This is a genomic window from Pseudomonas sp. B37(2017) (genome assembly GCF_002112885.1).
Lineage (GTDB): Bacteria > Pseudomonadota > Gammaproteobacteria > Pseudomonadales > Pseudomonadaceae > Aquipseudomonas > Aquipseudomonas paraglycinae.
In genome coordinates, this window is the sequence record NZ_NEIX01000012.1 from 1 (window position 1) to 56,298 (window position 56,298).

The window sequence follows — 56,298 nt, forward strand, 5'->3', positions numbered from 1 at the left end:
AAGTCAGCGTGTAATCGCGTTGACTGCGTTTTGCGCCCGAATCCATTGCACACTCCTGAAAAGAAGCCAGAAGGTGTAAACCTTATTCAGGACGAGACAACGGGCAAAAAAAAGCCCGCTGGGGAGACGGGCTGGAGACTTGCTTTCTAACGGATGGCTTCACCCTACTTAGCTGGGTGTGAAAAGTTTGTGAAAGAAACCGGACGAATCTGCAATTTCTGTAGGACGCTTCTCAAAAAATAGAAACAAAAAACCCCGCTCGATGGCGGGGCTGTGTGGCATCCGGATTACTTCCTGGAACGTGTCGTCACTTTGGGCAGAAATTTTTCTTTAGGCCCCTTGGGTGCTGCCGACTTGATCTTGCCGGTCTGCACCGGGTCCTCGCCGAAGCCGGCCTGATACTCCGTCTGGCCACAGCGCACGCAATTGTTGAATGGAAATTCAGCCCCGTCGTCTTCGATGTACGGATCAGTCATCTCTTCACCCCTTTTCAAATGCGGGCCGACACCGGCAAACCCTTTTGCCTGAAAAAATATCGACCTCCAAGGCTTTTTAGACTAGCCGGTCATTCCTGGACTTGTGGTTCAGATCACCCGGAGCCCGACGAATGGCCCACGGAAATTAAACACAATGACGAACCGTTGGTCTCACGCGGCTAAAGATTCCCGGCGACCGGCCGCTGCCCTTTTTCCTACGCAATGAATCTCAAGGAGAGAACATGGAAATCAAAGGATTCCCAACGATGCCTGTTGTAAAGCTCACGGACGAACAGATCGCTGCCGGCAAAGCCGGGGCGGAGAAACTCAAGGAAAAGATCGCTTCGGGTGAAATCGTCATCAAGCAGCCGACCGGACCGAGTCCGTTGCAACCTGGCGTCATCTACCATCCAGACCCGGTTCAGCCAGTTCAACCAGGCGATACCCCGCCTATCGTGGCGATCGACACCCCACTGACCTACGACTCGAAAGGCACCATCCTGCTCAAACCGCAGGGCTGATTGTCAGCAAGAAGCCCATTCCGTTGAATGGGCTTTCAACAAGCGTCAGCGCAACTTGACCGCCGTACCGGTCGCAAACACCACAACCATGCCACCCTTCCCTGCCGGCATGCTGATCTCGAAATCCACCCCGACCACCGCATCCGCCTGCAAGGCCCGCGCGCGCTCCTTGATCTCGTCAGTCGCCTGAACACGCGCCTCCTTCAACGCCCGCTCCAGCGTCTGCGAACGCCCGCCAAAAAAGTCCCGCATGCCCGCGAACATATCGCGAATCACATTCACGCCCTGCACCGACTCGGCACTGACGATGTCCAGATACGCCGTAATCTGCCGGCCTTCGATGGAATGGGTGGTGGAGATGATCATGGAGGTCGTCCTTTTACATGCCGGATAAAACCGCGATTGTAATGCCCTGACAAAAGGAAGCCGAACCGATCTCTGTGACCAAAAAAATCCGGACGCCAGAATGCACAAAACCCCTGGCTTCTTTCGAAACCAGGGGTTTTGTTTACATCGAATTTGGCGGTGAAGGAGAGATTCGAACTCTCGATACAGTTTCCTGTATACACACTTTCCAGGCGTGCTCCTTAAGCCACTCGGACACTTCACCGTATCTCTTCAAACATGTTCTGTCTGTCGAGGCGCGCTAATGTAGTCGAAAGCTTTTCTGATGGCAAACTTTTTTTCAGAATTTTCATGCGGTTAAGAGAAAAAGTCGCTTCCACCTTCTAGGGGCCATGGCAATCCGGCCAATCTTGGGTGGGCGCGGCCCTTCTATATAGGTGCGCAGGCGTCAGGCGCGGGGCGTGTTGCAGCGCATCGGCCGGTAAACGGTGACTGGCGGGTCAGTCACAGTGCTTTACCTGACCGGCGACGGTGGGTAACGTCTGCCCATCTTTCTTATAAGGAATTGCGCCATGAGCGACCTGATTGCCTACCACCTCGAAGACGGTATCGCGACCCTGACCCTGAGCAACGGCAAGGTCAACGCCATTTCCCCGGACGTGATCGCGGCCTTCAACGCGGCGCTGGATCAGGCGGTGGCGGATCGTGCCATTGTGATCATCACCGGTCAGCCGGGCATTCTCTCTGGCGGCTACGACCTGAAAGTGATGACTGCCGGCCCTAAAGAAGCCGTGTCGCTGGTGACCGCCGGCTCGACCCTGGCCCGCCGCCTGTTGTCGCACCCGTTCCCGGTGATTGTTGCTTGCCCGGGGCATGCCGTAGCCAAAGGCGCATTCATTCTGTTGTCCGCCGATTACCGGATCGGTGTCGACGGCCCGTTCAGCATTGGTCTGAACGAAGTGCAGATCGGCATGACCATGCACCACGCCGGCATCGAGCTGGCTCGTGATCGTCTGCGTCGTTCGGCCTTCCATCGCTCGGTGATCAACGGCGAGATGTTTGATCCGCAAAGCGCAGTGGATGCCGGCTTCCTCGATAAAGTGGTTGCGGCCGAAGAACTGCAAGGCGCCGCCCTTGCCGCCGCGCGTCAGTTGAAGAAGATCAACATGACCGCACACAAAAACACCAAGCTGAAAGTGCGCAAGGCGCTGCTGGAAACCCTGGACAACGCCATCATCCAGGATCAGGAGCATCTGGGCTGATAGCCGGCTCGCACCGCTTCAGAAAAGCCCGACCGTCGTGTCGGGCTTTTTCTCGCACGCCCCGTTGAAAACTCCGCAGCAGCTCTAGGACGCCTCTGACCAACAAATCGGAAACATGCGCTTAAACATCGCCCATCTCCGGACTCTATAGCGGCAATTGCCGAAAACAGTGCACATCCGTACACTGCGCCACCTTTTGTCCCGATGGGCCTGAAAATGCTGTTTGTGTTTCGTATGTTATTGATGGGCCTGCACTTTATTCTGGCGGGGATCCTCGGAGTGATCCTCGGCCTGTGCCGCCCGTTCAATCCGGACAACAGTCGCCTGTGCGCCCGCCTCTATGCACTGCCGGCCATGTGCATTTTGCGTCTGCGAGTGAAAGCCGATGTCGGCCCGTTGATGAACAAACCCGACAGCTGCGTGATCATCGCCAACCATCAGTCCAACTACGACCTGTTCGTGTTCGGCAACGTGGTGCCGCGCCGGACTGTGTGCATCGGCAAAAAGAGCCTGAAGTGGGTGCCGCTGTTCGGGCAGCTGTTCTGGCTGGCGGGCAATGTGTTAATCGATCGTGGGAACGCGCACAAGGCGCGCCAGTCGATGCTGACCACCACCGACACCTTGCAGCACAAAGACACCTCGATCTGGGTGTTCCCGGAAGGCACCCGCAACCTGGGTGAAGAATTGCTGCCGTTCAAGAAAGGCGCGTTCCAGATGGCCATTGCCGCCGGGGTGCCGATCGTTCCGGTGTGTGTCAGCAGCTACATCAAGCACATGCGCCTGAATCGCTGGCACAGCGGGAAAATTCTCATACGCTCGCTGCCGGCAATTCCTACCGCCGGCCTGACCATGGACGACATGCCCATGCTCATCAACCAATGCCGCGAGCAGATGCGCGAATGCATCGATGCGATGGATCGGCAACTGCAAGCCGCGTGAAAAAGAAGCCCGCCCTGTGCGGGTTTTCTTTTGCCCGGTGAACTGTGCAGATTTCACTGACTCTCAAGCAGCGACACGGCTAAGCTGAAGCCATGTCTCCCCTGCCATCTGCCAAGAAGAAGTGAATCACCACCATGGGTCGAGTTGTTGCTGCTGCGGTTTACAGCGCCGGTAAGAAAGTCACCAATATTTCCCTCGACGAAGGCGCGGCCTGGGCCGCCAAGACCGGCCACTTCGTCTGGATCGGCCTCGAAGAGCCGAGCGCCCAGGAACTGTCCAACCTGCAACGCCAGTTCAACCTGCACGAACTGGCCATCGAAGACGCCCTGGAAAAGCACAGCCGGCCGAAGCTGGAAACCTTTGGCGACGCGCTGTTCATCGTCACCTACTCGCCGGTGCGCGAACACGGGATTCTGCAGTTCATCGAAACCCACATCTTCGCCGGCAAGGGCTACATCATCACTGCCCGCAATGGCCACTCGGCGTCCTACGCCCACGTCCGCCAACGCTGTGAGGCGCGGCCACTGTTGTTGGAGCACGGGGAAGATTTCGTACTGTATGCGCTGCTGGATTTCGTGATCGAAAACTATCAGCCGGTGGGCGAAGCGATCCACGCCGAGATCGATGAACTGGAACGCAACGTGTTGTGCAGCGCATTGAATGAACACGACATCCAGAAGCTGCACGGCCTGCGTCGCGACGTCCTGCGCCTGCGCCGTTACGCCGCGCCGATGGTGGAAATCAGCGAGGAACTGCAGAAGCTGAGCTTCCCCTTCATCGACAAGAACATGCGCCCGTACTTTCGCGACGTGCAGATTCACGTGAACCGGCAGATGGAAGATCTGACCACCCTGGCCGACATCGCCAGCCAGACCATCGAAATCGGCGTGTTGCTGGAGGCGTCACGGCAAAGCGTGGTGCAGCGCAAATTCGCGGCATGGGCGGCGATTCTGGCGTTCCCGACGGCGGTAGCGGGGATTTACGGGATGAACTTCCAGAACATGCCGGAGCTGAGCTGGCACTACGGCTATTTCGGCGTGCTGGGCTTTATCACGGTCGGCTGCGTGAGCCTGTGGGCGAGCTTCAAGAAATCCGGCTGGCTATAAGAAAAAACGCCCCCGTGTAAAACACGGGGGCGTCTGGATTCAAGCAGCGGTCGGCTTGTGCGCCACGAAACGCATCATCCATTCCGCCACGGTGGTGCCGTGGTGCTGATGTTCCAGGCTGGCCACGCCCTTGCTGTACACCTGCTCGCCCAGCGCTTCCTGACGCAGATCCAGCAGCGCCCGCGAGTAGTCGTGAATGAATTCCGGATGCCCCTGGAAGCACAACACCTGATCGTTGATGTGGTACGCGGCGAACGGGCAGAAATCGCTCGATGCAATCACCGTCGCGTTTTCCGGCAACGCCGTCACCTGATCCTGGTGGCTGATCAACAACGTCAGCTCCTCGCGCACCGGGCTCATCCACGGTGCCTTGGCCGCCAGTTTGTAGTTGTGGATGCCGACACCCCAGCCTTGCGTGGCGCGCTCGCTCTTGCCGCCCAGCAGCAGCGCCAGCAACTGATGGCCGAAGCACACGCCGAGCAGTTTGTCGCCGCGCTCATAGCGGTTCAGCAGGTATTGCTTGAGGGTCTGGATCCACGGGTCGGTACCGAACGAATCGGCCTTGCTGCCGGTGACCAGGTACGCATCAAAGGTCAGGTCATCACTCGGATAGTCGCCCTGCATCACGTTGTACACCGTGAACTCGGCGGCGATCGGCTGTTGCGAGAACAGGCGCTGGAACATCTGCCCGTAACCCTGATATTCATCGACCAGTTCCGGACGCAGGATGTCGGTTTCCAGAATGCAGATGCGTAGCGACATAAAAAATACCTGACACGTGATGGGAATAATGCACACCCCAGAGCCTGCCTTGAAACCACCCGGCAAGGCAAGCCCCGAAATGCGTCCCCACCCCGTTAGAACGACTCGCCCTTGGCAGCTTTTTCCAGCAGCAGCGCAGGCGGTGCGAAACGCTCACCGTACTGCTCCGCCAAGTACTGCGCCCGGGCGACAAAATCCTTCACGCCATATTGGTTGATGAACTGCAGCGCACCGCCCGTCCATGCCGCAAAACCGATGCCGAAGATCGAGCCGACGTTGGCGTCCGCCGTCGACGTCAGCACGCCCTCCTCCACACAACGCACGGTTTCGATGGCCTGCACGAACAACAGTCGATCACGTACATCCTTCGGCGAAATCTGCCCGTCGGCTTTCTCGAAACAGGTTTTCAGTTCGGGCCACAGATGTTTCTGCCCACCCGCCGGGTACTCATAAAAACCGCCTCCCGCGGCCTTGCCCGGCCGCTTGTATTCGTTGAGCAGCAAGTCAATCACGGCGAACGCCGGGTGCTCAATCAGCGGTTTCCCTTCTGCTTGAAGGTCTTTGGCCGTTTGCTGACGGATATGGCTCATCAGGCTGAGGGAAACTTCGTCAGAGATCGCCAGCGGTCCGACAGGCATGCCGGCCTTGCGCGCTTCGGTCTCGATCATCGGCGCACTGACGCCCTCACCCAGCATCGCAATGCCTTCATTGGTAAAGGTGCCGAATACTCGCGACGTGAAGAAGCCGCGACTGTCGTTGACCACGATCGGAGTTTTCTTGATTTGCAGTACGAAATCGAACCCGCGTGCGAGGGTTTCGTCGCTGGTTTGCGCGCCCTTGATGATTTCCACCAGCGGCATTTTTTCCACCGGGCTGAAGAAGTGCAGGCCGATGAACTTGCTTTGATCCGGTACTGCGGTCGCCAAGCCAGTGATGGGCAAGGTCGAAGTGTTGGAAGCAATCACCGCGTCAGCCCCGACCACCTGTTGCGCGGCTGCCGAGACCTTGGCCTTGAGATCACGATCCTCGAACACCGCCTCGATGATCAGATCGCAACCCGCCAGATCGGAGTCGCTTTCGGTCGGATGAATCCGCGCCAGAACCGTTTCACGCTGCTGCACAGACATTTGCCCGCGAGCAACTTTCCTGTCCAACAGTGCTGCCGAATGCGCCTTGCCCTTTTCCGCAGCCGCAAGGTTGATGTCCTTGAGCACCACGTCGATCCCGGCCGATGCGCTGACATAGGCGATCCCGGCGCCCATCATGCCTGCGCCGAGTACGCCCACGCGTTTCGTCACATAAGGCGCAAAACCCTGCGGCCGCGAACCGCCGGCATTGATTTCATTGAGCTGGAACCAGAACGTACCGATCAGGTTTTTCGAGATCTGGCCGGTGGTCAGTTCGGTGAAGTAGCGGGTTTCGATCAGGTGCGCCGTGTCGAAATCCACCTGCGCGCCTTCCACCGCCGCACACAGAATCTTCTCCGGTGCCGGCAACGTGCCCTGGGTTTTGGTGCGCAGGATCGACGGCGCAATCGCCAGCATCTGCGCGACTTTCGGATTGGATGGCGTGCCGCCGGGAATCTGATATCCCTTCACATCCCAACGCTGCACGGCCGCAGGATTGGCCAGAATCCAGGCCCTGGCCTTGGCCAGCAGCTCATCGCGATCCGCCGCCAATTCATCGATCAATCCGGCCTGCAACGCCTGCTGCGGACGGACTTTCTTGCCTTCAAGCAGGTACGGCAAAGCCTTTTCGATGCCCAGCATGCGCACCATGCGCACCACGCCACCGCCGCCCGGCAACAGGCCGAGTGTCACTTCCGGCAGACCGAGTTGCACCGACGCATCGTCCAGCGCCACGCGATGGTGGCAGGCCAGGCAGATTTCCCAGCCGCCGCCGAGCGCCGCGCCGTTGATCGCCGCGACCACCGGTTTGCCGAGGGTTTCCAGGGTGCGCAACTGGCCCTTGAGGGTCAGCACCATGTCGTAGAACGCCTTGGCTTCGGGCTTGCCGACCTTGATCAATTCATTAAGGTCGCCGCCAGCGAAGAAGGTTTTCTTGGCCGAGGTAATGATCACCCCGGCGATGTCATCTTTTTCCGCCTGCAAACGGGCGACGCTTTCGGCCATGGCTTCGCGGTACACCGCGTTCATGGTGTTGGCGCTCTGGCCCGGCATGTCGATGGTCAGGAGGACGATGCCGTCCTGGCCTTTTTCGTAACGAATAGCTTGGGTCATGACAGAATTCCTTGGGGTCAGAGGCGTTCGATGATGGTGGCGATGCCCATGCCGCCGCCGACGCACAGCGTCGCGAGGCCGTAGCGCAGGCGCCGGGCTTCCAGTTCATCGAGCAAGGTGCCGAGGATCGCGCAACCGGTGGCGCCCAGCGGGTGGCCCATGGCGATCGAGCCGCCATTGACGTTGACCTTGTCCGGGTCGACGGCCATATCCTTGATGAATTTCAGCACCACCGAAGCGAATGCCTCGTTGACTTCAAACAGGTCAATGTCTTCCACCCGCAGCCCGGCCTTGGCCAGCGCCTTGCGAGTGGCCGGCGCCGGGCCGGTGAGCATGATGGTCGGATCGGTACTGGTGACCGCCGTGGCGACAATCCGCGCCCGGGGTTGCAGACCCAACGCGCGCCCCTTCGCTTCGGAGCCGATCAGCATCAGCGCCGCGCCGTCGACGATCCCCGAGCTGTTGCCCGGCGTGTGCACATGATTGATTCGCTCGACATGGCTGTAGACCCGCAATGCCGTGGCGTCGAAGCCCATCTGGCCGATCATCTCGAAGCTCGGCTTGAGCTTGCCCAGACCTTCAAGGGTCGACTCGGCGCGAATGAACTCATCGTGATCGAGCAGGATGATGCCGTTCTGGTCCTGCACCGGCACCAGCGACTTGTTGAACGAACCGTCGGCCCGGGCACGTGCGGCTTTCTGCTGCGAGTGCAGCGCGTAGGCATCGACGTCCTGCCGGCTGAAGCCTTCAAGGGTGGCGATCAGGTCGGCGCCGACGCCTTGTGGTGTGAAGTGGCTGTGCAGATTGGTTTGCGGATCCAGCGCCCAAGCGCCGCCGTCGCTGCCCATCGGCACACGAGACATGGATTCGACGCCACCCACCACCACCAGATCCTCGAACCCGGAGCGCACTTTCATCGCCCCCAGGTTCACCGCTTCCAGCCCCGAGGCGCAGAAGCGGTTGATCTGCACGCCCGCGACGCTGACATCCCAATCGGCCACTTGCACGGCGGTCTTGGCGATGTCCGAGCCCTGATCGCCAATCGGCGTGACGCAACCGAGCACCACGTCATCGACCTGACTGGTGTCCAGCGCCGTGCGCGCTTGCAAAGCGGTCAGCAGCCCGGCCACCAGGTTCACCGGTTTGACGCTGTGCAGCGAACCGTCGGCCTTGCCCTTGCCACGGGGCGTGCGTAACGCGTCGAAAATCAAAGCTTGGGTCATGACGTCCTCGAACCTGTGCGGTGAGTGAAATTCGTGCTGCCACTGTTGTCTTCGCAGGCCATGGATTCAATGACCACAGCGCTCAATGACGTTGACGCGCACGCTCAGACGGACGGTCATCCGTGGCTTGATTAACCGGTTCAGGTGCGCGAGCTGTCTAGCAAACGGGCGGCAAAGAAGCTGGCAATGGGCCTCATGCCTTTTTAATCGCGACGGGTAGCAAATACATACGAAATGGATCTAAGCCAAGCGTGACGCGGGCCCTAAGGTGAAGATGTACGTCGTTGTCGTCGGGTTTTGCCGAGACAGGCGTTCGCTACAGGAAGTGCAGCGCTTGCCGTCATGGATATGCAGGCAGGCATCAGGAAATAACAAAAAAGGCGGTCAAGCCATGTTCAAACAACCGAAAGTACGGCAAGCAGGGCTCATTCTTTTCGCCACGACGCTGTTGTTGATTCTGCCGAACCTGACCAAGGTCATCGGCTGATTCAAGCGGCAGGTATTGTTTATCGCCACTGAAAATGTGACTGGCCCGCTACCCGGGCCAGCGTGGCTGTGCCAACCTTTGCGCACTTCCACGACACGGACGGCGATCACTTGAAAACGCTCATTCTGTTCGGGGCCATGCTGCTGAGCATGCCCCTGTCTGCCGCGCAGCTGAACCTGGAGCTGGGCGCGAACAGCCGCACCTGGCAGACCGACGAGTTGCTCAAGCATCCTCAGGTACAAACCCTCACGATCAAGAATGACGTGTCCTACAAGAAGGACATGACTTATCGCGCCGTGCCGATGGCCGCGCTGCTGACCGGCATCAAACCGGACGATCACCTGCAAGCCGTGGCGCTGGACGGCTTTGCCGCCGAGCTGTCCGCCGCACCGCTACTGAACAACAAGGGTTCACGCGCCTGGCTCGCCATCGAAGATCCGGCGCAGCCCTGGCCGCCGCTGTCGGAAGGCAAGCACAGCGCCGGGCCGTTCTATCTGGTGTGGACCGATCCGCAGGCCGGCAATATCAGCCCGGAACAATGGCCGTTCGAAGTGGCGAGCATCAAGCGCATGGCGCCGGTGGCCGAGCGCTTCCCTGCCCTGCTGCCGGATCCTGCGTTGAAGGCCGATGACCCGGTGAATCAGGGTTTTGCGCTGTTCCAGAAGAACTGTCTGGCGTGCCATCGCCTGAATGGCGCGGGCGATGCGCAGTTCGGTCCGGACCTGAATATTCCCTACAACCCGACCGAGTACTTCGGCGCGGACTTCCTCAAGCGCTATATCCGCGATCCGCAGAGTCTGCGCCAGTGGCCTCAGGCGAAGATGCCGGGTTTTTCCGCCGAGGTATTGCCGGATGCGGATCTGCAGAAACTGGTGGGGTATTTGCAGCACATGGCCGGGCGCAAGGTTGCGCCGGCCAAGTAGGCCAACTACGTCGTTTACTGCTGCTGCACTGAAATGATTGGCGCTGGTGTGGGCGACACCAGCACTTTCGCATGCATCTGCTCTGAGCCGCCGCCCCGGCGCATGCCCCTCACTGGGCAGGCGTCGAGGTAATCCAGACCCACTGCCAGTTTCAGGTGCCGCTCCGGCCGCGCCAGTTCATTGGTCACGTCAAAGCTGTACCACGCGTCATCGATCCAGGCCTCGGCCCAGGCGTGACTGGCCAGATGCTCGCAATCCTCGCTGTACAGATAGCCCGACACATATCGCGACGGCACCCCGAGGCTGCGCGCGCAGGCCAGAAACGCGTGGGCATGATCCTGGCAAACACCCGCCCGCCCGGCAAACGCCTCGGCGGCACTGGTATCGACTTCGGTGGCGCCCGGTTTGTAGGTCATGTGCTGGTTCAAACCATGCATCAGGTCGATCAGTGCATTGCGGTCCCGGCGCTGTTTGCAGGACTTCTCGGCAAACGCCCGCAGCGCCTCGTCAGCCTCGGTCAGCCGGGTGAAACGCAGGAACGGCAGCGCCGACTGACTCTCGTGCTCGGCTTCGCGCAACTCGTCGATATCGACCTGCCCCCGGGCGCCGATGATGATCGCTTCGTGGGGCTCGTCCATGGTCAGCACATGCAGGATGTTGCCGAACGGATCGAGCTGGGCGCGCACCGGGCGCGGCAGGTCGAGCTGCCAGCTCAGCACATGCTGACGCTCGCTGTCGTGGGGTGTCAGGCGCAGGTACTGGATGCTCGCGCGCACCTGATCTTCGTAGTGATAGGTGGTCTCGTGGCTGATGGAAAGTCTCATGCGGCCTCCAGATAGGAACTGTGAATGGCGTTGCCCAGCTGGCGCACCAGCGGGATGAATTCGGTGAGCCAGGCGTGCAGCCCTTCCTCGAGAATCTCTTGAATGCCGGTGTAGCGCAGACGCGCGTCCATTTCCGCCGCCAGTCGTTGTGCAGGACGACCGTTGGCCCCCGGCAATTGCGCGAGGATCTGGTCAATCTCCTCGGTGCAGGCCCGCAGCGAACGCGGCACGTCGGCACGCAATAGCAGCAGCTCGGCCACATGCCGGGCGCCGGGCGCATCGCGATAGATCTCGGTGTAGGCCTCGAACGATGACAGCGCCCGCAACAGCGCACTCCACTGGTAATAGGCGTGAGCGGTGCCGTCGCTGACTGCTTCCGCCTGATCGCCGGCCATTTCGTAGCGGGCATCGAGCAGGCGCAAGGTGTTGTCCGCCCGCTCGATGAACGTACCCAGGCGAATGAAACGAAACGCGTCGTTGCGCATGATGGTGCCGTAGGACGCGCCCCGAAACAGGTGCGAACGCTCCTTGATCCACTCGCAGAAGCGACTCATGCCATAGCGGCTGAGGCCCTGATTGGCGATCCCGCGAATCTCCAGCCAGGTGGCGTTGATGTTCTCCCACATGTCAGCGGTGATTCGTCCTCGCACCGCATGGGCGCTGGCCCGAGCCGCGCCTAGGCAGCTGTAGATGCTTGCCGGGTTGGCCGCGTCGAGGGCGAAGAAGTGCAGCAGTCGCTCGGCATGCAACTCGCCGTGACGTTCCAGGTAATCGTCCAGCGTGCCGGTGATCAACAGCGGCATCGCCAGTTCGTGCAGACCGTCGCCACGGCCGTCCTGCGGCATCAGCGACAGCGAATAGCTGACATCGAGCATCCGTGCGAGGTTTTCCGCCCGCTCCAGGTAACGCGACATCCAGTACAGATCCGAGGCAGTTCTACTTAACATGGCAGGCTTCCTTCAATCCTCGACCACCCAGGTGTCCTTGGTTCCGCCGCCCTGGGATGAATTCACCACCAGAGAGCCTTCACGCAGGGCGACACGGGTCAAACCGCCGGGCACGACCCGGGTTTCGCGACCGGACAATACGAACGGGCGCAGGTCGATATGGCGCGGCGCAATGCCGTTTTCGACAAAGGTCGGACAGGTCGACAGCGACAGCGTCGGTTGCGCGATGTACGCGTGGGGCTTGGCCTTGATCCGCTCGCGGAACGCATCGATTTCCGCGGTCGTCGCCGCCGGCCCGACGAGCATTCCGTAACCGCCGGAGCCCTGGGTTTCCTTGACCACCAGATCCGGAAGATTGGCCAGGACATGGGAAAGTTCAGACGGATTGCGGCATTGCCAGGTCGGCACGTTCTTCAGGATCGGCTCTTCGTCGAGGTAGAAACGGATCATCTCGGTGACGAACGGATACACCGATTTGTCGTCCGCCACTCCGGTGCCGATGGCATTGGCCAGCACCACGTTGCCGGAGCGATACGACGACAACAGTCCCGGCACGCCCAGCATCGAATCCGGGCGGAAGGCCAGCGGATCGAGGAACGCGTCGTCGAGCCGGCGGTAGATCACGTCCACCGCTTTCGGGCCGTCGGTGGTGCGCATGAAGACCTTGTCGTCGCGCACAAACAGATCGGCGCCTTCAACCAGCTCCACGCCCATTTCCCGGGCGAGAAACGCATGCTCGAAAAACGCGCTGTTGAACCGTCCCGGTGTCAGCACCACCACACTCGGGTCGTCGATCGGGCTTGAGCTTTTCAGGGTGTCGAGCAGCAGGTTCGGGTAATGGTCGATCGGGGCGATGCGCTGGGCCGCGAACAGTTCGGGGAACAGGCGCATCATCATCTTGCGGTCTTCGAGCATGTAGCTCACGCCGCTCGGCGTGCGCAGGTTGTCCTCGAGCACGTAATACGTGCCGTCGCCGTCGCGCACCAGATCGACGCCGGAGATGTGCGAATAGATATCGCGGTGCAGATCCAGTCCCTGCATCGCCAACTGATATTGCTCGTTGGCCAGCACCTGTTCGGCGGGAATGATCCCGGCCTTGATGATGCGCTGCTCGTGGTAAAGGTCGGCGAGGAACATGTTCAACGCCTTGACCCGCTGAATACAGCCGCGCTCGACGATCCGCCACTCGCTGGCGGGAATGCTGCGCGGAATGGTGTCGAAGGGAATCAGGCGTTCTGTCCCTTGCTCGTCCCCGTAGAGCGTGAAAGTGATCCCGGCACGATGGAACAGCAGATCGGCCTCGCGCCGCCGCTGGGCCAGCAGTTCGTCAGGCGTTTCGGCCAGCCAGCGGGCAAACTCCCGGTAATGCGGGCGGATCTGGCCGCCGGCATCGTACATTTCATCAAAATAGGTGCGGATCATGCCGTACTCCTTGTCACCCCGGACATACAGGCCTTCGCAAGGCCCGTGCCATCGGCATAAACGCTTTGATTTCAATCGGTTGGATATTCATGCCACACGCACCGCACCATTCCTGTGCGGCAAATGCCCCAACCTGATCGCCCCCGCTTCATTGCGACGCAGTCCGTCGCCTATCACCAGCATAGTCAGAGTTGATTTCACTGCTCGGTGCCGGCTGCGGATAATCCGCGCATCCGCTGCAAAAACGTCGCTGACGAAGTACGCAGCCCCACTGATCCGGCTTGCCTCGGCAGCCATCCCGGCCGTAACCCTGAGCGGTTTCCTCTCCTTCCGGTCTTCCCTTTCAGCCACCTTTTCAGGTGGCTTTTTTTTGCGCCGGTTTCTTGTTTCAGGGTTTTGCCATGGGGTGTTCAGGGGGGCAGAAACGACAACGGCCGACCCGAAGGTCAGCCGTAGCTCGACGTGTTGCGAGAGTGATCAGTTCAAACGGTGCCGGTTGCGGATCTCCTGTTTCACGCCCCAGCCTTCGATGATGCCGCCCAAGGGCTCGACCACCGCCGAAAAGCCCTGCTCGAAATCGCCAATGTCGTCGTAGGTTGCGTACATCACCTTGCTCAATTCCAGAGACCAGGCGCCGTCGTCGCGCGCACTGACCTGGGCATTGATGGATTCACCGCGAAATTTGCCTGCCGCCCTGCGCGCCCGCTCCTCGTCCGGGAAAATGGCGTAGAACTCGATGGGATGGAATCGGGAAAAATCGAAACCGCCTTCTTTCATGCGGCGCAGCACGCTGCTGCTGATGTCTTCTTGATAGGCTGTGCTCATGAATCGTCCCCCTCGCATAGATGGATAGACTTTCCGTATTCCCTGCACTGGCCCAACGGGCCCGGGTGCTTACGGCAACCGCGTTGCCGGCGGGAAACAAGCATGTAGCTGACAAGACCAGACCTTAGCGATCCGTTCGCTGATCTCGCTTGCAGAGTAGCCCCAAGATAGAGCCGCTGCCAAGGCCTGGTACATGAAGAAAATGAAGATTCAGATTGGGGTGATGCTGCGGATTTCGATGCTGTTCTGGGTTTTCAGGCTTTTCACGCCGGCATCGGCGGTGCGCCCTTCCAGATCGTTCAGGTCAAGCTCGGCGGCGACTGGCAGCAACCGTTCCTTGATGAGGCGGGCTGCCCGTTCATGGCTGGGGCATTCCTCGCACTCGAAGACTTCGTCGATCGTTTCACCATGATCGTCCACGAAAGTGACTTTCCACTTTGACATCGGAGCCTCCTCGATCAAACCCGCAAATGGGCTTACACCTATCTCGACTTTTGTCAGGATTGATCGTTCAAAAGGTTTACACCGATGCAACATGAAAAAAGCCGAGGCCGGCGTGTTTTCGCACACCGGCCTCGGCTTTTTCTGACCCGCGAACGATCAGTCGTTGCTTGGCTTGTTCACCGCTTGCAGCACGTATTGCGGCAAGGCGAAGGCGCCGATATGGATTTCCGGGTTGTAGTAGCGGGTGACGATGCCGCTGCCGATGAAGCGCTGTTGCAGGACTTCGCGGCTCAGCTTGCGGTAGGCCGGGTTGGTCGAGCCCCAGGCGAAGGTCATCGAACCGCCGATGTAGGTCGGTACGGCCGCCTGATAGAAGTGCCAGTCCGGGAACAGGCTGCGCAGGCGACCCGCGGTGGTTTTCACTTCGTCGATCTGCATGAACGGCGTGCCGTTCTGGGTCACGAGGATGCCGCCCTCGTTCAGGCAGCGGTGGCAGGCCTGGTAGAAGTTTTCCGAGAACAGCACTTCGCCCGGGCCGATCGGGTCGGTGGAGTCGGAAATGATCACGTCGAACTTTTCAGTGGTGGTCGCGACGAAGCGCATGCCGTCGTCGATCACCAGGTTCAGGCGTGGATCGTCGTAGGCGCCCTTGGAGTGGTTCGGCAGGAATTCCTTGCACATGTCGACCACGGTGCCGTCGATCTCGACCATGGTGATGTGCTCGACGCTGGCGTGTTTGGTCACTTCGCGCAGCATGCCGCCGTCGCCGCCGCCTATGATCAGCACGCGCTTGGCGGTGCCGTGGGCGAGGATCGGCACGTGGGTGAGCATTTCGTGGTAGATGAATTCATCGGCTTCGGTGGTCTGGATCACGCCATCCAGCGCCATCACCCGGCCCATGCGCGGGTTCTGGAAAATCACCAGGTGCTGGTGTTCGGTGCGCACTTCGTGCAGCAGTTTTTCCATGCGAAAACGCTGGCCGTAGCCTTCGTAGAGGGTTTCCAGGTATTCGCTGGTCTTGGTGACGGTCATGGTGAAGTGCTCCGATGAATGCGCGGGCGCCAATCGTCAGGTTCGATTGCCCGGGAAAGGCGCGCATTCTACGTTGCCGAAGATGACAGGTCGAACCTTCCTCTGACAGACGACATTTTGAAGCCGCAGAAAGGCAAATGTGGGAGCGAGCTTGCTCGCGAAGAGGCCATCCGACTCAACACATTTGCTGAATGAAAAATCGCCTTCGCGAGCAAGCTCGCTCCCACAGGAAAGAGCCTGTTCAGTTGTGAAACTAGATCCGCACATTGCCCCGCGGCCCGGCAATCGCCCAGATGATCAGGCCCAGCACCGGCAGAAGGATGATCAGCAGCACCCAGAGGATTTTCATCCCGGTCTCGGCGCCGCTTTTCAGCACATTGATGATCGCCCAGATGTCGAGCGCAAGAATGATCAGGCCGACCAGGCCGTTGAACGTGGAACCCATGGTGTCGCTCCAGAATAGTGGCATGCACTTTTAGGATAGACGGTCGCGCACAGGGTTCCCTTTTATTGCGCTCAGACGTGAACGGCGATCTTCAGGGCTTCCAGCGACGGCGCGGCGGCAATGCCGACTTCGGCGCACAGTTCCAGTACGCGCGGCACGTCGTTGCCGTAGACCAGCACCACTTGCAGCTCGTCGTCGAGCAACTGGCTGAAGTTCATCAGGGTGTAACCGCCGTTTTCCTTGTTCAGGCTGCTCATCTGCACCTGGATGCGGTTGAGCGCGGTCAGCGCCTCGGTCTTGGCCAGTTGCTTGGGCTTGAGGTTGAACTCGACGCCCGGGCCGAACGAGGCAACGATCTGCGCGAACAGGTCGGCGTAGGTGTCGGCCTGGAACAGCACGGTCTCTGGCAGGCTGCCGACCACGACCCACTCGCCCAGCGGAATCGGGAAAGTGTCGTCGTAGTTGATGTCCGGGTTGGCGGTCAGAAAAGCGTCGGCATCGGCGTAGGCCTGTGCCGCTTCGTCAGCGACCTTCTGAATCTCGTCGTCGCCCATGCAGCCGGAGCTGATTTTGCTGATGAGTTCGGCGAGTGCGGCTTTCATGGGGGCAGATCCTGTGGCGAAGGGAATTTTGAGGGCGCGAAGGATAGCGCATTCTCGCCTTCGCCACAGAGCGGGTTCCGGCCAGCGGCTTCAGCCCAGCAGTTTTTCCAGCTGCGCAGTAGTGTCGACAGCGCCCATGGTGCGGGCCGCGTCCAGCGCGGTGATGCCGTTGGCATCCTTGGCTTTCGGGTCGGCGCCCTGGTCGATCAGGAAGTCGACGATTTCAACGCGGTTGAACATCGCCGCCATCATCAACGCCGTGCGGCCGTCGAACGAGGCGCCTTCGATCTGCGCGCCACCGGCAACCAATGCCTTGACCACGGCCAGATCACCCTTGAACGCCGCGCCGGCAATCGGGCTCTGGCCGTTGCCGTTGCGTTGTTCCGGATCGGCCTTGTGCTTGAGCAGCACTTGCACCGCGTCCACATGCCCGTAGTAACTGGCGAGCATCAGCAGGGTGTCGCCCTTGCTGTTGGTCAGGTTCACCGGCAGACCGGCAGTGATCAGGCGATCCAGCATCACCGCATCGCCCTCGCGCGCCTTGTTGAATACCTGCTCGGTGAATTCGGCAGCTTCTTCGGGGGTCATCTGACGGCTTTGGTCGGACATGGGGCAACTCCACTTTCGGTCAATCGGAAAACCGATAGTTTCCCGAGCGCGGCGATAGCTGTCATCCCCTTTTTTCCAAGACCACCGATAGCCAATATCAATAACGGAACTTGCCTGCCCGGATGTCCGCAAGGATTTCATCCGTAACCTGCACGTAGGTTTCGGTCCCCGGCAGCCAGGCATAAATCGGGTCATCCCCCGTCTGGCCGGGGTCGAAGCCTTCGTTTTTCAGGCGGGTTTTCTGGTATTTGAAGGTGCCGGTGGTCTCCATTTTCACCTTGACCCGCAAGAACAGCGGCACTGCGTAGGCCGGCATGCGCTGGCGGGCGAAAGCCAGCAGCTCGGCGAAATCCAGGGTCGCGAGGGACTCGGCCGGGGTGATCGCCGCCATCCCGGCGCGGCCATTGGTGTTGGGGATTTCCACGCCATAGGCCACCGCTTCGGAAATATGCGGATGCTGGAGCAGCAGATTTTCGACCTCGGTGGTCGAGACGTTCTCGCCCTTCCAGCGATAGGTGTCGCCGAGGCGGTCGACAAACTGTGCGTGGCCGAAACCGATATTGCGCAGCAGATCGCCGGTGTTGAAGAAGCGGTCGCCCTTGGTGAACACGTCCTGCAATACAACCTTGGCGGTTTTCTGCGGATCGGTGTAGCCGTCCAGCGGCGCCTTGTCGTCGATCCGCGCCAGCAGCAGGCCTCGCTCACCCCGACCGACCTTGCGCATGAATCCGTCTTCGCCGCGAATCGGCTCGCCGCTGTCCTGGTCGTAGGCGACGAGTTCCCAGGCCATCAGCGAGAAACCGATGGTGTTGTCGAAATTGAGGATGTTGGTGAAGCCGATATTGCCGTCGCTGGCGGCGTAAAGCTCACAGATGTGATCCACGCCGAAGCGGGTCTTGAACTCGGCCCACGCACCGGGCCGCAGGCCGTTGCCGATCATCTTTCGCACATCATGACGACTGTCGTCGGCACTGAGCGGCTGATCCACCAGATACCGGCACAACTCGCCGACGTAACCGATGGTGGTTGCGCGATAGCGACGCACATCGCTCCAGAACTGCCGGGCGCTGAACTTGCGGCGAATCGCGAAACCCGACGCGCCATTGACCGCCGAACCCCAGCACACGCAAAGCCCGGTGGCGTGGTACAGCGGCAAGGTGCAATAGACGATGTCGTCCGGGCGCATGTCGAGGGCGATCATGCCGAAGCTCGCCGAACTGCGCATCCAGCGTCCGTGCTTGAACACCCCGGCCTTGGGCAAACCGGTGGTGCCGGAGGTGTAGATGTAGAAGCACGGGTCGTCGAAGAAAATCTGCCGGCTGCTGGCCGGGTTGTCGCCCGAGGCGTCGGCGCTGGCGCTGATCAGGTTGATATAGCCCTCGGGCGCGATGCCCGGATGGCTGAAGGTATCCTGATCGGCGACGAACCAGACGCGCGTTGCCGGGATCGACACTTGCTCGCGCACCGCCACATACGCCGGCAGCAATTCTTCACCGACGACAATTGCCGCCGGTGTCACCAGATTGATGCTGTGGATCAGCGTATCGCGGGTCTGCGAGGTATTGAGCAGCGCGCTGACGGCGCCGACTTTGGCCAGCGCCAGAATCGTCACCAGCAGTTCCGGACGGTTCTCGATGAACACCGCCACCACATCGCCCTTGCCGATGCCCTGCCCGATCAGATAGTGGGCGATGCGGTTGGCCCACTGGTTGACCTGTGAATAACTCAGCACCACCTCGCCCGACAGCAGCGCGGGGCCCTCGGGATTGCGCAGGGTCGCTTGCTCGAATGTCCAGCCCAGGCCACAGGTTTGGGTCGGATCCGTGACGTTGGCCACCTTCATGCCTTTCACCACCCGTGGAATGGCTTTGGCAATCATCGGCAGTTTGCGGAGCATCATGCCCCAGGTAATCGTGTCGCTCGGCGCTTGGTGCATGGCAGCTCCCGTTCGACCTTGACGTGCAGGCCGGATTTTTATTGTCGGGCAATCGGGTGAGACAACCGGCGCTTCTCGAGCGAGGGTCGAGGCCGAAAATACGTCAGGGCTTCGCGGGCTGTACACGCGGTTTTTGCAATGTTTTGTATCCGTCCCGGCACTACTAAACGCCGCATGATTACAGCCAAGGGTATTGGTTCAATCGAATCGACAATGATCCCGCAAAATGCAGGATGCACGATGGCCATTCATGCAGATTGCACGACAGCCAAAATCATCAGATTTTATAAATTACTGATTTATAAGGATTTTTAAAAACTCAAATACTGGCACAATCGCTGCAACTCCCTATACATGCTTGCCATTCAAGTGCATACGGAGCTGAAAGACATGAACCTGATCCAAGAAAAATTTACCTCCCTGTTTTCCAACTTCGCCGTCACCACCCAGCCCCGTCCCGATGGCGGGATCCTGCTGACGCTGAAGAGTGCCGACGGCAAAGTGTTCAAGCGTGCGCTCACGTATCAGCAACTGCATACCGGTGATCAACTGTCGTGGGCGATCAGCGCGATCCGTCGTGATCTGGCGGAACAGGCCAGCGAGCTGCCACAGATCGGCATGCTGCAAAGCCAGCAGCGTTTTGCCCTGCCGACCTATCACTCGATGTAATTCGAACACCGTATAAACAGACAGGCCGTGGAGCTTTCGCTTCACGGCCTGTTTTTTTTGCGCGTCGATTGGGTGAACTCAGAACGCTTCCGGTTCGATCCCGGTGAAACTGTCCACGGTTACATGCCCTGCCAACTCCCCGCCTTCACGGGCCAGGCCGCAGGTTTGCAGGCCGGCGGCCTGGGCGGCATCGAGCTCTTGCACGATGTCGGACAGGAACAGGATTTCCTGCGGATCCACTCCGATGGACTGCTGAATATTGCTGTACGACTGCGCTTCGCGCTTCGGTCCTGAAGTGGTATCGAAATAACCGCTGAACAGCGGCGTCAGATCCCCGGCTTCCGAGCAGCCGAAAATCAGCTTCTGCGCCTGAATCGAACCGGACGAATACACAAACAGCTGATACCCGGCCTGATGCCAGCGCTGGAGCGCTTCAACGGCGTCCGGGTAAACATGGCCTTTCAACTGCCCGGCCTGATAACCCTGCTCCCAGACCATGCCCTGCAACGCTTTCAGCGGCGTGGCCTTGCGGTCTTCGGCGATCCAGGCCAGCAGAATTTCCACGACTCGCTCGACATCAGCCTGCGGTTCGTTGCTGTCGCGGCGCACGGCGTCCAGTTGCTCGGCAACGTCGGCACGCTGGGCGTTCTGGCGAACGAATTCTGGCAGGTGCTTCGCCGCATACGGGAACAGCACGTCGAACACAAAACTCACTGCGCTGGTGGTGCCTTCGATGTCGGTGAGAATGACCTTGATCGACATCGACTCAGTCCTCCAGACGCGGGAAGCGGCCGGCGATGTCTTCGCCGGTGAAGTTGGCGACCCAGCCTTCGGGGTTGTTAAACAGACGGATCGCCACGAAATGCGGGTTCTCGCCCATGTCGAACCAGTGCTTGGTGCCGGCCGGCACCGAAATCAGGTCGTTCTTTTCGCACAGCACGGCGTAGACGTAATCGTCGATGTGCAGGGTAAACAGACCGCGACCGGCGACGAAGAAGCGTACTTCGTCTTCACCATGGCGATGTTCTTCGAGGAACTTGGCGCGCAATTCGGCTTTTTGCGGGTGATCGCTGTTGAGGCTGATCACATCGACCGTGATGTAACCGCGCTCGGTCATCAGTTTGTCGATCTGCTCTTTATAGGCACCGATCACTTCTTCCTGGCTGGCGCCGGGCTGGATCTTTGCGGCGGCTTGCCAGCGGTCGAAGCGCACCCCCTGCTCGGCCAGGGTCGAGGCGATGTCTTCGAAATGGGTCAGCACCTTGTTCGGAATTTCGGGGCTGGAAACGTGATAGACGGACAGGCTGCTCATGGGGCATTCCTCGGTATCGGCCTTGCCGTCCGGTTCTTCGAGACCGGTCGGGCACTGCATTCATCAGGCAAATTGGCTGGTTCTGGTGAAGTCAGCCTTGGCGGTTCATGACGCTGCGGGTCTTCAACTCGCATTCAAACAGAAATTCAAAGGCCTCGATCTGGCGCAGCGCATCGCTCATCTGCGCGCCCCAGGTGTAGAGGCCGTGGCCGCGAATCAGATAACCCACGCAATCGGGATGGGCGTCGAGCCAAGGCTGCACCTTGGCGGCGAGGCGCGCAATGTCCTGATCGTTGTCGAAGATCGGCACGCGCACCCGGGATTCGTGGGTCGAAATGCCGCTGAAGGCTTTTTGCAGTTCGTAGTCTTCGAACTCGATGAAGTCTTGCGGCGTCAGGCGCGACAGCACCGTGGCGTTCACCGAGTGGGTGTGCAACACCGCGCCGATCTCCGGACGCCAGCTGTAGAGCTGGGTGTGCAACAGAGTTTCGGCAGACGGTTTTTTGCCCGGCTCCAGGCTGTTGCCGGACAGGTCGGTGGCGAGCACGTCGTCCAGGCCCAGTTGGCCTTTGTGCTTGCCGGACACGGTCAGCAGCGCTTCGCTCGGCGACAGGCGCGTCGAGTAATTGCTGCTGGTGGCCGGCGACCAGCCGCGACCATAAAGAAAACGCCCGGCGTCGACAATTTGCTGGGCAAGCTGTTCACGGGTAAGGCTCATGGCCTGTCCTCTTGCATTCGAATGGCAATGATAACGGCAGCGGCGAGCGCTGCGAGACTGGCAATACTAAAGGTCAATGTCGCGCCGAGGGCATTCCAGCTGTAACCGGAATACAACGCGCCGAGCGCACCACCGGTGCCGGCCAGCGCTGCATACAACGCCTGGCCCTGCCCTTGCTGGCGCGCGCCGAAGCTACGTTGCACGAACGCGATGGCAGCCGCATGAAAGCTGCCGAACGTCGCCGCGTGCAGCACCTGGGCAAACAACAGGACCCACAGGAACTCGGCGAACGAACCTAGCAGCAACCAACGTAGCGCCGCCAGCAGAAAACTCGCCATCAGCACCCGCCGCAGGGAAAAACGCGCGAGGATCCGGCTCATGGCCATGAACATCAGCACTTCCGCCACCACGCCGACCGCCCAGAGCATGCCGATCACGCCACGGCTGTAGCCCAGTCGCTCGAGGTGCAGCGTCAAAAACGTGTAATACGGCCCGTGGCTCATCTGCATCAGCGCCACGCAACCGTAGAACGCCAGCACCCCGGGATTGCGCAACTGCTTGAGAAAGCCCTCGCCTGTCGGCCGGTTGCCCTGAGGTGGCTGCGCGTTCGGCACCCACAGACTGCTGAGGACGATGCCGGCCATGATCAACACCAGCGCCGCCGGATAGATGTCGAGGCTGAGCCACTCGAACAGCCGACCGAGAGCAACCACGGTGATGATGAAACCGATCGAGCCCCACAGGCGAATCTGACTGTAGCGGGAGGTCTGGCCCTGCAAATGCGCCAATGTGATGACTTCAAACTGCGGCAACACCGCGTGCCAGAAGAACGCGTGCAAGGCCATGACCATCGCCAGCCAGGCGTAGGTCTTGCTGACGAAAATCAATGAGAAAGTCAGCAGCGTGCACACCGCGCCAAAGCGCACGATGACCAGGCGTCTGCCGGTGTAATCGCCGAGCCAGCCCCAGATGTTCGGCGCCACGCAGCGCATCAGCATCGGGATCGCCACCAGCTCGCCGATGCGTGCCGCACTGAATCCGAGGTAATCGAAGTACAGCGCCAGAAACGGCGCCGTCGAACCGAGCAAGGCGAAATAGAACAGATAGAAACTGGACAGCCGCCAGTACGGAAGCGCCGCCACGGTCAGACCGCGGCGGCCTTGAGATCACCCATCAAAGCTGACCCAGCACCGGGGTGCTCACGCGCACATCGGCGTTCTGACCACGGTGACGCAGCAGGTGATCCATCAGCACGATGGCCATCATCGCCTCGGCAATCGGCGTGGCGCGGATGCCGACGCACGGATCGTGACGACCCTTGGTGATCACGTCGACCGGATTGCCGTCGATGTCGATCGAACGGCCCGGGGTGGTGATGCTCGAAGTCGGCTTCAACGCCAGATGCGCGACGATCGGCTGACCCGAAGAGATCCCGCCGAGGATGCCACCCGCGTTGTTGCTGAGGAAGCCTTCCGGGGTCAGCTCGTCACGGTGTTCGGTGCCGCGCTGGGCGACGCAGGCGAAACCGGCACCGATTTCCACGCCTTTGACCGCGTTGATGCTCATCAGCGCGTGGGCCAGTTCGGCGTCGAGACGATCGAAGATCGGCTCGCCCAGGCCCGGCATCACACCTTCGGCAACCACGGTGATCTTCGCCCCGACGGAGTCCTGATCGCGACGCAGTTGGTCCATGTAGGCTTCCAGCTCCGGCACTTTGTCCGGATCCGGGCTGAAGAAGGCGTTCTGCTCGACCGATTCCCAGATCTTGAACGGGATTTCGATCGGACCGAGCTGGCTCATGTAGCCGCGAATGACGATGCCCTGGCTGGCCAGGTATTTCTTGGCGATGGCGCCGGCCGCGACGCGCATGGCGGTTTCCCGCGCGGAGCTGCGACCGCCGCCGCGATAATCGCGCTCGCCGTATTTGTGGTGGTAGGTGTAGTCGGCGTGGGCCGGGCGGAACAGATCCTTGATCGCCGAGTAGTCCTTGGACTTCTGGTCGGTGTTGCGGATCAGCAGTCCGATGGAGCAGCCGGTGGTGCGACCCTCGAACACGCCTGAAAGGATTTCGACTTCGTCGGCTTCCTGGCGCTGGGTGGTGTGGCGGCTGGTGCCCGGCTTGCGACGGTCGAGATCGCGTTGCAGGTCCTCAAGGGAAATCTCCAGGCCCGGCGGGCAGCCGTCGACAATGGCGACCAACGCCGGACCATGGCTTTCGCCCGCGGTGGTGACAGTGAACAGCTTGCCGTAGGTATTGCCGGACATGCAGGACGCTCCGTGAAATCGAACCCAAATTCGTGATGCGCGCCAGTATACGCAGGCTAACCGAGTAGTTCATCCTCGAACCTTAGCGGTGTGGGTGAGTCCAACCGGCACCTTGGCAAATGATGGCGTGATGATGCTGCGAGTTTTGATCTTGAGCCTTTCCCTGTTTACCGGCTTTGTCCAGGCAACTGTCCTGCAACGTCCGGTCACGTTGACTACCGACAATGGCGAACTTTTCGGCTCGCTGTTGCTGCCGAAATCCGACAGCCCCGTGCCGGTTGTCCTGATCCTTTCTGGCTCGGGTCCTACCGATCGTGACGGAAACAACCCCGACGGCGGGCGCAATGACAGCCTCAAACGACTGGCCTGGGTGCTGGCCAAACACAATGTCGCCAGCGTGCGTTTCGACAAGCGCGGCGTGGCGGCCAGCCTTGCGGCAACCCCGGACGAGCGAAACCTGTCGGTGGAAGCCTATGTGGCGGACGCCGTGGCCTGGGGTCAGAAGCTTAAAGCCGATCCGCGCTTCGGCCCGTTGATCCTGCTCGGCCATAGCGAAGGCGCGCTGATTGCCAGCCTTGCGGCGCCAAAGGTCGACGCGGCGGCGGTCATCTCGCTTTCCGGCACGGCCCGACCGATTGATCAGGTGCTGCGCCGGCAACTGGCCCGCAGCCTCCCTCCCCCGTTGATGCTGCGCAGCAATGAACTGCTCGACAGCCTCAAGGCCGGGCATACCGACGACAATGTGCCGGCGCCGTTGCAGGTAATTTTCCGTCCGAGTGTGCAGCCGTATCTGATTTCACTGTTCCGTCAGGATCCGGCGGCGGCCTTCGCTCAACTGAAAATGCCGGCGCTGATCGTCCAAGGCAGCAACGACATTCAGGTTCAGGTCGATGATGCGAAATTGCTCAAGGCCGCCAAACCGGACGCGCAACTGGCGCTGATCGAAGGCATGAACCACGTGTTGCGCATCGTACCCAACGACGTGAAGCGGCAACTGGCCTCCTACAAGGACCCGAATTTGCCCCTGGCGGCTGAACTGGGGACACGCGTTCTTGAATTTATTGACGGACTTCGCACCCGTTAAGCTCTTTTACCCTCTAGGACTTTGAAAAACGGCCGATAAGCCTTTGTCGCCAGCGTACTGGCTGGCGGCAAGCAGCTTGGACAGGATCTCGCCGTTATGACTGATACCCAGACTTCACCCGACACCACCGCTGAAAAAGACGCACCGCCAGCGGTCGAGCTGCCATGGGCGGATGTCCACGTCGAGCACCACAAGATGCTCCGCCTGGCGCCGTTGCAGACCGACCGCAACACCGGCGGGCGGCCGCTGCGCTTCGTTGAATTCGGTTACGCCGAGCGCAACGGCAAAGAACACAGCCTGATGCGCATGGCGATCAAGTTGCCCGCTCAGCGCGTGCGTAAAGAACAGAATCATCTGGACGTGTGGGTCGACCACACGACCAAACGCGTGCATTTCGGCCCGGACAGCGGTTTGCAGATCGAACCGATGAACCGTGGCATCGGCCGTTTCATGGCCGCCCAGGGCATCAACTGGGCGAAAAAACGCTGGCCCACCTACACCGTCGACGGCATGGACTTGAACAACAAGGACGCGCTGAACGAAGACACTCGCCTGCGCCGCGATCATTTTCTGCGAGTGCATGGCTTTGACGTGGTTTACGCCGACGCCCAGCATTTGAAGGGCAGCGTCAAGGAAGTGCAGGTCGGTGATTTGCTGGGCGACTGGAACAGCGAAAAGCTGCAGATCGTCGAGATTCTTGAAGCTGCGCAGATGTTGCAGCAGGCCGAGCAGAACCTCGCCGAGCAGGAAGTGAAGCTGAAGAAGCAGGAAGACAAGGTCAGCAAGTTCAAGCGTGAAGACGCCGGTTTGCGTTTCACCATTACTTGCCTGGTGGCGTTTGCGGTGTTTCAGGCCGGGTTGCTGATCTGGATTGCAACGCACCGCTGACTGATCTTTCCCACACTCCGCGTTTGACTCGGATGGGACGCAGAGCGTCCCGGGCTGCATTCCCACGCAGAGCGTGGGAACGATCAGAGCAATTTAGACGCGGGAAGCGAACAGTGCCTGATGGGCGCGGCACTGTTCGGCGGTCAGCATGAACACGCCGTGCCCGCCGCGCTCGAACTCCAGCCAGGCAAAATCGACTTCCGGGTACAGCGCCTCGACGTGCACCTGGCTGTTGCCCACCTCGACAATTAGCAAACCCTTCTCGGTCAGATGATCCGCCGCTTCGGCGAGCATCCGGCGTACCAGGTTCAAACCGTCATCGCCGCAGGCCAGGCCCAGTTCCGGCTCGTGCTGGTATTCGTCCGGCATGTCGGCGAAATCTTCCGCATCGACGTAGGGCGGGTTCGACACGATCAGGTCGAAACGTTGACCCGGCAGACCATCAAAACCATCGCCCTGCACGGTGAACACACGCTCATCGACGCCATGACGCTCGATGTTCTGGTTCGCCACTTCCAGCGCTTCGAACGACAGATCCGCCAGCACCACTTCGGCGTTCTGGAACTCGTAGGCGCAGGCGATGCCGATGCAGCCGGAGCCGGTGCACAGGTCGAGAATGCGCGCAGGTTCGTCGCCGATCCATGGGGCAAAACGGTTTTCGATCAGCTCGCCAATCGGCGAACGCGGGATCAGCACGCGCTCATCGACGATGAACGACATGCCGCAGAACCATGCCTCGCCCAGCAGGTAAGCGGTCGGAATGCGTTCTTCGATGCGACGCTTGAGCAGGCGCTGAAGATTGACCAGTTCGTCGTCTTCCAGCGCGCAATCCAGATAGCTGTCAGCGATTTCCCATGGCAGGTGCAAGGCACCGAGCACTAGCTGCCGGGCTTCGTCCCAGGCATTGTCGGTGCCATGGCCGAAAAACAGATCCTCCCCATGGAAGCGGCTGACGGCCCAACGGATGTGGTCGCGCAGGGTACGAAGTCGGGAAGTGATCACGGGGCAGAACTCCAGAAAAAACGACTGGCGATTCTAGCAGCCAAAACGCGCCGCGACGACGCAGGAAAGATTCCGGGGCGACGGTAGGACTCTTCCGATTTTCCCCTCGGCTATTGAACAGATCGTGTAACTTGACAAGGCTGCAGGCCAGCAACGACGGTGTCTACGATGGTAGCGATTCACAGAACCGCTCAGCCAGAGGACAATGTCGCAAAAGCCCCACCCGAAGGAGCCCCAGAATGTCCGTTCCAAAAACGATGTTTCAACTCAGCGGTCGCGGTTACGCAGCGGCCACGTTGAGCCATGCCACCGTGGTCATCATCGATGCCCAGAAAGAGTACCTCAGCGGCCCGCTGGCCCTGAGCGGCATGGACGCGGCTGTCGCGAACATCAAACAACTGGTTGCCGCCGCCCGCGCAGCCGGCCGGCCGATCGTGCACGTGCGTCACCTCGGCACCGTCGGCGGTCTGTTCGACCCGCAGGGCGAACGCGGCGAGTTCATCCCCGGCCTGGAACCCCAGGGCGATGAAACCATCATCGGCAAACTGCTGCCAAGCGCCTTTCACGGCACCGAACTCTACGATCGCCTGCAAAGCATCGGCTCGCTGGACCTGATCGTCTGCGGTTTCATGAGCCACTCCAGCGTCAGCACCACCGTGCGCGCGGCGAAAAACCTGGGTTTCCGCTGCACCCTGGTCGAAGATGCCTGTGCCACCCGCGATCTGCCGTTCAAGGGCCGCGTGCTCAGCGCCGAACAGGTGCAGGAAGCAGAAATGGCGATCATGGCCGACAACTTCGCCACCCTCGCGCTGACCCAGGATCTGATCTGATCGACCGTAAATGAGCGGCTCAGCCCGCCGCTCATCTGCAAAAACCTCGCATTTGCTTCAATTACCCTAGCCTCAGGAACAACCCGGTCAACTCCCGGTCGAAGGGCCGATACCCATTGAGGAAGGTCGGAATGAAGTTATCCGATGGATTTGACGCACGCCGCTTGCGGCCCAAAGGCCAAAGCAACTGGCGATTTCGATTCGGCGCGGCGATCGCGGCCATACTGGCCACGTTCGGCGTGCTGCTGGCGATGGCCGGGGCCGCCAGCCTGCTGGGGCGCCCGCCGGCGCTCGGCGATCTGAATGCAACACCGCTTGGCTCGGCAATCATTCTCGCAGTCGGCCTGCTGTTCCTGTATTTCGGCGTGGCCCTGTGGCGTCGTTGCCGGCGTCGCGCACGGCAATCGCGGGAATTGAACATGTCCCCGCACCTGATGAAAAAACACGATTGATCAACGGCCTGGCTTTTTGCCGGGCCGTTTTGTGTCTGTTTGGGTAAACTGGCCGCCCTTCGCGGAGGCTGACATGCAAGACGACGATTTTTCCCTGTTCAAAAGTGCGATCCAAGGCGTCAAGCCGATCAAGCACGACCGCGCCGACACCGGCAAACCCAAGGCTGACCGTGACCGGATCGCCAAGCTGCGCCAGTCCGCCACCGTGCGCACCGACACCGCTACCGTTGACGGCCTGTCCGATCAGTTCGTGATCGACGTCGGTCCCGAAGACGAGCTGATGTGGGCCCGCGACGGCGTGCAGGAAAGCCAGATGCGCAAGCTCAAGATCGGGCAGATCCCGTTCGAAGGCAGCCTCGACCTGCACGGCATGAGCGTCGAAAAGGCCCGCGAAACTCTTTGGGCGTTTCTCGCCGAAGCCACCAAATTCGAAATCCGCTGCGTGCGCGTCACCCACGGCAAGGCCGTGCGTCTGGACGGCAAGCGGCCGATGATCAAAAGCCACGTCAACACCTGGCTGCGCCAGCATGCGCAAGTGCTCGGTTTCTGCTCGTGCCAGGCGAAACATGGCGGCGCCGGCGCGGTTTACGTGATGCTCAAACGCACCATGATGGAAGGCCGCGACGAATAAACCCGTCACACCGAACTTGCAGGGTCGTGTCCGCCACCGTACCCTTGCCCTTTGCGAAAATCCCCACAGGTAGTTTCATGTCCCTGGAACAGAATTACACCGCGATTCTCGGCCAACTGGGCGAGGACGTCTCCCGCGAGGGCCTGCTCGACACGCCAAAGCGTGCCGCCAAAGCCATGCAGTACCTCTGCCGCGGTTATGAACAGACGCTCGAAGAGGTCACCAACGGTGCCCTGTTCAGCTCCGACAACAGCGAAATGGTGCTGGTCAAGGACATCGAGCTGTACTCGTTGTGCGAACACCACCTGCTGCCGTTCATCGGCAAGGCCCACGTCGCGTATATCCCGAGCGGCAAAGTGCTGGGCCTGTCGAAGGTCGCGCGGATCGTCGACATGTACGCCCGCCGCCTGCAGATCCAGGAAAACCTCAGCCGCCAGATCGCCGATGCGGTCCAGCAGGTCACCGGCGCGCTGGGCGTGGCCGTGGTGATCGAGGCCAAGCACATGTGCATGATGATGCGCGGTGTGGAGAAACAGAATTCGTCGATGATCACTTCGGTGATGCTCGGTGAGTTCCGTGAAAACGCGGCGACCCGCAGCGAGTTTCTCAGCCTGATCAAGTAATGCGTGACAGAAAAAAACCGGCGTTGATCGCCGGTTTTTTTTCGTCCGTGAAAAATCGGGTAAGCTGCGCGCCTTCTTCAATGTCCCAGTGAGGCTTGTAACGTGTTCGTCAAAGCGCTTCGTGTCGGCCTCGGCCAACTGATCATCTTCGTTGATTTCCTGACCCGCCCGGGCAAGAAACAGCGCCCCGCCGCTGCCCAGGCTCAGGTTGACGCCGCCGCGAAGGACCTGACCCTGTATCAGTTCCACGCCTGCCCGTTCTGCGTGAAGACCCGCCGCAGCCTGCGTCGCCTGAATGTTCCGGTGGCCCTGAAGGACGCGAAAAACAACGAGCAGGATCGTCAGACCCTGCTGGAACAGGGTGGCAAGATCAAGGTGCCGTGCCTGCGCATCGAAGAGAACGGCCAGACCACCTGGATGTACGAGTCCAACACGATCATCGAGTATCTGAACAAGCGGTTCGCCGCAGTCTGATCCAAAAAAAACCGGCCTGATGGCCGGTTTTTTTATGCCGCCTGCGCGGCCTGAGCCTGGCGCACCACCGCCGCCAGACGTTTGAGCCCTTCGTCCAGTCGGGCCGGGTCGATGTGACTGAAGTTCAGGCGCAGATGCCCGGGATTGCGATCCGGCTCGGGGAAGAACGGTTCACCCGGCATGAACGCCACATCGTTGGCCAGCGCGGTGTTCAGCAAGGTGCGGGTGTCCAGCGGTTGCTTCAGGGTCAGCCAGAAAAACAGCCCGCCCTGCGGCGTGTTCCAGTCCGCCAGATCGGCGAAATGGGTTTCCAGTGCCGCTTGAAAGGCGTCGCGGCGCTGTCGGTAGAAGCCACGCAATTCACTCAAGTGCTGCTGATATTTCTCACTGCCGATCCATTGCAATGCTTGCCACTGGCCGATGCGGTTGGTGTGCAGATCCGCCGACTGCTTGAGTTTGAGCAGATGCGGAAACAGATCCGGGCTGGCGATGAGATAGCCGACACGCAGGCCCGGCAACAGGGTTTTGGACACGGTGCCGGTGTAGATCCAGCTGGATTTCTTCAGGCGTCCGGCAATCGGCTGAGCGCTGCCGCCATCGAAGGTCAGCTCGCGATAGGGTTCGTCTTCGATCAGGGTCACGCCGAATTCGTCGAGCAATGCCGCAACGGCTTCGCGCTTGGCTTCGCTGTAGCGCACGGCGGACGGGTTCTGGAAGGTCGGGATCAAATAGATGAACGCCGGGCGATGCTGTTCCAGGCGTTGACGCAACTGCGCAAGGTTCGGACCGTCAGCCTCCAGCGGTACGGTCAGGCAATCGGCGCCGAACAGCTGGAAAATCTGCAAGGCCGCCAGATAGGTCGGTGCTTCAAGCAGGATTTCGGTGCCCTTGTCGATGTACAGCTTGGCCGCCAGGTCGAGGGTTTGCTGGGAGCCGCTGACCACCAGCACCTGACTCGCCTCACACGACAAACCCAGCGCCCTCGCCTCTGCCGCCAGCGCTTCGCGCAGTGCCGGCTCGCCTTCACTCATGCCGTACTGGCCGAGAGACAGCGGCATTTCTGCCCACTCTACCTTCGGCAGCATCGCTTCAGCCGGCAAACCGCCAGCGAATGACATGACCTCCGGGCGCTGGGCCGCAGCAAGGATTTCACGGATCAGAGAACTTTTGAGGCGCGAGACACGTTCGGAAAAAGCCATGGAAGTCACCGCTAGCGAGGCATGGGAAAAATGAGTCAAACTTGTTGACTGAAATTACGACACCCTCTCTGGAAACGTCAATATGCTTGACCTTAAAAACTGCGCCAGCCAGCAACAAGCCATGGAAGCATTTTTCTTCGGTTACCAGGCGTTCACCGCCAAGGCCGATGAAATGCTCGAGCGTCGCGGCTTGTCCCGAGTGCATCAACGCATCGTGTTTTTCATTGCCCGTTATCCGAATCTGAGCGTCAAGGAATTGCTCGCGCTGCTCGGCGTCAGCAAGCAGGCGCTGAACATGCCGTTGCGGCAATTGCAGGAAATGCATCTGGTGGACAGCGTGGCGTCCGAGACTGACAAGCGCAAACGCCTGCTGGAGCTGACCGTTGAAGGCGCGAAATTTGAACAGGCATTACGCCGCGAGCAGGTGAAATTGCTTGAGCGCGTCTTTGCCGAAGCGGGCGAAACGGCGGTCAACGGCTGGCTGGCGGTGAATCTGGCACTGGGAACACATCGTCCGAACGAGTGATATAGCTTGATCGCCAGTATTTTCGTCTACAAAACCAAAAACAATATTTGCTTTATTTGTACACAAAAGCATAATCCACAGCGTGCGAGTTTCTGACCGCATGGTCAACAAATTCGCGTATGCCTCAAAGGGCCGCTGCCACCCCTCATGGGTCCGGTCCTGGAAATAACAATAAAACTCTTGAGGAGTACTCGCTGTGGAAAGCCGCAAATCCGAAGCATCGACGCTGGAACTCTCGCCGCCGTTACGCAATGGCCTGCTTGAGCGCATCTTTAAACTCAGCTTGCATGGCACCACGGTGAAGACCGAGCTGATTGCCGGTCTGACAACCTTCATCACCATGGCCTACATCATTTTCGTCAACCCGAACATCATGGCCGATGCCGGGATCGATCACGGTGCAGCCTTCGTCGCCACCTGTATCGCCGCCGCGCTGGGCTGCCTGCTGATGGGCCTCTACGCTAACTGGCCAGTGGGCCTGGCGCCGGGCATGGGCCTCAACGCGTTCTTCACCTACACCGTGGTCGGCACCATGGGCTACAACTGGGAAACCGCGCTCGGTGCGGTGTTCGTCTCGGGCGTGCTGTTCATGATCCTGACCTTTTCGCGGATTCGCGAATGGCTGCTCAACAGCATTCCGGTCAGTCTGCGCTATGCGATGGGCGCCGGTGTAGGTCTGTTCCTCGGGCTGATCGGCCTGAAAACCGCCGGCATCGTCGTCGATAGCCCGGCCACCCTGATCAAACTCGGCTCGCTGCGTGAACCCGGCCCACTGCTCGCCGCCATTTGCTTCCTGATGATCGCGATCCTCAGCTACCACAAAGTGTTCGGCGCGATCCTCATCAGCATCATCACCGTGACCCTGGCCGGCTGGGGGATTGGTCTGGTGCACTACGAGGGCATCATGTCCGCCCCGCCAAGCCTGGCACCGACCTTTATGGCCATGAACGTCGCCGGCGTATTCAACGTCAGCATGATCAGCGTGGTGCTTGCCTTCCTCTTCGTACACATGTTCGACACCGCCGGCACCCTGATGGGCGTCGCCCAGCGCGCCAACCTGGTGAACGCTGACGGGCGCATCGAGAACCTCTCCCGCGCCATGAAAGCCGACTCCGCCTCCAGCGTTTTCGGAGCGGTCGTCGGTGTTCCGCCGGTCACCAGTTACGTGGAAAGTGCCGCCGGTGTAGCGGCTGGTGGTCGGACTGGTCTTACCGCAGTCACCGTGGGTGTGCTATTTATAGCCGCGATGTTCTTTGCACCGCTGGCCGGCATGATTCCCGCCTATGCCACCGCCGGCGCGCTGATTTACGTAGCGATGCTGATGATGGGCGGCATGGCGCACATCGAATGGGACGAAGCGACCGACAGCATTCCGGCGATCGTCACCGCGATCATGATGCCGCTGACCTTCTCGGTCGCCGACGGTATCGCGCTGGGCTTCATTACCTATGTCGCGCTGAAGGCCGGCACCGGTAAATACAAAGAGATCTCCGTCAGCCTGTGGGTGCTCTGCGCGATCTTCATCGCCAAGTTCATCTTCCTGTAAGCGCTACGCGGTTCAAGCTTCAAAACAGCCTCACCCCACCGGGTGGGGCTTTTGCACATTCTTGATAACGATAAAAAGGAGCAAGTGATGAGTCTGGAAACCTGGCTGCTGTTCAGCGGCGCTGCGCTGGTGGTGATCCTGATTCCGGGGCCGCTGTCGTTGCTGATGATCAGCAACAGTCTGAATTACGGTCTGCGTCGATCGTACCCGGCGTTTCTCGGTGGCGTGTTCGCCTCGATCTGCCTGCTCAGTGCCTCGGCGCTGGGGCTGGGCGCCCTGCTGCTGGCGTCCGAAAAACTGTTCAGCGCCCTGAAGATCGTCGGCGCGATTTACCTGTTCTACCTCGCCTGGCAGAGCTGGCAGCAATCGCGCCAGCCGTCGGTGGGTGCCGAAGTACCTCAGGCTGCACCGGTTCCGAAATTCCGTGCATTGTTCAGCCGGGCCTTCGTGCTGGGCGCGAGCAATCCGAAAGACATTTTGTTTTTCGCCGCGTTTCTGCCGCAATTCCTCAGCGCCGAACAACCGTTCCTGCCGCAACTGCTGGTGATGATCGCCACCTGGACGCTGCTCGATCTGCTGTGCAAATTGACCTACGGCCTCGGTGCCCATGGTGCAGCGCGTTACCTGCGCAGCGGCAAGGGTCAGAGCTGGTTCAACCGCATCAGCGCCGGATTGTTCGGCGGTGCCGGTGCCGCATCGCTGCTCAGCGGGCACTGATTCCTCGCAGACAATCTTCTGAGCTTCAGAAATTTCAAAGCTGGCTGCCAGTTTCGACACTTGATTCATGCATCGAAACTGGCAGCAACTTCCGTTTCCAAAACGCAACACACCGCAACACCCCGCCGATGTACATCGTTTGAACCCTCTTCCTAAGATGACGCCACAGCGCAACCTCATCTTCAGAACAAGGATGTTCAAATGGCTACCCTTATCCTCCCGTCATCGATCGAACATAACGACGTAGACATTGCCGACATGCAACTTGTCGGCAATGAACGGCAACCGTCAACGATCGACTATGACGACAACAATTCCCTCCAGACCCCGCCCGCGCTCAAACGCAAAAGAGCGCAACTGAAAACGGTAGACCAGGTATTCGGCCCACTGCAGATAGGCGGATATTCAATCACCCGTAGAGCCCTGGATACATTGGGCGCGACCATTGACGGGCAACCCCTGAACGGCAAGAACACGTTTTTCCGCACGCCCGGAAAGCGTTTCATCAATGCGTTGCAGTTTGATCCAGCCGTCATTGAAGCGCGGATGAAAACAACGACCGGGGCGGATGATTATCTGCTTCCCAGCCTGCTCTTCGAACTTGCCAGCCAACGCCCCCTGACGGCGCCGCCGTTGTTGCATGACTCATTCGATTCCCCGAGCGATCCAGGTACTTATCCGGGCAAGCTGAAACAACTTCTGAACGCAGCGCAAAAACTCGACATCCGCCATGCCCATATTCAGCAGCCACTCCCGAACTGGGTCAAACGCTCAACCAGCCGCACCATGGCCAGCACGGGTATCGGACTTCAGGCGTTCGGGATCTACAGTGGTCTGCGCGGTCTGCAAGATGCAATCAGAGACAAGGATTCATATGGCATCGTGTTCAACAGTTCGGCGTTCAGCGCTGACGTTGCTTCGATAGCGATCGATCTCGCGGTAGCCCGCAAAGTCACGCAAATGCTCAAGGCCAGCGAGAGTGCCTTCAAGGGTTTTGCCAAAACCAGTTTCGCCCTGAAACTGGGGCGCGGCGGCGGCTTGATTGGCGGCGCCCTGACGCTGCCCTTCGATATCATTTCCGCGGTGGATGGTTTCAAGGCGGCAGCCCGGACAACCGGCCAAGAATCCATCAATCACTATATGAATGCCGGGTTGAGTGTCACCAGCGCGGCCATGACCGTGCTGCTCGGTGCAGCGGCACTGGCCGGATTCTCCTCGGCGGGCCCGATCGGGCTGGTCGCTGGCTTACTGCTGGTCGCAGGATCCCGAGTCTGGGCGGCGATCAATGTGGTCGATGACATTGACGACTACATCACGTTGACCACCGAAGAGCGTCTGCGTACCGGCTGGTTTGCGTTCTGGGGAATCAGCCCGGATGAAAGCATTGAAGATCGCCACCTTATCGCCAGGTCGGCCGCCCGACACTCACAACAACTGCGCGCCACTGCCCGAAAGTTGCTGGACGAGACACTAAAAGACCAGGCCGAAGCCATCGTCAATGGCAGTTTCCAGGTGGATGTCGAACCCATCCAGGTCGCGACTTATGAGTGGACAGCACAAAACCCGAAGTACAAAACCATCAAGCGTCCCCGCATCAACGATCACAACGACACCATCGATGCACGCGCAGGCGTTACCAAAGACACTCCCGGAGCAGTGCTTGGAACTTCTGCCGACGACAAGGACATCCTGTGGTTTATCGGCGGCGGTAACGACACTATTCAAGGGGTGAAAAAAAAACCAAACGGCTTCTATTACGCTGCCGGCCATAAATCCCTGAACGGTGGCGAGAAAGCCGACGAGTTCATCTTCGAGGGCGCTGCCGACCTGCTGAAAACCGGCACCCAAGAAACACTGATTTCCGAACTGCAAGGTGATGCAGGTAACGACACGCTGAAACTGGCGGGACACTTCCCGGAAACCAACGAAGATCGTTACGGATTCCGAGTGGACTTGCATAAGGGCGAGATGTCGCTACTGGTCAAGCCGCCCACTCCAAAAGAGCAGGCCTACAGGCTGCACAGTCATCTGCAAAGTATCGAAAACGTCGAGACGCTGGCCGGTGCAACCAATGAAGTCATCGGTAGTGACGGTCCGAACATCATCAAGTCCCGTGGTCGCGACGAGATTGATGCAGGCCCCGGCGAGGACCAGATTTATTTGCTCAGCCATTACGTATCGGCCAATGGCGGCAAAGGCAAGGATGCCTACGCTATCGCTCATGTCCCCGGCGCAGCATCGATTATTGAAGACGGCGCAGAGGAAAGCATCATTGCACTGGACTGGCGATCGGACCTGATCGAAAGCTGGAAGATCGAAAACCGGGAGTTGGTCATCACATCAGGATTCGAATTCGACGACGTCAGCAAGAAAGTGGTCAGGATCAAGAATGTCTACCAGCGAACCGGGGACAAACGAGCGCTACAGAATGGAAAACTGACCTTCATCACCAAAGACGGATTTCATCTCGTGCCAGAACTTCCAGCCAGCATCGAAACGCCGCAAGCGGTCGATGTGGAAGTGGTGATCCTGCGACAGGGAATCCGACAGCTTCCGGTCATCGTGTTTGATACGAAGTGCACCGTCCCCAACGACAGGAGTTCGAGCTACTGGCTGTCACGCAACAATATCCAGACGGTTTTCCAGGTAACAGCGACCGGTAATACAAGGGTCACTACGCTGCACATTGATTGCGCCAGCACAGAACTGACGCGCGTCGAGGCTTATTACAACGCCGACCTCATACGCGGCACTCACTTCAACTACATCATGTACAAGGAATGCGGGATGACCCTGCATTTCGGCAGCAAACAGCTAGCGATCAAAAATCTTGCCTCTTCGACCATGTCCGGCATGCGTGATCTCAAGCCCCGGTTGAAGGCCCCCGAACTGGCAACACATCACTCGTTCATTCTGGTCATGAACGACGGCGCGTCTTATCGGCTTGTTCAGCCCGCCGTCACCGACAGTCATTTTTGGAACGACACGTTTGAAATAAGCGGTCCGATGCATTGGACCAGCAACGTGCCTCTGCCACTTTCCCCCAGAGCGGGAACGCATCAATACCTGCAACCGCTCGACAACCAGGCACATGCGCTGGGTAGCCGGGAGAAGTGCGTCATGCTCAAACCCGCTGCGTACCAGACTGCCGTGGAAAGCCTCACCGGTGAGGGCTCGAAGTACCTCGTCCACCTCACCCCCGGCATGTCATTGCGCATTTCCACACCCGGCGCACTGGCGACCGCGAGCCAGCAACTGGCATTTTCCTCGACGTGGGAATTCGACGCCTCCAGCCTGGGCACGGTCGAGATCACGCTCGTCGACAACCGGTTACAGATCGGACAGACGATCATTTACCTGCCGCAATACCAGAACACGGGCGACCTGATCGACCAGATTCGCGTCATCACCGCGCAAGGCATTGTCTGGGCGGTCGACCTGATCTTCGAAGCGGTTTATATCGAAGCGATCGATGCACGGTTTCTCGTACCGCCAACCGACCTCTCCACCCCGTTGCCTATCGAACTGAAGCAATATCCGGAAGACGACATACTTGTGCGCAACATGGCCATGAAAGATGGCAGCCTCGGTGCCCTGCGATATCACCTGGCGCAACGTCAATGGATACTCGACGCGGACAAGTCCCGCGAAATTGATCGCCTGGATCTACAGACGACCAACCACTGCACCCACCAACTGAAACTGTTCGAAGAAGTGGCACAGATCGGCCTCGCTTACACTCCCCCGCTGGGCGACCACGCCTTGAGACTCCTGCGCGAACATTGCGTCAGGTTGATGGGCGATCTCTCGCTGGACTACCCGGAGAAACTGGAAAAGGCGAAACACTTCGCCTGGCTTTTATCCGGACAAACGCACTACAACTGATGCCCTCGGGAGCAACGGACTCAGCTGGAAACGCTTTGCATCAGTCGCTTGCACCGATTGATATATGTACCGCACGCCAGAAGTGCGCTTTGACGATCATTCAGCCCCCTTTAGCCAGCATCACTCCATGGCTTTACACAGCTGAATCAGTCGTACACCGGAGCACTTCAAATGGCCAAGCCACCCAAGCAGATTCCTCCAGCGGGTTCGTCGCCTCCCAGGCCTTCAACAGACACGCCTCACGTCAACCTCGATAACGTTTCGAACATTCGCCCCGGCATGCATCTGCCCACCGGCGAGCCGACTCTGACCGGACACTCTTCGCCGCGCACGACGGAACATGACGCAGGCAACCGACAGCCCTCGGTCGAAGTCAGCGAGATGCTGCCCCGCCAGCCGCCACACGCGTCAGGCATTGCACCTGAAGCCTCGCCAAGGCCGACATCACCCGTATTCATTCCTGCACATCTGGCCCTCAGGCTGACCCCGGCAGCCGCGTCCTCGCAAGGCATCCGCCGTGACGGCCGGGAGCGAACCTATGTGGACATGCGCGAAGGCACCGCCATGGTTCATCAGCACCCTGACGGACGCTTTCAACTGACCTCGGCCAGCGAACTGACGCCCTCCGGTTTTCTGGTCGAGCGGATCCGGGGCACGAATCTGTGGCAAAAACGACAAGCAATCACGGCACGCCGCCCGCATGTCGACGAGCCGGACACGCAGGCCGATCCGGGCAAGCGTCCGCGACTGGATGAAGATGACGCGTCGACCGATCCAGACCCACTCGCCGACAAGCCTTCGACCATTGCCCAGCCTCTGGATCTGTCCAACAAGCCATGGCGAAATTGGGGCCAGCCGACAAAGCCCACCGGCGGTCAATCGGTTGAAATAGACGGGCTGCACTACCCGATCGTGCCGCAGATCGTTCGCTCCAACACATCGATCGTCTGCATCAAGCACCCGCGTTTCAACCCCGAGCGCTTTGATGCCTTCGAACAGATGCTCGTGGACGATCGCACACTGCAACCGCGCTGGGCAGCTCGCGGCCCGGACAATCAGTGGCGCTTTACAGACCATCGACTGCCATTCGAAAAGCCGCTGACGCAATATGTTGCCGATGCCTTCGAGTGCTTGTCCGGGCCGTCTGCCAGGGCCGTGGCCAAGGCCATGTTCAGAGAGTCCCGCGGCGCCGAAGTGATCAACGGTGAAGGGTTGCAGGCACTGAGCCAGAGCTTCCGTCACTGGCAAGACAGGGCCATCCCCGCCCCCCGACACCTTGCAGATCCACTGCTGTTGCTGCCGATCCAGCCCATCATCTCTGACGGCACTTTCGGGGGAAGAATCGTGCTGCCCCCGACAACCGGGCCGAGCCTGCAGCGAGTCGATTTTGATCCGCAGAAATTCTCGCAGCAATGGAGTGAATATACGGCTGCACCGGGGGCTTCGAGCTTGCAAAAGCTCTTCTACAACATCCTGGTCAAGAGTGGATACACCGTCAGTTCGCCAGATCCCTTGCTGCTGGAACACTCGCTGGTTTTTCATCGGGAAGGACTGGACTCGCTTTTCGTATTGAAGCTCCCGTTGGTCTCCCCGGGCTTCATCCCTCGCTATACCAGGCCGGGTTCCGAACTGACCAGTTCGGCAGCGCGGATGACACTCGATGAAACCGGACAACAAAGGCTGAACGCTCTGCTGGCACAAGACAAAGTCAATTATCTGGTGGGCGGCATTCAACATCCGAGCCCGGACCAACCCACCCTCTTCATTCTTCGCGAAGGCTGATCATCAATGAGCCCCAAACGTCCTATCCGAACGAAAACAGATACAGCGGATTCCACGCCTGTCTTCCGAGACACCACGCCGGACATTTCAACGCCGCCTCGACTGTTGCCCGACACACTGATTGATCCGACCTCGACCCACCCGGCCTGGCAATTGCCTGCGCCACCCGTTACCCGTCAACAGATGATCGAAATCTACGATCTCCCTGCCGAGACACATGTCCGGAACGTCACCGCGCAACGACCGATCGGCAGCTATTTTCTCGCCCCCGGACTGGTCAACAGATTGCCGCCTGCCGATCCTCGGGACGGCACGCGCACAGCGGGACGTTATACCTACGTCGACCTTGTCGAAGGGGGGACGGTGCAGATCGGCCCCGATGCGCAGAATGGATTGAGGGCCCGGTTATCCAGTGAGCTCCTGGCATCCGGCCCACTGCTGGAAAGGGTTGAAGGTACGCTTGTGTGGCGTCCGCTCCCTGCGCAAAACGCGCCGGATGCCGACATCTCGCAGCTGTCCATGACACGTCACCGATTGCCGGATGACGAACCGTCGGTCGTACCGCCCAAACGTCAGCGCATCGATGAAACGCTGGATCCGTGGAGCAGTTGGGGCATCGACCCGCAACATGCCACCACCGGTGACATTCGCGTCGACGGTATCCAGTACAAAGTCATTCCGCGAGGTGATGCGAGCGATCCGATCGTCTACATCAAGAACCCGAGTCATCTGATCTACGACTTCGACTTGCTGGACCGCACGCTCAGACTGGAACCACAGGAACAGCCGCGGGGCGCCATCCAGGTTCCGCCTGCTAATGACTGGCAAATCGATCCGACGCTGCCGTTCGAACGTCCACTGACGAAATACATCAGCCAATACTTTCCGGAGCTATCGACGACCTCGCTGGAGAGTGTCGCCTTTCACCAGTTCGTGCTGGCAAATGGTTCCGACACGGCGACCGGATCGGGGCTGACCCTTCTGCGCCAGACATTCAATGACTGGCAGACCGGAAACCGCCATCCCCGTCCGCAACTGGCCGATCCGCTGCTGATGCTGCCGATTCTCCCGACGTCGGGCAATGGGGCGGTTCGCATCATCGAATTGCCGACGCCGACATCGGACGGTCCGCTGCAGCGACTGGATTTCGATCCGGCACTGTTTCGCCAGGAATGGCTGTATTCCAACACCACGCAATCGGCGCTGGATCTCAAACGTTTCATGGCCACCCTGCTGACCCGCAACGGCTACGCCGTATTCGATCCCAGCCTCTCCAACTCGTTTCCGGCGCTGGTGTTCAAGCGCTCGGGGCATGACTACGTGTTCTTCATCAGCCTGCATCGCATCCGGGGCCGCAAGATCAACCAGACGCTGAATGTCGATCACAGCAGTGCCAATCTACGTCTGCACATTCAGGTGGGTGCGACAGCGGCGGCGGCCGTTATCGCAGCAAACGCTGCAAACAAGGTCGTCTGGCTCAGAGGCGGTCCCCAGATGCTGGCGAACGCCAACGACACCGTGTTTATCGTGCGCGACGCAAACCCACGGCTGTGATTGCACTTCGCTGAACGACGGGCGAAAAAAAGCCCGCAGTGTGAGCGGGCGAAAGACCAAAGAAGCTATATGCGCAGTCGCTTCCCGGTAGGGGCAGCTGCTTGGGGGTCAGCTGCCCCGATAGGTGGAATAGCTGTAAGGCGAGATCAGCAACGGTACGTGGTAGTGATCCTGTTCGGCAGAGATGCCGAACCGCAGCACGACCACGTCCAGGAATGCCGGCTCCGGCAACTGGACGCCACGGGCGCGGTAGTAATCGCCGGCGTGGAACTGAACCTGATAGACACCGGTACGGTAGTCATCGCCTTGCAGCAGCGGCGCATCGACCCGGCCATCGCTGTTGGTAAGCGCACTGGCGACCAATTCCAGGTGCGAACCTTCAACGCGGTACAGCTCGACCTTGATCGAGCTGCCCGGGCAACCGTGTGCAGCGTCCAAAACGTGTGTTGTCAAACGTCCCATTGATTCTGCGCGCCTGCCTGCGTGGAGCAGTCAGACTTCGCGCCTCCCGAAGTCAGTTGAAAAGGAGACCGCACCGTTTCGGAGCACGAAAAGCTGCGGCGAGCGATTGATTAAGACACTTTTCAAAAAAATTGTACACAATAAAAACGACATTTTTGCTGCTACCCCCGCCATCCTTCGATTTCACGGTGATTTGCCTCGTAACCTCGCATTCATTGAACCCCCAATCCATTAGCTGACTGGTCAGGCAGGTTTCTTGCAGGTTCACGCCATTAACAGCAAAAGATGACAGCCGGTGAAAAATGCGAAAATTCAGGCTTACAAATTGAGAATAAAGTTGTATACAATCAGCCCATCGCTGTGACGCCAGCCTGCCATCCAAACTTCAGGGCGCCACACAATCTGTCAACGAATAAGAAGGAAGACTGCAGTGAGCGCTGACTACCCACGCGACCTGATCGGTTACGGCAGTAACCCTCCTCACCCACACTGGCCGGGCAATGCCCGGATCGCCCTGTCGTTCGTACTCAATTACGAAGAAGGCGGCGAGCGCAACATTCTGCACGGCGACAAAGAATCCGAAGCCTTCCTGTCCGAGATGGTTGCTGCCCAGCCTCTGCAAGGCGCGCGCAACATGAGCATGGAATCGCTTTACGAGTATGGCAGCCGTGCCGGCGTCTGGCGGATCCTGAAACTGTTCAAGGAATTCGACATTCCGCTGACCATCTTCGCCGTGGCCATGGCCGCCCAGCGTCACCCGGACGTGATCCGCGCGATGGTCGAGGCCGGTCACGAGATCTGCAGCCACGGCTACCGCTGGATCGACTACCAGTACATGGACGAAGCGCAGGAACGCGAGCACATGCTCGAAGCGATCCGCATCCTCACCGAACTCACCGGCGAGCGCCCGCTGGGCTGGTACACCGGCCGCACCGGCCCGAATACCCGTCGCCTGGTGATGGAAGAAGGCGGTTTCCTCTACGACTGCGACACCTACGACGACGACCTGCCCTACTGGGAACCGAACAACCCGACCGGCAAGCCGCACCTGGTGATCCCGTACACCCTGGACACCAACGACATGCGCTTCACCCAGGTCCAGGGTTTCAACAAGGGCGACGATTTCTTCGAATACCTCAAAGATGCGTTCGACGTGCTTTATGCCGAAGGCGCCGAAGCACCGAAGATGCTGTCGATCGGTCTGCACTGCCGTCTGGTGGGCCGTCCGGCGCGTCTGGCTTCGCTCAAGCGCTTTATCGAATACGCTAAAAGTCATGAACAGGTGTGGTTCAGCCGCCGCGTCGACATCGCGCGTCACTGGCACGAAACCCACCCGTACCAAGGGGCTGCCAAATGAGCACCTTTCAAACCCTGAAACCGTCGACCCTGAGCCGCGACGCCTTCGTCAAAGCCTTCGCCGACATCTACGAACATTCGCCATGGGTGGCCGAGAAGGCCTTCGACCTGGGCCAGGACGCGTCGATCGACCAGATCGAAACCCTGCACCAGCGCATGAGCGACATCCTGTTGAGCGCCGATCACGCCAGCCAGCTGGCACTGATCAACGCTCACCCGGACCTGGCCGGCAAAGCTGCCGTCCAGGGCGAGTTGACCGAAGCCAGCACCAATGAACAGGCTGGCGCCGGTATTCACCAATGCACGGCCGAAGAGTTCCAGCGCTTCACCGAGCTGAACGACGCCTACAAAGCCAAGTTCAAGTTTCCCTTCATCATGGCGGTAAAAGGCAGCAACCGGCATCAGATCCTCGCGGCGTTCGAAACGCGCATTCACAACCCGGTCGACACCGAGTTCAAATGCGCGCTGGCGGAGATCAACAAGATCGCCCTGTTCCGATTACTGACTCTCTAGCAAGCCTGGCCCGAGAAACCTCTAGAACGCTTGTGTTTCCCAGGGCCCTGCAAGCATCCCAAGCCACTTATTTAAAGGCAGACAAGAAGAATGAAAGCTTACGCCGTACCTTTCGAGAAGTTCGTCAACCTGGCCGATGCCCGCCTGGGCACCAAAATCATCTCGGTCACCGATGACTGGTTCGCAGACGCCAATCGTCTGTTTCAGCCGACCCCGGCCGTGTGGAAGGAGGGCGTGTTCGATGACAACGGCAAGTGGATGGACGGCTGGGAGTCCCGCCGCAAGCGCTTCGAAGGCTACGACAGCGCGGTGATCCGCCTGGGCGTACCGGGTTCGATCAAAGGCGTGGACATCGACACTTCATTCTTCACCGGCAACTTCCCGCCATCGGCCTCGCTGGAAGCCTGCTTCCTGGCGTCGGGCGAGCCGGACGAAAACACCCAGTGGACTGAAGTGCTGTCGGCCGTCGAGCTGCAGGGCAACAGCCACCACTACCACGAAATCAGCAACGACAAGGCGTTCAGCCACCTGCGCTTCAACATCTACCCGGATGGCGGCGTGGCCCGTCTGCGCGTGTACGGCATTCCGTTCCGCGACTGGTCGGCTGTTGGCGACAACGAGCAAGTCGACCTGGCCGCAGCCCTCAACGGTGGCCGCGCCCTCGCCTGCTCCGACGAACACTTCGGCCGCATGAGCAACATCCTCAACCCGGGCCGTGGCATCAACATGGGCGACGGCTGGGAAACCGCACGTCGTCGCACCCCGGGCAATGACTGGGTAATCGTCGCGCTGGGCCATCCGGGCGAGATCGAAAAAATCATCGTCGACACCCTGCACTTCAAGGGCAACTACCCGGACACCTGCTCGATCCAGGGCGCGTTCGTCAAGGGCGGCACCGACAGCCAGATCGAAACCCAGTCGCTGTTCTGGCGTGAACTGCTGCCAAGCCAGAAGCTGGAAATGCACGCCGAACATACCTTCGTCGAGCAGATCAAGGCACTGGGCCCGATCACCCACATCCGTCTGAACGTGTTCCCGGACGGTGGTGTGAGCCGCCTGCGCGTTCTCGGCAAGGTCGCGAAGTAACACCCGATCGTCCCCACGTCGAGGCGTCGAACCGTCTGCGTGGGAATGCATACCGTGACGCTCCGCGTCACAGTGGACGCGGAGCGTCCATGGCAGCGTTCCCACGCAGAGCGTGGGAACGATCAATTTTCAAGAGATTAAGAAGAACAGCATGCGCACACTGACGATTGAACCGCTGACCAAAGAAGCCTTCGCCCCTTTCGGTGACGTGATCGAAACCGACGGCAGCGATCACTTCATGATCAACAACGGTTCGACCATGCGCTTCCACAAACTGGCGACGGTCGAAACCGCGACGCCTGAGGACAACGCGATCATCAGCATCTTCCGCGCCGACGCGCAGGACATGCCGCTGACCGTGAGCATGCTGGAACGCCATCCGCTGGGCAGCCAGGCTTTCATTCCGCTGCTCGGCAACCCCTTTCTGATCGTGGTCGCGCCACTTGGCGATGTACCTGTATCAGGCTTGGTCCGCGCCTTCGTCACCAACGGCAGGCAGGGCATCAATTACCATCGCGGCGTCTGGCACCACCCGGTGCTGACGATCGAAAAGCGGGATGACTTCCTGGTGGTTGATCGCAGTGGCACAGGCAATAACTGCGATGAGCATTTTTTCAAAGAGGATGAGCGTTTGATCCTCGCCCCCCACCAATAAGAGAAGGTCTGATCACTCGACAACAAGAGTGACAGGCGAGAGGTAAAGACTGTGGAAGCACATCTGTTGGAATGGCTGAACCTGAGCGTGCGCTGGGTTCACATGATCACTGGCGTGGCCTGGATCGGCGCGTCGTTCTACTTCGTCTGGCTGGAGAACAACCTCAACCGCGTCAACCCGAAAACCGGTCTTGCCGGTGATCTGTGGGCGATCCACGGCGGCGGTATCTATCACCTGGAAAAATACAAACTGGCCCCTCCGTCGATGCCGGAGAACCTGCACTGGTTCAAATGGGAAGCCTATTTCACCTGGATGTCGGGTATCGCGCTGCTATGCGTGGTGTTCTACTCCAACCCCGTGCTCTACCTCGTGGCACCCGGCAGCGGCCTGACCGGCCCTGAAGGCGTGGCCATCGGCATCGGTTCGCTGATCGCCGGCTGGTTCATCTACGACTTCCTCTGCGATTCGCCCCTCGGCAAAAAACCTGCCCTGCTCGGCTTCATCCTGTTCGTGCTGATCATCGGCGCGGCGTATGGCTTCAGCAAGGTGTTCAGCGGTCGTGGTGCGTACCTGCACGTCGGCGCGATCATCGGCACCATCATGGTCGGCAACGTGTTCCGCATCATCATGCCGGCGCAGCGCGCACTGGTTGCCGCGATCGCCGAGAACCGCACGCCGGATCCGGCGCTGCCGGCCAAAGGCCTGCTGCGTTCGCGTCACAACAACTACTTCACCCTGCCGGTGCTGTTCATCATGATCAGCAACCACTTCCCGAGCACTTACGGCAGCCAGTACAACTGGCTGATCCTGGCCGGGATCGCGGTGTTGGCGGTGTTGGTGCGTCACTACTTCAACACCCGTCACGACAGCCACAAGTTTGCCTGGACCCTGCCAGTGGCAGCGGTAGGCATGATCAGTCTGGCGTACGTCACCGGCCCTGCGCCGATGTCGACCGCTCCGGACGTGGCCAAGGCGCCTGCGAAAATCGAGTACCAGCCGTTGCCGGAAACGGCTTTGGGTGGTGGCGCGAAACCGGCTGAAGCTGCACAACCGGCAGCTCCTGCTGCACCGGCCGCTGCTCCGGCTCAGGCGTCCAACGCCGGTCCTGCGTTCGACAAGGTGCACAACGTGATCCAGGAACGCTGCGCGGTCTGCCATTCGGCCAAACCGACCAGCCCGCTGTTCAGCGCTGCACCGGCCGGTGTGATGTTCGACACCCCCGAGCAGATCCGCCAGAACGCGGCACGGATCCAGGCGCAAGCCATCACCACGCAGATCATGCCACTGGGCAACATCACACAGATGACCCAGCAGGAACGTGACCTGATCGGTGCATGGATCGCCCAGGGAGCCCAGACCAACTAAGCAGTAAAAGCATCGCTGGCAAGCCAGCTTCCACAGGGTTTTGCACTGCCTGTGTGGGAGCTGGCTTGCCAGCGATTAGCCGCAACGCGGTTTACCTGATGCAAAGAAACAGCTGTGAGCAACCCGGCAGCTGTTAATCACAAGAATAAAAAAGATCCGAGGTGTTGCATGTCCGAGCTGTCCAAAGCGCGCATCCCCGACGCACCCGCCATTCAGCGTTTGCCCCTTTTGCAACTGATCCTGGTCGGTTTGCAACATGTACTGCTGATGTACGGCGGCGCCATCGCGGTACCGCTGATCATTGGACAGGCCGCTGGCCTGAGTCGTGAAGAAATCGCCTTCCTGATCAACGCCGACCTGCTGGTCGCCGGCATCGCCACCATCGTGCAGTCCTTGGGGATAGGCCCGATGGGCATTCGCATGCCGGTGATGATGGGCGCCAGTTTCGCCGCCGTCGGCAGTATGGTCGCCATGGCCGGCATGCCCGGCATCGGTCTGCAGGGAATCTTCGGCGCCACCATCGCCGCCGGGTTCTTCGGCATGATCATCGCGCCGTTCATGTCCAAGGTCGTACGCTTCTTCCCGCCTCTGGTGACCGGCACGGTCATCACCTCGATCGGTTTGTCGCTGTTCCCCGTGGCCGTGAACTGGGCCGGTGGCGGCGCTGGCGCCGCTCAATTCGGTTCACCGATTTACTTGGCCATCGCCGCACTGGTGCTGGCCACCATTCTGTTGATCCACCGCTTCATGCGCGGTTTCTGGGTCAACATTTCCGTGCTGATCGGCATGTGCCTGGGCTACGTGCTCTGCGGCGCCATCGGCATGGTCGACCTGAGCGGCATGGCCAACGCGCCGTGGGTTCAGTTCGTCACCCCGCTGCATTTCGGCATGCCGAAGTTCGAACTGGCACCGATCCTGTCGATGTGTCTGGTGGTGGTGATCATCTTCGTCGAGTCCACCGGGATGTTTCTGGCGCTGGGCAAGATCACCGGCCAGGAAGTCTGCCCGCGCATGTTGCGTCGCGGCCTGCTGTGTGATGCCGGCGCATCGTTCGTTGCCGGCTTCTTCAACACATTCACCCACTCCTCCTTCGCGCAGAACATCGGCCTGGTGCAGATGACCGGCGTGCGTTGCCGTTCGGTGACCATCGTCGCTGGCGGTCTGCTGATCGTCCTGAGCCTGTTGCCGAAAGCAGCGTTCCTGGTGGCGTCGATTCCACCGGCAGTGCTGGGTGGCGCGGCGATTGCGATGTTCGGCATGGTGGCGGCGACCGGCATCAAGATCCTGCAGGAAGCCGACATCGGCGACCGCCGCAATCAATTGCTGGTAGCCGTGAGCATCGGCATGGGCCTGATCCCGGTGGTGCGCCCGGAGTTCTTCGCCCACCTGCCGTTGTGGATGAGCCCGATCACCCACAGCGGGATCGCCATGGCCACCCTCAGCGCGCTGACGCTGAACCTGTTGTTCAACATTCTCGGCGGCGCCGAACGCGCCGCGATCAACGACTGCCACGCACACCCGCACTGATCCGAAGAGTAAAAAAGGGGGCTCGCCCAAGCCTGCCCCCTCGCGACAGCTTTGCCTCAAACAATAAAAACAAGAGGGAGCAACAGATGATCCGGACTCAAACCAACGTGTTGTTGAGCGGCGGCCTGCTGGCCGCATCGCAAGCCATGGCCGGCGATTTATTGCTGTGGCAGACCAACAGCCTGAGCTACCTGTACGGCAAGAACTTCGCGATCAACCCGTCGATCCAGCAGACGGTGACGTTCGAGCACGCCGACAAGTGGAAGTACGGCGACAACTTCCTGTTCGTCGACAAGATCTTCTACAACGGCCAGGAAGACCGCAACAAAGGCCCCCACGCGTTCTACGGCGAATTCAGCCCGCGCCTGTCGTTCGGCAAGATCTTCGACAGGAAGCTTGAGTTCGGCCCGATCAAGGACGTGCTGCTGGCCATGACCTACGAGTACGGCGAAGGCGACAGCGAGGCCTATCTGATCGGCCCCGGCTTCGACCTCAAGGTGCCGGGTTTCAACTATTTCACCCTGAATTTCTATCGCCGCCAGACCGAAGGGCCGCGCCCCGGCGACGGCGTCTGGCAGATCACTCCCGGCTGGTCCTACAGCATTCCCGTGGGCAATTCCGACCTGCTGATCGACGGCTATCTGGACTGGGTGGTCGACAACGACCAGAACTCACGCGGCACCTATCACGCCAACCTGCACATCAACCCGCAGATCAAATACGACCTGGGCAAAGCCCTCGGCTGGGGTGAGAAGCAGGTGTACGTCGGCACCGAATACAGCTACTGGAAAAACAAATACGGGGTCGAGAGCACCCACAGTTTCGACACCAACCAGAACACCGCCAGCCTGCTGGTGAAGGTGCACTTCTAAGATGACCCGCAACCGTGCCCCCTACCTGTCGTCGGTGCTCTGTTGCGGGGCACTTGAGGCCTGGCCGTTGAGTCAGTATTCTCCGCGGCCTCCTGAATTCGGTCTAAAAAAAAGCCCGAATTTAATTCCTGACCGAAAAGCCAACTTATCCCGGCCGCGGTCAGTACCGAGGCATCCCGAAAACACGCTCAATCGACTGTTTTTCAGCAGCCGACGGGCGTTTTTTTGCTTTTCGAAAAGCCTTGGCTCAGCTCTTGCTAACAGCATGAAAGCTGACCGGATGGATGACTTTTGCTGCAACGAAAAAAGGCGCCACACCAGAGCGCCGACTCAAAAAAATAAACGTGGAACACCTACTTTGGGAGCAACCGAATGAAACGTATGTGCACCAGCCTGATGCTTGCGGGATCGCTGCTGGCAGGGGGTCAGGCCATGGCCGACGGCCTGCTGCAATGGCAGAACAACAGCCTGACCTACCTCTACGGTAAAGACTTCAAGGTCAACCCGGCTATCCAGCAGACCGTGACCTTCGAACACGCCGATGCGTGGAAGTACGGGGACAACTTCTTCTTCCTCGACAAGATCTTCTACAACGGTGACAAGGACTTCAACAACGGTCCGAACACCTACTACGGCGAGTTCCAGCCACGCATCTCGCTGGGCAAGGTCCTCGACCAGAAGATCGAGTTCGGCCCGATCAAGGACGTCCTGCTGGCGATGACCTACGAGTTCGGCGAGGGTGACACCGAGTCCTACCTGATCGGCCCGGGCTTCGACCTGGCCATTCCGGGCTTCGACTACTTCCAGCTGAACTTCTACCAGCGTCACACCGAAGGCTCGCGTCCGGGTGACAACGTCTGGCAGATCACACCGGTCTGGTCCTACACCATTCCGGTGGGCGACTCGAACATCCTGATCGACGGGTACATGGACTGGGTGGTCGACAACGACGTCAACAGCAGAGGCGAATACCACGCCAATCTGCACTTCAACCCACAGGTCAAATACGACCTGGGCAAGGCGCTGAATTTCGGCGAGAAGCAGTTGTACGTCGGTGTTGAATACGACTACTGGAAAGACAAGTACGGTATCGACGACACCAAGGCCTTCACCACCAATCAGAACGTGACCAGCTTCCTGGTGAAGTTCCACTTCTGATCCGGCGGCGTCCTCAGGGACGCCTTCGCGAGCAAGCTCGCTCCCACATTCGGTTTGTGTCGTTCACAAAACCAATGTGGGAGCGGGCTTGCTCGCGAATGGCGGCACCCCAAATCTCAAGCGGGAGCCACCGCCTCGTTAATCCCCAAAAACCGGCACAGTTCATCGCGCTTGGCCAGGGCATCGCGCCGTCCAAGGTCGATCAATTCGCTGCAATACCCCGCCTCGAAGAGCAAGTAACTCAACACCCCTGCCCCGCTCGTCTTGGTCGCTCCCGGCCCACGCAGAAACAATCGCAACGCCGCCGGCAGTTCCTGACGATGCCGCGCCGCGATTTCATCGATCGGCTGACTCGGCGAGATCACCAGCACTTCCACCGGCGCCACCCCCAGCGCACGGGTCGGCGTGCCTTCGGGCATCAGATGACTGAACTGGTTCAGACGCTGAAGCAACTCGATATCACTTTCCAGGCTATCAATGAACGTACTGTTGAGCATGTGCCCGCCGATCTGCGCCAGCGTCGGCTGCTGCCCGGTGTAGGTGCGTTCCAGCGGTTGCGCCGGATCGAAACCGCGCGGGTTGCCGCTGACGCCCACCACCAGCACCCGGCTCGCGCCCAGGTGCAGCGCCGGGCTGATCGGCGCCGACTGTCGCACCGCGCCATCGCCGAAATATTCATCGCCGATCTTCACCGGCGCGAACAACAGCGGGATCGCCGAACTGGCCAGCAAGTGCTCCACCGACAACTGCGTCGGCACACCGATGCGCCGGTGACGCAGCCAGGAATCGATGGTGCCGCCGCCCTGATAGAAGGTCACGGCTTGCCCCGACTCGTAGCCGAACGCCGTCACCGCCACCGCGTGCAATTGCTTGCGCGCGATAGACTCGGCGATGCCGGGCATGTGCAGTTTTTCGTTGAGAAGATGACGCAGTGGCGAACTGTTGAGCAGCGCCACCGGCATTTGCCGGCCCATGCCCAACAGGCTGTGACTGACGAAACGGCTGGCCTGGCGGATCACCCCCGGCCAGTCGCTGCGCAGCACGCGATGGCTGCGAAAGCCTTGCCAGAACAGCGTAAGGCGTTCGATGGCCGCGCGAAAATCAGTCGCACCGCTGGCCAGGCTGACCGCGTTGATCGCCCCGGCCGACGTGCCGACGATCACCGGAAACGGATTGTCCGCCCCCAACGGCAGCAATTCGGCAATCGCCGCCAGCACCCCCACCTGATACGCCGCCCGAGCCCCGCCGCCGGAAAGAATCAAACCTGTGACCGGTTCAGCTGGGCTCATCGCAACGCTCCGTGGTGCTTATGGGGATGGGTCAATCAACCGCGTTTGGCGTACAGCTTCGGCTCACCCGGTGGCCGGCTCTTGAAGCGCCGGTGTGCCCACAGGTATTGCTCGGGGCACTCACGCAACACGCCTTCGACCCACTGATTGATGCGGATGCAATCTTCCTCTTCGGTCTCGCCCGGGAAACCTTCCAGCGGCGGATGAATCACCAGACGATAACCGCTGCCGTCGGCTAGACGCTCCTGGGTGAACGGCACCACCAGTGCCTTGCCCAGACGGGCGAACTTGCTGGTGGCGGTGACGGTCGCGGCCTGAATGCCGAACAGCGGCACGAAGATGCTTTGCTTGGCGCCGTAGTCCTGATCCGGCGCGTACCAGATCGCCCGGCCTGCGCGCAGCAATTTGAGCATGCCGCGCACGTCGTCACGTTCCACCGCCAGCGAATCGAGGTTGTGCCGCTCGCGGCCCTGACGCTGGACGAAGTCGAACAGCGGGTTCTTGTGTTCGCGGTACATGCCGTCGATGGTGTGCTGCTGGCCGAGCAGCGCCGCGCCGATTTCCAGGGTGGTGAAATGCACCGCCATCAGAATCACGCCCTTGCCTTCGCGCTGGGCCTTTTGCAGGTGCTCCAGGCCTTCGACGTGGGCCAGTTTCGCCAGGCGCTGACGCGACCACCACCAACTCATCGCCATTTCAAAGAAGGCGATACCGGTGGAGGCGAAGTTTTCCTTGAGCAGGCGTTTGCGTTCGGCGGCGGATTTTTCCGGGAAACACAGTTCCAGATTGCGCTTGGCAATGCGCCGCCGGTCGCCGGCGAAGCGATACATCAAGGCACCAAGAAAACGACCGATGGCCAGCAAGGCCGGATAGGGCAGCTGCACGATCAGCCACAACAGCCCGAGGCCGCACCAGAGCGGCCAGAAGCGTGGGGCAAGAAATGCTTTTCGAAAACGCGGGCGATCCATTAAAGCTTCCGTAAATACAGTGGCCGCGCATTCTACATCGTTCGACCCGGCTTGCGGCCTGCGGGCGTTCTCGTTATAAGTCTCGGCACTTTTAGTGACAAGCCGTTGTATGCCGACATGAGCCAAACCGAACCGAAAGACCAAGATCCCGTGTTCCAGCTGAAGGGCAGCATGCTCGCCATTACAGTGCTGGAGCTGTCCCGCAACGACCTGGACAGCCTCGATCGGCAATTGGCCGCCAAAGTCGCCCAGGCACCGAATTTCTTCAGCAACGCGCCGCTGGTTCTGGCGCTGGACAAACTGCCGCCAAGTGAAGGCGCTGTCGACCTGCCGGGTCTGATGCGCGTGTGCCGTCAGCACGGCCTGCGCACCCTGGCGATCCGCGCCAGCCGCATCGAAGACATCGCCGCTGCCATCGCCATCGACATCCCGGTGCTGCCGCCATCCGGCGCCCGTGAGCGGCCGCTGGAAAGCGCCGAACCCGTCGCCCCGAAGAAGCCGGAAAAGCCGCCGGAGCCAACCGTCAAACCGACCCGCGTCATCACCACGCCAGTACGTGGTGGCCAACAGATATATGCGCAAGGTGGCGATCTGGTGGTGGTTTCCTCGGTCAGTCCGGGGGCGGAACTTCTCGCCGATGGCAACATCCATGTATACGGCCCGATGCGCGGTCGTGCGCTGGCCGGGGTCAAGGGCGACACCAAGGCGCGGATTTTCTGTCAGCAATTGAGCGCTGAACTGATCTCCATCGCAGGCCATTACAAGGTTTCCGAGGACCTGCGTCGCGATCCGATGTGGGGTTCGGGCGTACAGGTCAGCCTGTCGGGCGACGTGTTGAACATCATTCGGCTTTAACGGATACTGCCGCATTTTCCAAGCATCTCTAAAACGTAGCGAAAACGGCTCAAACGAAGTAGGAAAAAGGCCAAAAGCCGAATTCCAGCCAAGGCTGTCCGACTGCAGTAGTTTTCTAGAGATGTTTTTCAGGGGCTGAACAGTCCTTCTTCCTTAGGGGTGAAACACCTTGGCCAAGATTCTCGTGGTTACATCCGGCAAGGGTGGTGTGGGTAAGACCACCACCAGCGCCGCTATCGGTACCGGCCTCGCTCTGCGCGGCCACAAAACAGTGATCGTCGACTTCGACGTGGGCTTGCGTAACCTTGACCTGATCATGGGTTGCGAGCGCCGCGTGGTGTATGACTTCGTCAACGTCGTGAACGGCGAAGCCAACCTGCAACAGGCCCTGATCAAAGACAAGCGCCTGGAAAACCTCTATGTACTGGCCGCCAGCCAGACCCGCGACAAAGACGCACTGACCGTCGAAGGCGTGGAAAAAGTCCTGATGGAGCTCAAGGAACAATTCGAGTTCGTCGTCTGCGACTCCCCGGCGGGTATCGAAAAAGGCGCGCACCTGGCCATGTACTTCGCTGACGAAGCGATCGTCGTGACCAACCCGGAAGTGTCCTCGGTACGTGACTCGGACCGCATGCTCGGCCTGCTGGCCAGCAAGTCCCGTCGCGCCGAACGCGGCGAAGAGCCGATCCAGGAACACCTGCTGATCACCCGCTACCACCCGGAGCGCGTAGAGAAAGGCGAAATGCTCGGCGTCGAAGACGTCAAGGAAATCCTCGCCGTACGCCTGCTGGGCGTCATCCCGGAATCCCAGGCCGTACTCAAGGCCTCCAACCAGGGCGTACCTGTGATCCTCGATGATCAGAGCGACGCCGGCCAGGCCTACAGCGATACCGTTGATCGCCTGCTGGGCAAGGAAAAAGAACACCGGTTCCTGAATGTCGAGAAGAAGGGATTCTTCGAGCGTCTGTTTGGAGGTAGGTAATGAACCTTTTTGACTTCTTTCGTGCCAACAAAAAGCCAAGTACCGCCTCGGTCGCGAAAGAGCGTCTACAGATCATCGTGGCGCATGAACGCGGCCAGCGCAGCACCCCTGACTACCTGCCATCCTTGCAGAAGGAACTGGTGGAAGTGATCCGCAAATACGTCAACATCGGCAACGACGACGTACACGTGGCACTGGAGAGCCAGGGCAGCTGCTCGATTCTGGAACTCAACATCACCCTGCCAGACCGCTGAGTCGATCCGGCAGGAACGACGGCGGCTCAGGGCCCTTCCGACACCGGAGGGGCCCTGAGCCGCCGTTGGCATTTGTTACGAGGCTGTTTTAATGCCGTTGTCCAACGTCCAAATCATTCATCAGGACGCCGCCGTTCTGGTGGTGAACAAACCCACCCTGTTGCTCTCCGTGCCCGGCCGGGCCGACGACAACAAGGACTGCCTGATCACCCGCCTGCAGGAAAACGGCTACCCGGAAGCGCGTATCGTCCATCGCCTGGACTGGGAAACGTCGGGGATCATTCTGCTCGCCCGTGACGCCGACACCCACCGCGAACTGTCGCGGCAGTTTCACGATCGTGAAACAGAGAAAGCCTACACTGCGCTCTGCTGGGGTCAGCCGGAACTGGACAGCGGCAGCATCGACCTGCCCTTGCGCTACGACCCGCCGACCAAACCGCGTCACGTGGTCGATCACGAACTCGGCAAACACGCCCTGACCTTCTGGCGCGTGCTGGAGCGTTGTGGCGACTGGTGCCGCGTCGAGCTCACGCCGATCACCGGCCGGTCGCACCAGTTGCGCGTGCACATGCTGTCGATCGGTCATCCGTTGCTCGGTGACGGCCTCTACGCTCATGAACAAGCCCTCGCCGCCTGGCCTCGTTTGTGCCTGCACGCGAGCATGCTCAGCTTCACGCACCCTCAATCCGGTGAGCGTTTGCGCTTCGAATGTCCGGCGCCTTTCTGACGCGCCACAATGTCCCAAGCATCAGGCCGATGCGTTAAACTCCCGCCCATTGCTGTCTGGAGCTTCTTATGCGCGAAGAGTTGAACCAAGGCCTGATCGACTTCCTCAAGGCCTCCCCTACCCCGTTCCACGCCACCGCCAGCCTTGTTCAACGCCTGGAGGCCGCCGGTTATGTGCGCCTCGACGAGCGCGAAACCTGGCACACCGAAGCCAATGGTCGTTACTACGTCACCCGTAACGATTCCTCGATTGTCGCGATCAAGATGGGCCGCAACTCGCCGCTGCACGACGGCATCCGTCTGGTCGGCGCCCACACCGACAGCCCGTGCCTGCGGGTCAAGCCACAACCTGAACTGCAACGCCAGGGTTTCTGGCAGCTCGGCGTCGAAGTCTACGGCGGCGCGCTGCTGGCACCGTGGTTCGACCGCGACCTGTCGCTGGCCGGCCGCGTCACCTTCCGCCGCGACGGCAAGGTCGAAAGCCAACTGATCGACTTCAAGGCCCCGATCGCGATCATTCCCAACCTGGCCATTCACCTCAACCGTGAAGCCAATCAGGGCTGGCCGATCAATGCCCAGACCGAACTGCCGCCGATTCTCGCGCAGTTCGCCGGTGACGAGCGCGTGGACTTCCGCGCGGTACTGACCGATCAACTGGCTCGCGAACACGGCCTCAATGCCGACGTGGTGCTGGATTACGAGC

57 protein-coding genes and 1 tRNA gene (1 of these 58 only partly in view) are annotated in these 56,298 nt (G+C 60.0%); 32 read left to right on the forward strand and 26 right to left on the reverse strand.

Going from position 1 to position 56,298, the window contains the following annotated elements; all coding sequences use genetic code 11:
- Positions 1-287 precede the first annotated feature (287 nt).
- The gene (locus CAF90_RS24615) at positions 288-476 is read right to left on the reverse strand and encodes a hypothetical protein (RefSeq protein WP_085608791.1); all 189 of its coding nucleotides are present in this window, start codon (positions 474-476) and stop codon (positions 288-290) included.
- A 242-nt stretch (positions 477-718) separates the two neighbouring features.
- On the opposite strand from CAF90_RS24615, the gene CAF90_RS24620 reads away from it, so the two are divergent.
- Positions 719-997, forward strand: coding sequence for a hypothetical protein (locus tag CAF90_RS24620; RefSeq protein WP_085608792.1), 279 nt, complete (start codon positions 719-721; stop codon positions 995-997).
- Positions 998-1,042: 45 nt separating this feature from the next.
- On the opposite strand, the gene CAF90_RS24625 is transcribed toward CAF90_RS24620, so the two are convergent.
- Together CAF90_RS24625 and CAF90_RS24630 are read right to left on the reverse strand one after the other, a co-directional pair.
- A complete protein-coding gene (locus CAF90_RS24625; protein WP_007959944.1) occupies positions 1,043-1,363 on the reverse strand; it encodes a YbjQ family protein in 321 nt (106 codons plus the stop codon).
- 154 nt (positions 1,364-1,517) lie between these two features.
- Positions 1,518-1,607 (reverse strand) — tRNA-Ser (locus CAF90_RS24630).
- A 307-nt stretch (positions 1,608-1,914) separates the two neighbouring features.
- Between CAF90_RS24630 and CAF90_RS24635 the strand changes: the two genes are divergently transcribed.
- The 3 genes from CAF90_RS24635 to CAF90_RS24645 all read left to right on the forward strand — a co-directional run bounded on the left by CAF90_RS24635 (position 1,915) and on the right by CAF90_RS24645 (position 4,649).
- Complete coding sequence (locus tag CAF90_RS24635) at positions 1,915-2,604, forward strand: crotonase/enoyl-CoA hydratase family protein (protein ID WP_011333225.1); 690 nt, start codon at positions 1,915-1,917, stop codon at positions 2,602-2,604.
- A 216-nt stretch (positions 2,605-2,820) separates the two neighbouring features.
- Entirely contained in the window at positions 2,821-3,543 is a 723-nt protein-coding gene (locus CAF90_RS24640) for a 1-acylglycerol-3-phosphate O-acyltransferase (RefSeq protein ID WP_045121916.1), read from the forward strand.
- A gap of 134 nt (positions 3,544-3,677) precedes the next feature.
- Positions 3,678-4,649: a magnesium and cobalt transport protein CorA gene (locus tag CAF90_RS24645; protein WP_085608793.1), complete on the forward strand. Its 972-nt coding sequence runs from the start codon at positions 3,678-3,680 to the stop codon at positions 4,647-4,649.
- 39 nt (positions 4,650-4,688) lie between these two features.
- On the opposite strand, the gene CAF90_RS24650 is transcribed toward CAF90_RS24645, so the two are convergent.
- The 3 genes from CAF90_RS24650 to CAF90_RS24660 form a co-directional block, all read right to left on the reverse strand.
- The gene (locus CAF90_RS24650) at positions 4,689-5,411 is read right to left on the reverse strand and encodes an amidotransferase (protein ID WP_085608794.1); all 723 of its coding nucleotides are present in this window, start codon (positions 5,409-5,411) and stop codon (positions 4,689-4,691) included.
- Between the two features lie 95 nt (positions 5,412-5,506).
- Entirely contained in the window at positions 5,507-7,651 is a 2,145-nt protein-coding gene (locus CAF90_RS24655; protein WP_085608795.1) for a 3-hydroxyacyl-CoA dehydrogenase NAD-binding domain-containing protein, read from the reverse strand.
- A gap of 17 nt (positions 7,652-7,668) precedes the next feature.
- The gene (locus CAF90_RS24660) at positions 7,669-8,874 is read right to left on the reverse strand and encodes an acetyl-CoA C-acetyltransferase (protein ID WP_039769940.1); all 1,206 of its coding nucleotides are present in this window, start codon (positions 8,872-8,874) and stop codon (positions 7,669-7,671) included.
- 624 nt (positions 8,875-9,498) lie between these two features.
- Here CAF90_RS24660 and CAF90_RS24665 point away from each other — a divergent pair.
- On the forward strand, positions 9,499-10,284 hold the full coding sequence (locus tag CAF90_RS24665; protein WP_085608858.1) for a cytochrome c: 786 nt from the start codon (positions 9,499-9,501) through the stop codon (positions 10,282-10,284).
- A gap of 14 nt (positions 10,285-10,298) precedes the next feature.
- Here CAF90_RS24665 and CAF90_RS24670 read toward each other — a convergent pair whose 3' ends face one another.
- The 10 genes from CAF90_RS24670 to CAF90_RS24720 all read right to left on the reverse strand — a co-directional run bounded on the left by CAF90_RS24670 (position 10,299) and on the right by CAF90_RS24720 (position 19,370).
- Positions 10,299-11,108, reverse strand: coding sequence for a transglutaminase family protein (locus CAF90_RS24670; RefSeq protein ID WP_007959971.1), 810 nt, complete (start codon positions 11,106-11,108; stop codon positions 10,299-10,301).
- On the reverse strand, positions 11,105-12,055 hold the full coding sequence (locus CAF90_RS24675; protein ID WP_007959974.1) for an alpha-E domain-containing protein: 951 nt from the start codon (positions 12,053-12,055) through the stop codon (positions 11,105-11,107). Before CAF90_RS24675 ends, CAF90_RS24670 begins: the two co-directional genes overlap by 4 nt.
- A 12-nt stretch (positions 12,056-12,067) precedes the next feature.
- Positions 12,068-13,477, reverse strand: a complete 1,410-nt coding sequence (locus tag CAF90_RS24680) for a circularly permuted type 2 ATP-grasp protein (protein WP_039769936.1) — start codon at positions 13,475-13,477, stop codon at positions 12,068-12,070.
- 477 nt (positions 13,478-13,954) lie between these two features.
- Positions 13,955-14,302, reverse strand: a complete 348-nt coding sequence (locus CAF90_RS24690) for a ribonuclease E inhibitor RraB (protein WP_007959978.1) — start codon at positions 14,300-14,302, stop codon at positions 13,955-13,957.
- Between the two features lie 210 nt (positions 14,303-14,512).
- Positions 14,513-14,746, reverse strand: a complete 234-nt coding sequence (locus tag CAF90_RS24695) for a hypothetical protein (protein WP_007959980.1) — start codon at positions 14,744-14,746, stop codon at positions 14,513-14,515.
- 156 nt (positions 14,747-14,902) lie between these two features.
- Positions 14,903-15,778: a polyamine aminopropyltransferase gene (speE, locus tag CAF90_RS24700; RefSeq protein ID WP_085608797.1), complete on the reverse strand. Its 876-nt coding sequence runs from the start codon at positions 15,776-15,778 to the stop codon at positions 14,903-14,905.
- 253 nt (positions 15,779-16,031) lie between these two features.
- Positions 16,032-16,223, reverse strand: coding sequence for a PLDc N-terminal domain-containing protein (locus CAF90_RS24705; protein WP_007959984.1), 192 nt, complete (start codon positions 16,221-16,223; stop codon positions 16,032-16,034).
- A 71-nt stretch (positions 16,224-16,294) separates the two neighbouring features.
- A complete protein-coding gene (locus tag CAF90_RS24710; RefSeq protein ID WP_085608798.1) occupies positions 16,295-16,825 on the reverse strand; it encodes a hypothetical protein in 531 nt (176 codons plus the stop codon).
- Positions 16,826-16,915: 90 nt separating this feature from the next.
- Positions 16,916-17,434, reverse strand: a complete 519-nt coding sequence (locus CAF90_RS24715; RefSeq protein ID WP_085608799.1) for an ankyrin repeat domain-containing protein — start codon at positions 17,432-17,434, stop codon at positions 16,916-16,918.
- A 97-nt stretch (positions 17,435-17,531) separates the two neighbouring features.
- A complete protein-coding gene (locus tag CAF90_RS24720; protein ID WP_085608800.1) occupies positions 17,532-19,370 on the reverse strand; it encodes a long-chain-acyl-CoA synthetase in 1,839 nt (612 codons plus the stop codon).
- 390 nt (positions 19,371-19,760) lie between these two features.
- Between CAF90_RS24720 and CAF90_RS24725 the strand changes: the two genes are divergently transcribed.
- A complete protein-coding gene (locus tag CAF90_RS24725; RefSeq protein WP_039769924.1) occupies positions 19,761-20,039 on the forward strand; it encodes a DUF3509 domain-containing protein in 279 nt (92 codons plus the stop codon).
- A gap of 78 nt (positions 20,040-20,117) precedes the next feature.
- Here the strand turns inward: CAF90_RS24725 and mtnC are convergent, their stop codons facing one another.
- From mtnC to aroC, 5 genes are all read right to left on the reverse strand, one after another.
- Positions 20,118-20,801, reverse strand: coding sequence for an acireductone synthase (mtnC, locus tag CAF90_RS24730; protein ID WP_085608801.1), 684 nt, complete (start codon positions 20,799-20,801; stop codon positions 20,118-20,120).
- A 4-nt stretch (positions 20,802-20,805) separates the two neighbouring features.
- Positions 20,806-21,351 (reverse strand): acireductone dioxygenase, encoded by a 546-nt coding sequence (locus tag CAF90_RS24735; protein ID WP_039770173.1) that lies wholly within the window; start codon positions 21,349-21,351, stop codon positions 20,806-20,808.
- A gap of 91 nt (positions 21,352-21,442) precedes the next feature.
- Entirely contained in the window at positions 21,443-22,069 is a 627-nt protein-coding gene (locus CAF90_RS24740; RefSeq protein WP_007959997.1) for a methylthioribulose 1-phosphate dehydratase, read from the reverse strand.
- Positions 22,066-23,211: an MFS transporter gene (locus CAF90_RS24745; protein ID WP_085608802.1), complete on the reverse strand. Its 1,146-nt coding sequence runs from the start codon at positions 23,209-23,211 to the stop codon at positions 22,066-22,068. Before CAF90_RS24745 ends, CAF90_RS24740 begins: the two co-directional genes overlap by 4 nt.
- Before the next feature lie 31 nt (positions 23,212-23,242).
- Entirely contained in the window at positions 23,243-24,334 is a 1,092-nt protein-coding gene (gene aroC, locus CAF90_RS24750) for a chorismate synthase (protein WP_085608803.1), read from the reverse strand.
- Between the two features lie 130 nt (positions 24,335-24,464).
- On the opposite strand from aroC, the gene CAF90_RS24755 reads away from it, so the two are divergent.
- Both CAF90_RS24755 and CAF90_RS24760 read left to right on the forward strand, forming a co-directional pair.
- Positions 24,465-25,418, forward strand: coding sequence for an alpha/beta hydrolase (locus CAF90_RS24755; protein WP_085608804.1), 954 nt, complete (start codon positions 24,465-24,467; stop codon positions 25,416-25,418).
- 96 nt (positions 25,419-25,514) lie between these two features.
- Positions 25,515-26,306, forward strand: a complete 792-nt coding sequence (locus CAF90_RS24760; RefSeq protein WP_007960006.1) for a hypothetical protein — start codon at positions 25,515-25,517, stop codon at positions 26,304-26,306.
- 93 nt (positions 26,307-26,399) lie between these two features.
- Here CAF90_RS24760 and prmB read toward each other — a convergent pair whose 3' ends face one another.
- Complete coding sequence (gene prmB, locus CAF90_RS24765) at positions 26,400-27,308, reverse strand: 50S ribosomal protein L3 N(5)-glutamine methyltransferase (protein WP_007960007.1); 909 nt, start codon at positions 27,306-27,308, stop codon at positions 26,400-26,402.
- A 239-nt stretch (positions 27,309-27,547) separates the two neighbouring features.
- Here prmB and CAF90_RS24770 point away from each other — a divergent pair, with 239 nt between their 5' ends.
- From CAF90_RS24770 to CAF90_RS24790, 5 genes are all read left to right on the forward strand, one after another.
- Entirely contained in the window at positions 27,548-28,138 is a 591-nt protein-coding gene (locus tag CAF90_RS24770) for a cysteine hydrolase family protein (protein WP_085608805.1), read from the forward strand.
- Positions 28,139-28,269: 131 nt separating this feature from the next.
- Positions 28,270-28,590, forward strand: coding sequence for a hypothetical protein (locus CAF90_RS24775; protein ID WP_007960009.1), 321 nt, complete (start codon positions 28,270-28,272; stop codon positions 28,588-28,590).
- A gap of 73 nt (positions 28,591-28,663) precedes the next feature.
- Entirely contained in the window at positions 28,664-29,221 is a 558-nt protein-coding gene (locus CAF90_RS24780; protein WP_085608806.1) for a Smr/MutS family protein, read from the forward strand.
- Positions 29,222-29,298: 77 nt separating this feature from the next.
- Positions 29,299-29,844, forward strand: coding sequence for a GTP cyclohydrolase I FolE (folE, locus tag CAF90_RS24785; RefSeq protein ID WP_003204506.1), 546 nt, complete (start codon positions 29,299-29,301; stop codon positions 29,842-29,844).
- Positions 29,845-29,946: 102 nt separating this feature from the next.
- Complete coding sequence (locus tag CAF90_RS24790; RefSeq protein WP_007960011.1) at positions 29,947-30,318, forward strand: glutathione S-transferase N-terminal domain-containing protein; 372 nt, start codon at positions 29,947-29,949, stop codon at positions 30,316-30,318.
- 32 nt (positions 30,319-30,350) lie between these two features.
- Here CAF90_RS24790 and CAF90_RS24795 read toward each other — a convergent pair whose 3' ends face one another.
- Positions 30,351-31,517: a PLP-dependent aminotransferase family protein gene (locus CAF90_RS24795; protein WP_007960012.1), complete on the reverse strand. Its 1,167-nt coding sequence runs from the start codon at positions 31,515-31,517 to the stop codon at positions 30,351-30,353.
- Positions 31,518-31,599: 82 nt separating this feature from the next.
- On the opposite strand from CAF90_RS24795, the gene CAF90_RS24800 reads away from it, so the two are divergent.
- The 6 genes from CAF90_RS24800 (at position 31,600) to CAF90_RS24825 (ending at position 41,527) form a co-directional block, all read left to right on the forward strand.
- Positions 31,600-32,043, forward strand: a complete 444-nt coding sequence (locus CAF90_RS24800) for a MarR family winged helix-turn-helix transcriptional regulator (RefSeq protein WP_085608807.1) — start codon at positions 31,600-31,602, stop codon at positions 32,041-32,043.
- Between the two features lie 196 nt (positions 32,044-32,239).
- Positions 32,240-33,589 (forward strand): NCS2 family permease, encoded by a 1,350-nt coding sequence (locus CAF90_RS24805; RefSeq protein WP_007960018.1) that lies wholly within the window; start codon positions 32,240-32,242, stop codon positions 33,587-33,589.
- Between the two features lie 87 nt (positions 33,590-33,676).
- Entirely contained in the window at positions 33,677-34,306 is a 630-nt protein-coding gene (locus tag CAF90_RS24810) for a LysE family translocator (protein WP_007960020.1), read from the forward strand.
- Between the two features lie 201 nt (positions 34,307-34,507).
- The gene (locus CAF90_RS24815) at positions 34,508-38,191 is read left to right on the forward strand and encodes a hypothetical protein (RefSeq protein WP_085608808.1); all 3,684 of its coding nucleotides are present in this window, start codon (positions 34,508-34,510) and stop codon (positions 38,189-38,191) included.
- A 171-nt stretch (positions 38,192-38,362) separates the two neighbouring features.
- Entirely contained in the window at positions 38,363-39,973 is a 1,611-nt protein-coding gene (locus tag CAF90_RS24820) for a hypothetical protein (RefSeq protein ID WP_139834527.1), read from the forward strand.
- Between the two features lie 6 nt (positions 39,974-39,979).
- Positions 39,980-41,527, forward strand: a complete 1,548-nt coding sequence (locus tag CAF90_RS24825; RefSeq protein WP_139834526.1) for a hypothetical protein — start codon at positions 39,980-39,982, stop codon at positions 41,525-41,527.
- Between the two features lie 108 nt (positions 41,528-41,635).
- Here the strand turns inward: CAF90_RS24825 and uraH are convergent, their stop codons facing one another.
- Positions 41,636-41,989, reverse strand: a complete 354-nt coding sequence (gene uraH / locus CAF90_RS24830) for a hydroxyisourate hydrolase (protein WP_011333195.1) — start codon at positions 41,987-41,989, stop codon at positions 41,636-41,638.
- Positions 41,990-42,419: 430 nt separating this feature from the next.
- Here uraH and puuE point away from each other — a divergent pair, with 430 nt between their 5' ends.
- The 8 genes from puuE to CAF90_RS24870 all read left to right on the forward strand — a co-directional run bounded on the left by puuE (position 42,420) and on the right by CAF90_RS24870 (position 50,521).
- Positions 42,420-43,346, forward strand: coding sequence for an allantoinase PuuE (gene puuE, locus CAF90_RS24835; RefSeq protein ID WP_007960032.1), 927 nt, complete (start codon positions 42,420-42,422; stop codon positions 43,344-43,346).
- Positions 43,343-43,858: a 2-oxo-4-hydroxy-4-carboxy-5-ureidoimidazoline decarboxylase gene (gene uraD, locus CAF90_RS24840; protein WP_007960034.1), complete on the forward strand. Its 516-nt coding sequence runs from the start codon at positions 43,343-43,345 to the stop codon at positions 43,856-43,858. The genes puuE and uraD overlap by 4 nt, the downstream gene beginning before the upstream one ends.
- A 90-nt stretch (positions 43,859-43,948) precedes the next feature.
- Positions 43,949-44,944 (forward strand): allantoicase, encoded by a 996-nt coding sequence (alc, locus tag CAF90_RS24845; protein ID WP_007960036.1) that lies wholly within the window; start codon positions 43,949-43,951, stop codon positions 44,942-44,944.
- A 151-nt stretch (positions 44,945-45,095) separates the two neighbouring features.
- A complete protein-coding gene (locus tag CAF90_RS24850) occupies positions 45,096-45,599 on the forward strand; it encodes an ureidoglycolate lyase (RefSeq protein WP_027613342.1) in 504 nt (167 codons plus the stop codon).
- Between the two features lie 51 nt (positions 45,600-45,650).
- Complete coding sequence (locus CAF90_RS24855) at positions 45,651-46,964, forward strand: urate hydroxylase PuuD (RefSeq protein ID WP_064378710.1); 1,314 nt, start codon at positions 45,651-45,653, stop codon at positions 46,962-46,964.
- Positions 46,965-47,132: 168 nt separating this feature from the next.
- A complete protein-coding gene (locus CAF90_RS24860; protein WP_085608811.1) occupies positions 47,133-48,491 on the forward strand; it encodes a nucleobase:cation symporter-2 family protein in 1,359 nt (452 codons plus the stop codon).
- A gap of 86 nt (positions 48,492-48,577) precedes the next feature.
- On the forward strand, positions 48,578-49,363 hold the full coding sequence (locus CAF90_RS24865; RefSeq protein WP_011333187.1) for an outer membrane protein OmpK: 786 nt from the start codon (positions 48,578-48,580) through the stop codon (positions 49,361-49,363).
- Between the two features lie 372 nt (positions 49,364-49,735).
- Complete coding sequence (locus tag CAF90_RS24870) at positions 49,736-50,521, forward strand: outer membrane protein OmpK (protein WP_007960057.1); 786 nt, start codon at positions 49,736-49,738, stop codon at positions 50,519-50,521.
- 116 nt (positions 50,522-50,637) lie between these two features.
- Here CAF90_RS24870 and CAF90_RS24875 read toward each other — a convergent pair whose 3' ends face one another.
- Entirely contained in the window at positions 50,638-51,810 is a 1,173-nt protein-coding gene (locus CAF90_RS24875; RefSeq protein WP_085608812.1) for a patatin-like phospholipase family protein, read from the reverse strand.
- A gap of 35 nt (positions 51,811-51,845) precedes the next feature.
- Positions 51,846-52,778, reverse strand: a complete 933-nt coding sequence (locus tag CAF90_RS24880; protein ID WP_007960061.1) for a lipid A biosynthesis lauroyl acyltransferase — start codon at positions 52,776-52,778, stop codon at positions 51,846-51,848.
- Positions 52,779-52,895: 117 nt separating this feature from the next.
- Between CAF90_RS24880 and minC the strand changes: the two genes are divergently transcribed.
- The 5 genes from minC to CAF90_RS24905 all read left to right on the forward strand — a co-directional run.
- Positions 52,896-53,633, forward strand: coding sequence for a septum site-determining protein MinC (minC, locus tag CAF90_RS24885; RefSeq protein ID WP_011333183.1), 738 nt, complete (start codon positions 52,896-52,898; stop codon positions 53,631-53,633).
- A 169-nt stretch (positions 53,634-53,802) separates the two neighbouring features.
- Complete coding sequence (gene minD, locus CAF90_RS24890) at positions 53,803-54,615, forward strand: septum site-determining protein MinD (RefSeq protein WP_007960065.1); 813 nt, start codon at positions 53,803-53,805, stop codon at positions 54,613-54,615.
- Positions 54,615-54,869 carry a cell division topological specificity factor MinE gene (gene minE, locus CAF90_RS24895; protein ID WP_007960071.1) on the forward strand — a complete coding sequence of 85 codons (255 nt, stop codon included), beginning with the start codon at positions 54,615-54,617 and terminating at the stop codon, positions 54,867-54,869. Before minD ends, minE begins: the two co-directional genes overlap by 1 nt.
- A gap of 91 nt (positions 54,870-54,960) precedes the next feature.
- Positions 54,961-55,596, forward strand: a complete 636-nt coding sequence (locus tag CAF90_RS24900; RefSeq protein WP_007960072.1) for an RluA family pseudouridine synthase — start codon at positions 54,961-54,963, stop codon at positions 55,594-55,596.
- Positions 55,597-55,664: 68 nt separating this feature from the next.
- Positions 55,665-56,298, forward strand: partial view of a M18 family aminopeptidase gene (locus CAF90_RS24905; protein ID WP_085608813.1) — the beginning only. 656 nt of this gene lie beyond the right edge of the window; the window shows 634 of its 1,290 coding nt (coding positions 1-634); the start codon lies at positions 55,665-55,667; its stop codon lies off the right edge, out of view.

Coding starts and splice junctions, on each gene's coding strand:
- CAF90_RS24635 (WP_011333225.1), top strand. CDS start 1,915: ATGAGCGACCTGATTGCCTACCACCTCGAAGACGGTATCGCGACCCTG.
- CAF90_RS24880 (WP_007960061.1), bottom strand. CDS start 52,778: ATGGATCGCCCGCGTTTTCGAAAAGCATTTCTTGCCCCACGCTTCTGG.
- CAF90_RS24665 (WP_085608858.1), top strand. CDS start 9,499: ATGCTGCTGAGCATGCCCCTGTCTGCCGCGCAGCTGAACCTGGAGCTG.
- CAF90_RS24625 (WP_007959944.1), bottom strand. CDS start 1,363: ATGATCATCTCCACCACCCATTCCATCGAAGGCCGGCAGATTACGGCG.
- CAF90_RS24795 (WP_007960012.1), bottom strand. CDS start 31,517: ATGGCTTTTTCCGAACGTGTCTCGCGCCTCAAAAGTTCTCTGATCCGT.
- CAF90_RS24645 (WP_085608793.1), top strand. CDS start 3,678: ATGGGTCGAGTTGTTGCTGCTGCGGTTTACAGCGCCGGTAAGAAAGTC.
- mtnC (WP_085608801.1), bottom strand. CDS start 20,801: ATGTCGATCAAGGTCATTCTCACCGACATCGAAGGCACCACCAGCGCA.
- CAF90_RS24800 (WP_085608807.1), top strand. CDS start 31,600: ATGCTTGACCTTAAAAACTGCGCCAGCCAGCAACAAGCCATGGAAGCA.
- CAF90_RS24650 (WP_085608794.1), bottom strand. CDS start 5,411: ATGTCGCTACGCATCTGCATTCTGGAAACCGACATCCTGCGTCCGGAA.
- minE (WP_007960071.1), top strand. CDS start 54,615: ATGAACCTTTTTGACTTCTTTCGTGCCAACAAAAAGCCAAGTACCGCC.
- CAF90_RS24660 (WP_039769940.1), bottom strand. CDS start 8,874: ATGACCCAAGCTTTGATTTTCGACGCGTTACGCACGCCCCGTGGCAAG.
- CAF90_RS24760 (WP_007960006.1), top strand. CDS start 25,515: ATGACTGATACCCAGACTTCACCCGACACCACCGCTGAAAAAGACGCA.
- CAF90_RS24735 (WP_039770173.1), bottom strand. CDS start 21,351: ATGAGCAGCCTGTCCGTCTATCACGTTTCCAGCCCCGAAATTCCGAAC.
- CAF90_RS24870 (WP_007960057.1), top strand. CDS start 49,736: ATGAAACGTATGTGCACCAGCCTGATGCTTGCGGGATCGCTGCTGGCA.
- alc (WP_007960036.1), top strand. CDS start 43,949: ATGAAAGCTTACGCCGTACCTTTCGAGAAGTTCGTCAACCTGGCCGAT.
- CAF90_RS24640 (WP_045121916.1), top strand. CDS start 2,821: ATGCTGTTTGTGTTTCGTATGTTATTGATGGGCCTGCACTTTATTCTG.
- CAF90_RS24755 (WP_085608804.1), top strand. CDS start 24,465: ATGATGCTGCGAGTTTTGATCTTGAGCCTTTCCCTGTTTACCGGCTTT.
- CAF90_RS24725 (WP_039769924.1), top strand. CDS start 19,761: ATGAACCTGATCCAAGAAAAATTTACCTCCCTGTTTTCCAACTTCGCC.
- CAF90_RS24670 (WP_007959971.1), bottom strand. CDS start 11,108: ATGAGACTTTCCATCAGCCACGAGACCACCTATCACTACGAAGATCAG.
- CAF90_RS24720 (WP_085608800.1), bottom strand. CDS start 19,370: ATGCACCAAGCGCCGAGCGACACGATTACCTGGGGCATGATGCTCCGC.
- CAF90_RS24705 (WP_007959984.1), bottom strand. CDS start 16,223: ATGGGTTCCACGTTCAACGGCCTGGTCGGCCTGATCATTCTTGCGCTC.
- CAF90_RS24775 (WP_007960009.1), top strand. CDS start 28,270: ATGAAGTTATCCGATGGATTTGACGCACGCCGCTTGCGGCCCAAAGGC.
- CAF90_RS24695 (WP_007959980.1), bottom strand. CDS start 14,746: ATGTCAAAGTGGAAAGTCACTTTCGTGGACGATCATGGTGAAACGATC.
- aroC (WP_085608803.1), bottom strand. CDS start 24,334: ATGTCCGGCAATACCTACGGCAAGCTGTTCACTGTCACCACCGCGGGC.
- CAF90_RS24690 (WP_007959978.1), bottom strand. CDS start 14,302: ATGAGCACAGCCTATCAAGAAGACATCAGCAGCAGCGTGCTGCGCCGC.
- minC (WP_011333183.1), top strand. CDS start 52,896: ATGAGCCAAACCGAACCGAAAGACCAAGATCCCGTGTTCCAGCTGAAG.
- CAF90_RS24780 (WP_085608806.1), top strand. CDS start 28,664: ATGCAAGACGACGATTTTTCCCTGTTCAAAAGTGCGATCCAAGGCGTC.
- CAF90_RS24615 (WP_085608791.1), bottom strand. CDS start 476: ATGACTGATCCGTACATCGAAGACGACGGGGCTGAATTTCCATTCAAC.
- CAF90_RS24815 (WP_085608808.1), top strand. CDS start 34,508: ATGGCTACCCTTATCCTCCCGTCATCGATCGAACATAACGACGTAGAC.
- speE (WP_085608797.1), bottom strand. CDS start 15,778: ATGACCGTCACCAAGACCAGCGAATACCTGGAAACCCTCTACGAAGGC.
- CAF90_RS24715 (WP_085608799.1), bottom strand. CDS start 17,434: ATGTCCGACCAAAGCCGTCAGATGACCCCCGAAGAAGCTGCCGAATTC.
- folE (WP_003204506.1), top strand. CDS start 29,299: ATGTCCCTGGAACAGAATTACACCGCGATTCTCGGCCAACTGGGCGAG.
- CAF90_RS24710 (WP_085608798.1), bottom strand. CDS start 16,825: ATGAAAGCCGCACTCGCCGAACTCATCAGCAAAATCAGCTCCGGCTGC.
- uraD (WP_007960034.1), top strand. CDS start 43,343: ATGAGCACCTTTCAAACCCTGAAACCGTCGACCCTGAGCCGCGACGCC.
- uraH (WP_011333195.1), bottom strand. CDS start 41,989: ATGGGACGTTTGACAACACACGTTTTGGACGCTGCACACGGTTGCCCG.
- CAF90_RS24825 (WP_139834526.1), top strand. CDS start 39,980: ATGAGCCCCAAACGTCCTATCCGAACGAAAACAGATACAGCGGATTCC.
- CAF90_RS24850 (WP_027613342.1), top strand. CDS start 45,096: ATGCGCACACTGACGATTGAACCGCTGACCAAAGAAGCCTTCGCCCCT.
- CAF90_RS24770 (WP_085608805.1), top strand. CDS start 27,548: ATGTCCGTTCCAAAAACGATGTTTCAACTCAGCGGTCGCGGTTACGCA.
- CAF90_RS24655 (WP_085608795.1), bottom strand. CDS start 7,651: ATGACCCAAGCTATTCGTTACGAAAAAGGCCAGGACGGCATCGTCCTC.
- CAF90_RS24860 (WP_085608811.1), top strand. CDS start 47,133: ATGTCCGAGCTGTCCAAAGCGCGCATCCCCGACGCACCCGCCATTCAG.
- CAF90_RS24740 (WP_007959997.1), bottom strand. CDS start 22,069: ATGAGCCTTACCCGTGAACAGCTTGCCCAGCAAATTGTCGACGCCGGG.
- CAF90_RS24875 (WP_085608812.1), bottom strand. CDS start 51,810: ATGAGCCCAGCTGAACCGGTCACAGGTTTGATTCTTTCCGGCGGCGGG.
- CAF90_RS24820 (WP_139834527.1), top strand. CDS start 38,363: ATGGCCAAGCCACCCAAGCAGATTCCTCCAGCGGGTTCGTCGCCTCCC.
- CAF90_RS24675 (WP_007959974.1), bottom strand. CDS start 12,055: ATGTTAAGTAGAACTGCCTCGGATCTGTACTGGATGTCGCGTTACCTG.
- CAF90_RS24900 (WP_007960072.1), top strand. CDS start 54,961: ATGCCGTTGTCCAACGTCCAAATCATTCATCAGGACGCCGCCGTTCTG.
- CAF90_RS24810 (WP_007960020.1), top strand. CDS start 33,677: ATGAGTCTGGAAACCTGGCTGCTGTTCAGCGGCGCTGCGCTGGTGGTG.
- CAF90_RS24620 (WP_085608792.1), top strand. CDS start 719: ATGGAAATCAAAGGATTCCCAACGATGCCTGTTGTAAAGCTCACGGAC.
- CAF90_RS24865 (WP_011333187.1), top strand. CDS start 48,578: ATGATCCGGACTCAAACCAACGTGTTGTTGAGCGGCGGCCTGCTGGCC.
- CAF90_RS24680 (WP_039769936.1), bottom strand. CDS start 13,477: ATGATCCGCACCTATTTTGATGAAATGTACGATGCCGGCGGCCAGATC.